Raw genomic sequence first — 57671 nt, forward strand, 5'->3', positions numbered from 1 at the left:
GCCGAGACGTTCGACTGCGGGCCGGTGCCGGGCGCATTGCTCATGAAGCTGGCCGTGAACACGTACCTCATCAGCATGGTCACCGGCCTGGCCGAGGCGTTCCACTTCGCCGAGGGTCACGGCCTCGACCCGGTGACGCTGCGCCGGGTCCTCGACGCGGGCCCGATGGCGAGCACGGTGTCGCGGGTGAAGGCGGCCAAGCTGGTCGACGGCGATTTCACCGTGCAGGCGTCCATCCGCGACGTGCTGATGAACAACGAGCTGATCGTCAACGCCGCCCGCACGGCGATGCCGCTGCTCGAGGTCTGCCGCAACCTTTACCGAGAAACCCTTTCCCAGGGGTACGGCGACACGGACATGGCGGCCGTGGTGAAGGCCATCGCTACCCGTTCGCAAGCCGCGTGACCGCGTCGGCGACCGGCTCGTCCCCGGAGGTGACCTCGACGATCACCCGGTTGAGCGAGGGCTCACGCAGAACGGCCCCGATGAAGGCGGCGACATCGTCACGCCGCGTGTCGCCGTACGGAACAGCGGGTCCTGCCGTGACTTTGCCCTCGCCGGCGTTGTCGACGAGAGTGCCCGGCCGCACGATGACCCAGTCGAGCCCGGTCCGGGTGAGGAACACGTCGGCGTGCTTCTTGACGCGCATGTAGTGCTCGAAGCCTTCGGTGGGCTGCCGCCGGCGCCCGGCCTCGGGAAAGACGGAGACGAGCACGAACCGTCGTACGCCGGCTAGCTCGGCGGCCTCGGCGGCTTTCTCCAGGCCCTTGCCGTCGATGAGGGTGGTCTGGTCCATGCCGGCCCCGTGCGCGCCGGCGGTGAAGACGATGGCGTCGTGGCGCTGGAAGCGCAGGGCAAGCTCGTCGACCGTGTCATGCACGAGGTCGCCGAGCAGTGGCGTGGCGCCGGAGGCCTCGACGGTTGGAGTCTGGTCGGGCCCGCGGTGCATGCCGGTCACGTCGCCGCCAGTGGTGGTCAGCAGTCTGGCCAGCCGCCGGCCGACGCCGCCGGCCGCCCCGATCACGAAGATGCGCATGCCCTCACCACCCCGAGCCCACCACCTAGAGCCCGCCCTCCCTGGGGGGACCCCCGTCCCGGTCAGTATGGCCAAACCTGGGCGATCTTGCGGCGTCTCCTGTGGATGACACGCGATTGTGGATAACGCTCGGTCCCACGAGCCGACCCCCTAAGCTGTCCACCCACACGGAACAGCCGGAGGCGTGCATGACGGTCACGGACGAGTGGCGGCAGGCCCTCGAACAAGGCTTCGAGGTCCTGCTCGGCCGGCCCCTCGGCGAGTTCGATCCAGGTGTGCCGTACGCCGTCTACTACAGCTGCGGCGACCTGGTGGACGACCTGTTCGCGAAGGGCTTCGACGTGGGCCCGTTGGCGGGGATCGTCAGCCCCCCGTTCACGACGATGCCGATGCTGCGGACGCTGCTGGCCGACTGGGATCTCATCGCTCCGCACTGGAGCTTCGATCTCAGCCGCTCGGTCTTCCGGGCCGCGGTGGCCGGTGACGGCGCCGAGGTCGGCGTGCCCGAGCTCGACGCCGGACTGCTCGGATCCGAGCTCGGGCAGAGCCTGACCGAGCGCGGTCTTGACCCGAGAGACATCCGTGACGCTTATCCGGAGGCCGAGTTCCGGCTGCACACCGATGGTTCGCTGCTCGGCGCCTTAGCGGCCGCAACCGGGGCGATGCGCGGACCGGATCACCTCTTCGCCCTCAGCCCCGATTGGGGTGTTGACCCGACCTCGGACGAGCGGCTGAAGGCCGTACACCATCCGGGTCTTCGCGAGCATCTGCGTCACCTCTCGCGAACCCGTGACAGCGCCCGTTCCAACGGCGCCTACTATCTCGGTGCCGAGGACCCCGGCTTCACGCCGCCGCGCCCGGTGATCGCCGCCTGGGTGGTCGGCGAGTCGCAGTCGTGGACCGCGGTGGTGCAGGACGGCCGGTAGCGTGATCGTCGATGTTCGCCGTGGCGTGTCTTTGGGCGTCGCCGCGGAGCGTGCCAGGGTGATCGTGCCGGGGCCCGCGCCGGGGGCGCCGTTCGAGCCGAGAAAGCTGTTTCTCCAGGGTTGGGCGACCTTTGAGCTCGCCCTGTGGTGCGGAACGTGCCCGGCCTTGTTCACGAAGCTGGCGGAACCCGAGGCCGCCGATCTGGAACTCGCGAACGACCGGCTCGATGCAGGTCTTCAGCGCATCGACGACGACGTTTTGGCTGTGTACGGGACGGTGTTGCCGGAGTCGGAATACACGGTCCTCCTGCTCGACATCCGGCCACAGCTCGTGGAGCCGGGCGATCGGTCCGACTACTTCGCGCACGAGCAGGTGACCACCTGGGGCGTAGATCCGGTGCTCGGCGGCCCGGAGGATCCCGGCACGCCGTACTACCGGACGTTCGAGACCCCACTCGGAAACGATAGGCATCTGTACGAGTTCGTGGTGCCGATGGTTCCGCCGGCGTGGAACGACAGTCATCGCGTAGCCGAATACGCGGCGGTCTCAGCGGGCGAACACCCGACGGCGGTCGCCTACTCGATCCTGGACGTGCTGCAACCGGCGACAGACCCGGGCGACGACTATTACGCGCACTGGGTCGTGAGCCACTTCCTGCTCGACGGACATCACAAGGTCGAGGCAGCCGCGACGACCGGCCGGCCCGTACGGCTTCTCACCTTCCTGGACGAACGCACCAGCCTCGCGGCCGGCGACGATGTGGCGACGATGCTGCAGTCCCGTGCACGGTCACGGCAGGCCCGGACCGCCCCCGATTAGAAGTTGTTCCAAGAGTTTCCCGGCCGTGCGGTGTTACGGCCTGACCGAACGCCGGCCCGCGCGCGGCGGCTGATCAGCTTGATGACCGCCAACAGCACAATCGCCCCCGCGACGGGAACACCAGCCACCAGCGCGACAACCATCCACGACATGTACCCGTGCCCCCCTGCCGCCGTACGTCCCCAGATCATCACATGCCCGACGACACGCTCTTCAGTTTCACGCCCGGACACCGGCCCTCCGTCGGCGATGTCGCCAAGGTTCGCGAAAAGGAGGTACAGCCTGCCGGCCTGCTCCGCCGTTTCCCGTGACGGAGGCTCGGTAAGTTCGTACTGCAACTCGGCCACCACCTCCACCGGATCCTCCGCGGCCTCAAGGACCCGCCACATGTACGCATCCACGACGTGCGTCAAAGCGGCTGGCATGCTTGCGGAGTCGGGCACACCCCCATGATCGCGCACCCTGCGTCTCGGTGGTCCACAAGCCAGCAGCATCGGGCGTCAGACTGCAAACGCCCGGTGACAACTCTCCGCGGGCCGCCGCGCGCGACCCGCGGCTACGAGAATGCGCGTCTCTCCGGCTGGAGATGTGCTTCCCTAAGTTAATTTTGGTTGGCGTGATCGTTTCTTTGCTGCCGATCTTCGGGGTGCGGGATAATGGTTCATGGCGCAGCTGGGGTTCTTTTCCAGGTCGGTTATTGCTTCTATGCGGGATTGGTCGGGCGTGCCGAGTCATTCGCCGGAGATGGTGGAGTTCCGGCGTGGTCAGGACGAGCGGCGGAAATGGGGTCTTCAACGACGCCACGCGTTGAAGCTGTGCCGGTTGCATGGGTGCTCGCGGTTGTGCGGTGAGTTGGGTCTGCATGATTCGACCGAGCGGATACCGCCGTTGATCTGGGATGACGAGGTCAGCTGGGTGCGGCGCCCGTGTCGGCCCGTTGAGCAGACGGCCGCTTCCGTCCCCGACGGTGTGCCGGTCAGTTGTACAGAGAGGCCGGCTGTGGCCGACCCGGTAGTGCGGGCCGAACCGGCCACCCAAGCCGAGCAGGCAGTCCGGGACGAATCGGCTATCGAGGCTGAGCAGGCAGTCCGGGCCGAGTCGACCGCCAAGGCTGAGCAGACAGCCCGGGCCGAGTCGACCGCCAAGGCTGAGCAGGCAGTCCGAGCCGAGTCGACCGCCAAGGCTGAGCAGGCAGTCCGAGCCGAGTCGGCCGCCGACACCGAACGAGCAGTCCGGGCCGAGCGGGCAGCGTGGGCCGAGCCGACTGTCCATGCCGAGGCGGATGCGCGGGCCGAGTCGGCCGTTGCGGCCGGGACGGCAACGCGGCCCGGATCGACGGTTCGGGCTGAGGTGGTGGAGCGGGTTGAGGCGGTGACGCTGGACCGGCCGGAGGATCAAGCGAAAGTCACCGCCCGGGCCGAGCCCACCAGCCCGGGCCGATCCTCACGCACCGCGCGTAGGCGCCGGCCGGGTCATCTGAAAATCAAAAGCTCGCATGATTCTGGCCGGCGGCCCGCAATTGCGGCAATACACGCAGGCGACACCAGAATGGCGACCGGGGCGATCTCCGCAGTCGGCTGAAGCGTGCCGCTGACAGTTCATTGGCGGGCGCCTTCGAAGGGCGGCAGATCCGGACGCCTTTCGACAACAGGGATCCCGCCTGGGGTGGCTTCAGCGCGGGCTTGTGTCTCCGGGCAGCAATCAGCGAGTCGCTGAAGTTCCGGTTGTTCACGGCGGAGTGATTTTGAAGCTCTCGTCGATCGCATTCACCAGGGGAGCCGCCCGTTCCCCGAGGCCGACACGGACGGCCCAACTGGTGAGTGCCTTCAGGAAACCCAGCAGATCATTCTGGACGCTGAGCAGCATGGTCGGCAGCACCGGCCGGGGAACGTCGATGTAAGACCCGGCGCTGTCGTCTCGGTGTCTCCCGTCCTGCCAGAGCCGGAGGTTCTCACCGATCAGCTCGATCTGCGGCTCCGGGTCGTGGCCCAACCAGATGGGGGCACCGGACAGCACATCGGCCCAGTCCCGCCAGCATTCCAACCCGGCGCAGCAGCCGGGCACCACGATCCTCGCCGTCGCTGAGTCGTGCAGTCGCAGGCCACCGTTGATGAGCAGCACTTCCTCGGCGACAAGAGCCTCGGCGACCTGGGCCGCACCGCTCGACAGCGGGACCTCGATCCGGGACGCCAGCACAGCGACGAACAGCCCTACCTGCTCATCGGTGCAGTGGGCGTCCAGGGCCACCCATGACCATGGAGCATCCCGTGCCACTGGCCACGCGGGTGCCGGCGAGGCGTCCAGCGGCTCGACCTCGAAGACCGCCTTCGCAGTGATCATGGAAAGCATTGAACAGGGTCATGGGGCGTTCATTCGAAACGGGCCGGGTCGCCTGCGCCGACTCGGAGGATCTCGGGCTCGCCGTCGGACAGGTCGATCACCGTGGTCGGCTCGGTGCTGCCCTCGCCCGCGTCGATCACGGCGTCCAGCTGGTGGTCCAGGGTCTCCTTGATTTCCCAGCCCATTGTCATCGGCTCCTCCTCGCCCGGGAGCAGCAGCGTGCTGGAGACCAGCGGCTCGCCCAGCTCCTCGAGGATCGCCTGGGCCACCACATGGTCGGGGATGCGGGCGCCTACCGTCTTCTTCTTCGGGTGCAGCAGGCGGCGCGGCACCTCCTTCGTGGCGGGCAGGATGAACGTGTACGGGCCCGGGGTGGACGCCTTCACCAGGCGGAACGACGCGTTGTTGATCTGGACGAACTGGCCCAGCTGGGCGAAGTCGCGGCACATCAGCGTGAAATGATGGCGGTCGTCCAGATGCCGGATCTCCCGGATCCGGTCGAGACCGTCCTTGTTGCCCATCCGGCAGCCGAGCGCGAAACACGAGTCGGTCGGGTACGCGATCAGCCCGTCACCCCGGACGATGTCCACGACCTGGCGGATGGCGCGGGCCTGAGGGTTGTCCGGATGTACGTCGAAATACTTCGCCACCCGCGAAGTCTAGTGAGTAAGGTCGCCTGACGTGATCGACTCCCCGCGGATAACCGCCGTCACCGTGCCCGGCATCGACAACTCGGGCCCCGGCCACTGGCAGACGCTGCTCGACGCCGACCCCGCCTTCCTTCGCATCCAGCCCGCCTCCTGGAGCGACCCCGAACTGGACGACTGGATCGCCGCCCTCGACCGCGCCGTCGCCGTGGCCGACCACCCGGTGCTGGTCGCGCACAGCCTGGGCACGCTCGCCGTCGCCCACTGGGCCGCCCGGCCCGACGTACCCCCGGTCGCCGGCGCCCTGCTCGTCGCCATCCCCGACCCGGACGGGGCCGACTTCCCCACGACGGCCGGCACGTTCCGTGAACCGCCACTCACCCCGTTGCCCTTTCCCTCGATCGTGGTGGCCAGCACCAACGATCCGTACGACGACAATGGTGTGGCCCCTGCCTTCGCCCAGTCGTGGGGAAGCCGCCTGCTCGACCTCGGCGACGCCGGGCACATCAACACCGATTCCGGGTACGGCGAGTGGCCGCTGGCCGCGACCCTCATCGAGCGCCTGCGCCACGCGGCCTGACGTCCCCCGGGCGGGGGGCTGTGCGCGCGGGCGCCGATCCACCACAATGGGCCGTCTCCGACGAGAGGTGGTACCGCGGTGAGCGGTGTGGAGCTGATCACGGCGGCCCTGGCGGCCGGGGCCACGGCCGGGCTCACCGACACGACCAGTGCGGCGATCCGTGATGCGTACGGGCGGCTCTCCTCGCTCCTGGCCAACCGTAACGCCCTGCCCGCCCCCGGCGCGGAGCCCGATCCGGCCGTGCTGGCCGACTCGGGCGCGGTCACCGACGAGCAGGTGCTCGACGCGGCCCGCCGGGTGCTGAAGCTGAGCGGGAACACGTTCGTGGTCGGCACGAACAACGGCGCGGTGGGCGAGTTCCACGCCCCGGTGACGTTCCACGCGCCGCTCCCCCCTTCCTAGCCGGCGACGGCCCCGGGCCGGCCGTCCCCGGCGTCAATCTCGGCCTGTCCGGCACGTTCCACGGCCCGGTTCACGTCAGCCCGCCCCCGGAAGTCACGTGGCCGCACCGGGTCGGCGTGGTGCCCTTGCGCGCCGACTGCTATCAGGACCGGCCCCTGCCCGACGACCGTGTTCTGGTGTTGTCCGGCCCGGGCGGGGCCGGCAAGACACAGCTCGCGGCCGAGCTGGCCGAGCAGGCCGGCCCCGATCTCCTGCTCTGGGTGACCGCCTCGTCCCGGCAGGCGATCCTGGCCGGCTACGCACAGGCCGCCGCCGAGGTCCTGCACCTCGACCCGGCGGACCAGGAACGGGCCGCGACCCGGTTCCTGGCCTGGCTGGCCACGACCGAGCGGACCTGGCTGGTGGTGCTGGACGACCTCACCGACCCGGCCGACCTGCGCCGGCTGTGGCCGCCGGGCCACGGCCGTACGGTCGTCACCACCCGGCGCAAGGACAACGCCCTGGCCGGCGCCGGACGGCGACTCACCGAGGTCGGACTGTTCACCGCGGCGCAGTCCGTCGCGTACCTCACCCGCCGCCTCGAGGCCCGGCCCGGCCTGGCCGACGACCCGGCCGGGCTGGCCGGCGCCCTCGGTCACCTGCCGCTCGCCCTGGCCCAGGCTTCCGCCTATCTCCTCGACCAGGAGGTGACCTGTGGCGCCTACCGGGCCATGCTGGCCGAGCTCCGCCTCGACGACCTGCGCCCGGAGGTCCTCCCGGACGACCAGGAGCGCGCGCTCGCGGCGACCTGGTCGCTCTCCGTCGAGCTGGCCGACCGTGCTCCGCACCCCGGGCTGGCCCGCTCTGTGCTGAGCCTGGCCAGTGTCCTGGACGCCAACGGCATCCCCGAGGCGGTGCTCGAAACTCCCGCGGTGACCACATGGCTGACCGCGAAACGGCTCATGGCTCATGGTTACCGGATCGGCGCGGGCCGCCTGCGCGAGTCACTGTGGCTGGACGCCCGATCCGAGGAGACCACCTTCAAGGCGCGGCTCCTCCGGAGGGCCACCCGCTGGACGCTGCGCCGTTTCGCGGTCGAGCCGGCCACCGCCGCCGACGTCCGTGACACGGTCCGCCGTCTGCACCTGCTCAGCCTCGCCGCCCACGACCCGGACGGCCACACCATGCGGGTGCACGCCCTGATCCAGCGCGCGACCCGCGAAAACACCGAGGATCAAGAGCTTTCCCAGGCCGTACGGGTCGCGGCCGACGCCCTGGTCGAGTCATGGCCGGCCGCCCGGCAGGTCCCCGAGGTGGGCCAGGCCTACTACGTCAACATCCAGGCCCTGATCAAGGCCGCGCCGGACGACCTGTGGTCCGACCCGCACCCGGTGCTGGTGCACGCCGCGGACGTTCTGCTGGGCGTCGGGCAGGCCCGCGCCGCGGTGGATCATCTGACCTGGCTGGTGGCCGAGGCCAACCGGCGGCTGGGCCCGGACTCCGTCCACACGCTGGGCATCCGCCAGACCTTGTCCGCCGCCCTGGGCCGGGCCGGCGACCAGGCCGCCGCGGTGACCGAGATCGAGGCGGTGCACGCCGACGCCATCCGTGCGGTCGGCCCTCACTGGCAGGGCCTGCTCAGCATCCGCCACAACTTGGCCATCGCCTGGTACAAGGCGGGCCGGGTGGAGGAGGCCGCGGCCGAGTCGGAGAGCCTGGTCGCCGACTGCAGGGCGATGCTCGGCCGCTACAACCTGTTCACGCTCTACAACGTGCACCAGCTGGCTCACTTCAGGGGCGAGCTGGGCGACCCGGCGGCAGCGGTCGAGGCGTACGAACAATTGCTGAAAGACCGCAAGCGCCTGCCCCCACGCGAGGCGGCCCAGCTGGACCTGCACGTCCGCGTCCAGCTGGCGCACTGGCGAGGCGAGAACGGCGACCACGCCGCAGCCGTCACCGACCTGGAGACGTTGCTGGCCGAGCAGACGCCGCTGCTGGGCCCACATCACCGCCGGGTCCTGGCCATACGCCAGAGCCTGGCCCACTGGCGCGGCGAGTCAGGAGACCCGTCCGGCGCGGTGACCGACTTCGAGGCGGTGCTGGCCGACTGGCTGCTGGTGCAGACCCCGGACAACCCCGACACGATGACCGCACGCCAGCTGCTGGCCCAATGGCGAGGCCGCGCGGGCGACCGGGCCGGAGCCGTGGCCGATTTGAAGTCCCTGCTCACCGACCGGCTCCGGGTGCTGAGTCCCGACCACCCCGAGATTCGTGCCACGCAGACCGAGCTGACCCGTTGGCAGTCCGACAGCCATTGATCCCGCGGACAGTCCTGGGCAACGATCGGTAGGTGAGCGACGCCCGGAGCTTTGTGGAGCTGCAGATCGACGAGGTTCGGAACTCCCAGCGGGCTGAAGCGACCGTGACCGTACGGAACCTGCGCGGCACGGTCTTCCGCGGCGCCAGATTCCACCGGGTCGATGACTCGGCGGACGTGATCGACCTGGAGCTGACCCAGATCATCTGGTACCAGAGAACAGTCGACGAGATTCCGGCGGGCCACACGGCCCTGGTCACACTACGTGGGCCGGACACGCGGATCCTCCGGTCCGGAAGCATCACCGGCGGCTGGCAGCGCATCGAGGGCCGCAACGGTCCAAGTGCCGGTGAGAGCAGCCGCTGACCGCTATCGTCGCACTGGTGGATTCTGGAACGGTGGTCCTTTACGGCGATGTCTACACCGCCTATGGCCAGATCTACGTCAACAGGGCTGTTGACGGTGACCATCGATCCGCAAGACCCAGGCTCGGTCGCCGGCGAATTCGAAGACATTGCCGAGATCAGCATGACAACCGAGGACGACCGTTTCCTGCTGGTCTGCTGGGGCGGACAGGAGACCCACGACCTTTCTCCGCTCCCGGCCGGCGCGGCAACATATCGACTGCGGTACCACGCCCGCGGCATGGACAAAGCTTCCGGCGGCGCCCGGCGCGACATCGACGGCCCACCGCTCGACGAATATCTGCTCCAGGTCTGGCCGGCCCCGTATCAACCGCCGGCCTTCGCCCAACTGGCCAGTCGCTCAGCACAGGCGATGCAAAACATGTGGCGACGCTGACGCCTGCTTCTGCCTGGCTTTTTTCGGGCCTCAGTTGTGTCAGGCGAGGTGATCGCAGTGGGGCGAGCAAGGTCGGCCGAGGCGATGGCCGAGGTTCCGCAGCAGCCTTTCGAGTCGCTCGGCCTCTTCGGCGTCAGCGGGTGGGGTGATCGGAGCGCCAGCCGCAATGTGCTCCCCGACCTCGTACAACATGGCGTAGAGATCCTCGGCGGTCGCCCGGTCCAGGCACAGCGTGATGTCGTCGGTCACTCGGCGAAGCTACTCTCGAGCTGCGGGCTGCGGAACAGCCCGGACGTGCTGGAGGCACTGTCCGGGCTGCCCGATCGGGGTCAGGTGGGGCGGGTTCTCATCGGATGAGGTTTCGGGGCACGGCGCGGGCCAAAGCGGCGTAGCCGGCCGGGTTCAGGTGCAGGTGATCCCCGGTGTCGTACGCCGGTAGGAGCGTTTCGGGGGCGGCCGGGTCTCGGGAGGCGGCGTCGAAGTCGGCCACCCCGTCGAAGATGTGGGGGATGGCCTCGTTGATCGTTCGGCGGGAGCGGCGGCGCAGGCCGGCCGGGTCGTCGTAGCCTGTGTTGCCGCCGAACGGGGTCAAGGTGGCGCCGTGGACGGTCAGGCCTGTGGCGTGGGCGCGCAGCACGATCTGGTCGTAGGCCACCAGCAGGTCGTCGACCACCTGTTTCTGTGCCTGCTCGGTGGCCTCGGCCGTTCCGATGTCGTTGACGCCCTCGAAGAGCAGCATGCGGTCCACGCCGCCTACCGCCAGCACGTCGCGGTCCAGCCTGGCCAGGACGTTCGGGCCCAGGCCGTCGTTGAGGACCCGGTTGCCGCCGGCGGCCTGGTTCAGCACCGCCACCTTCGAACCTCGGGCGAACAGCTGGTCGGGCCACCGGTCGTTGCCGTTCGTGGTCGATCCGCGGCCGTCGGTCAGTGAGTCGCCCACGATGGCCAGTGCCGCCGCGGACGCCAGGACCTCGACCGCGCTGATCAGGTACCAGTGGTCCGTCGGTGTGGCGCCGGGCAGGTCCGGGTCGCTGTGATGGTCGCCGTTGACGAGATGCGAAGTGGTCCGCGAACCCGGATGCCCGGTGACCGCGCCACCCGTCAAGCCGGTGGCGAGGTAGGCCGAGATGGTCAGGTTGGCCGCCGTACCGACCGGCAGCGTGACCGGGTCGGAGACGATCTGCGCGCCGGCCGGCACCACCACCGACGGGCGGCCGCCGAACGTCAGCGGCCGGACGCTGGAGGGGACGATCGCCGGTACACCGGCCCGGCCGTCGACGGGCAGGCCCACCGAGGCCGCGGTGATCGGCAGCGGGCCGGTGCCGAAGGCGTTCGAGAACCGCACCCGCAGCTGACGGCCCCCGATCGTCACGTGGACGGTCTGCCGCAGGGTCGTGTCGGCGAGCGCCGCGAACGGCGCCGGCGGCAGGTTGTGCGGCTCGGTCAGCTGCGGCATCGCCGTCCACGTGTGCGCCCAGGACCGGCGCCGGGAGGCCTGGGCCGGCGCGGCGGCCGCGGCCCCGAGGGGCACCGCCGCTCCCCCGGCCACGAGAAGGGTTCGCCTGCGCATCTCAGAACCTCCGGCTCTCGGGCGGGCCCAGGTACGACTGCTGGAGTCCACCGGTGTCGATGACGATCCGCTGCAGGACGACCGTCGGATCGACGGCGTGGAAGGTGACCGTGTGCTTGCCCGGCGCGAGTCCCTCGTACAGCGTGGTCGTGATGTTGATGTTGTCCGAGGTGTTGCGGGCCCACTGGCGGTTCATCGTCGTGTCGTTGGCGCCGGTGGCCGTGGTGATGTTGACGATGCGGACCGGGCCGCCGTCGACCGAGACGCCGTAGCGGACACCGTCCGGGGTGTAGACGCTGTTGCGCGGCGACAGGTGGGCCGCGATCCGCGCCGGCGCGTCGCCGGTCAGGGTCACCGTGTACGACAGCGTGGCGTTCTCCGAGCGCGGCGTGAGCCCGTTGCCCGTACGGCCGATGTCCGGCAGCAGCTGCCACTTGCCCGTCCTGCGGCTGTAATGGTCGGCCTCGATCGCGACGGCGCCGCCGGCCTCGAGGAACCCGGCCGGAGCGACCCGCGGCTTCTCGACCTTGACGTCGACCACGACGCTCGAGCCGGCGCCACTGACCGTCACCGGCACGGTCGTCACTCCGGCCGGCGCCCGCTTCCAGTCGACACGGACGGCCACCCGGACCTCGTCACCGACACGGCCTCTGTCAGGCGTGACCCTCACCCACGGCTCGGACGCTCGAACCTCGTACGAGAAAGGTGTCGTGCCCTTGTTGTAGATCTCCAGATGCCCCGACGAATCCGACGCCCAGGGGCTCAGCGACGACGGCAGCACCGGGAGCACGCCCAGCGAAGACCCGGCCGGGACCTCGATGCGCTTGAGGTACGGGTAGATCTCGTCGGGCAGGGCCACGTTGTTCAGCTCCGGCTGCTGCCAGGGCGCGTTCGGGCCGTAGCGGGCCACGTTGCCGTACCCGATCTTGGGCTGGGTCTGCCAGCCCTTCCACTTCCCGCCGGCCAGCACCTCGTTGTAGTAGCGGCTCATCGCCTGGTCCTCGGCGAACAGCGCCTCGGCCCGGTCGGCCAGGGCATTGGTCGCGGCCCGGCCCTGACCGGCGTACTCGATGTTGGTGAATTCGGCGCGCCTGAGGTCGTACACAATCGCCGTGTCTTTGATCTGGTAGTAGACCAGCTGGTAGAAGGCGTCCTGCCAGGCTTCCGGGACCCGCTGCCGGAGTTTCGTGGCGCGGGCGGCCAGGTCGAGCCACTCCTCGGTCACCCGGTCCATCTCGCCGTAGGCGGTACGGCTGAACGGGCTGGCCTCGTCGTTGTAGGTCACCTCGCCGGTCGCCGGGTTCGTCGAGATGCGCCGGTTGAGAAGCTCCGGCTTGCGGCGGGACTGCAAATGGCCGTACTCCTCGAGCAGATCCGCGATCGCCGGGGCGAGCGAAGGCCCGAAGTTCTGCCGCGCGAAACGCCGGTGCCACTCGCCCAGCGCGCTCACCGGCAGCGCGTCCGGGTTCCAGGCGTAGTCCAGGAAGAACTGCGTCGGCAACTCCTCGTTCTTCAGGTCACCGACGTTGACCATCCAGAGGCGGTCAACCCCTGAGGTGTACGCCCGGTGCAGTTGCTCCCAGGTGTTCGTGATGTTCACCGTGTCGGCCCACTTGTAGTTGCGCCCGTCCCCCACGTAGTCGAAGTGGTAGTACAGCCCGTAGCCACCGGCACGCTTCTCGGTCGTCGGCAACCGGCGCATGTTGCCCCAGTTGTCGTCGCAGAACACGACGGTCACGTCGTCCGGCGGCCGGTAGCCGTTGTCCCAGTAGCGCTGCACCTCCTTGTAGAGGGTCTGCACCTGAGGCCGGTCGATCAGCCCGGTCTCCCGCAGGATCTGCCGCTGGCTGTCGATGATGGAGGACATGAGGTCGATGCCGTCGCCGTCGGGCAGCGACACATCGCCGTTGCCGCGCATGCCGAGCGTGATGACGCCCTCGATGTTCTGGTCACGCATGCGCTCGGCGCCGTCCCGCCAGTACGCCTTGATCGCGTCGGGGTTGCGGCGGAAGCTCCACTCCCCCGTGCCGGTGGGGTGCCGGTTCCACTCCTCGATGCCGCGCATCATCGGCGCCTCGTGGGAGGTGCCCATGACGACGCCGTAGAAGCTGGCGGTGGCGTGGTTGGCCGGGTCGTCCTCGGCGAAGGCACGGCCCCAGACGGCCGGCCAGAGGTAGTTGGCCCGGGTGCGCAGCATGGTCTCGAAGACCTTTTCGAAGTAGGCGGCGTTGAGGCCACCCGGGTAGCCGGGCGCCTTGCCGGGGCCGAAGAAGCTGGGCGCCCAGGTGCCGGTGGCGGGGTTCTCGTCGTTGATGAAGAAGCCGCGGTACTTGACCTTGGGGGTGCCCTGGGAGTGCCGGCCGGGAAGGACGTAGAGGGCGCCGGAATGGGCGGCGGGCACGTCGTCCCAGAAGTGCCAGGGCGAGATGCCGATGTTCTTGGAGACGTCGTAGGCGCCGTAGATGGTGCCGCGCTGGTCGCTGCCGGCGATGACGAAGGCGCGGCGGACGCCGGGCAGCGGGTCGGTGACGATCTGCTCGATCGTGGTTTCCCACTTGCCCCGGATGGAGGTGACGTCGAGCTTGCCGCGGGCGACGATCTGGTCGATCAGCGGGCTCTTGCCGACGGTGCCGACGATCACGAGATCGCGCGCGGCCGCGTCGTGCACGACGGCGGGCCGCACGCCTGTCACTTTCTCGATGTCCGCCTGGAGATCGTCGACGACCCGGATGACACCGGCATGGTCGGCCGTGCTCACCACGATGGGCGCCGCCTTGCCGCCGGCGACCAGAGGGAAACGGCCCGGGCCCGGCTGGGTGGCGATGTAGCCGGTGGTGTTCGGAGAAGCGGGGGTTGCTTCGGCGGAGGTCACGGGGGCGGAGATCAGCGTCGCCGTCAGGGCGAGCGCCACCACCGCCGCCCTCACTTGAACCACCTCAGCGGCACGGCGTCGGCCATCGCGGCCATGCCCGCGTCGTTGGGATGCAGGCCGTCGCCGCTGTCGTAGAGCGGGTTCAGGCGCAGGCGGTCGGCCGGGTCGCCCATGGCGCGGTCGAAGTCGATGACGCCGTCGTATTCGCCGCCGGAGCGGATCCAGCGGTTGAGGACGTCGCGTTTGCGTTCGTTGGCCTCCGAGTAGAAGCCCAGCGTGTCGCCCTTGAACGGCAGGATCGTGGCGCCGATGGCGGTGATGCCGGCCGCGTGCGCGCGGGCGATCAGCTGCCGGTGGCCGGCGATCAGGTCGTCCGCCGTCACCACCTCCGACGCCGGCGCGACCGTGCCCGGGTGGCCCAGGTCGTTCACGCCCAGCAGCACGATCAGGTGGCGGGCGCCGGGCTGCGCCACCACGTCGCGGTCGAAGCGGCGCAGGCCGCTGTGCCCGAAGTAGTTGGCGAACGTCTCGGCGTCGCTGCCGGGGGCCGGGTTCGGGTCGTGCAGCAGGCGGTTGCCGGAGATGCCGACGTTCGCCACGCCCCGTTCCAGGCCGGCGGCGCGCAGCCGGGCCGCCAGCAGGTCGGGCCAGCGGTGGTTCAGGTTGTTCTGGGTGTTGGCGCCGTTGGTGATCGAGTCGCCGAGGGTGACGATCGCCGAGCCCCGGTCACGGACGGCCACGCCGGAGAGGAACAGATATTGACCGATCGTCTGTACGGGGGTGAGCGTGCGCGCCGCTGTCACGTCCCCGTCGGCGATCACGTTGTCCTGGAAGGCGAACGCGGCCAGCGTGGTGACCGGGGTGCGGGCCGGCAGGAACAGGCTCACCGCCAGGTCGGCGCCGGGCTTCACGTGCAGCCGGACCGGGTCGCTGAGCAGCGGCGAGCCGGCCGGAACGACGGCCTCGGCCCGGTTGCCGAAGGTGACCCGGCGGTCGGTGCCGGGGACTATCGCCGTGCTGGAGCCGGTGCCGGCGCGCAGGGCGACCCGCACCGCGCCGACGCGCAGCGGGGTGGTGCCGAACTCGTTGGTGATCCGGACGCGGAGCTCGTCGCCGCCGGCGCTGAGGTGGACGACGTGGCGGACGGTCTGCGCGGCCAGCACCAGCGGCGGGGACGGCGGGATGGTGGTCGGTGCGGCCGCCCACGAGGCGACCCAGTCGTAGTCGTCGTCGTGGGCGCCCGGGGAGGCGGCGGCCGCGGTGGGTACGGCCAGTCCGGACGCGGCGGCGGTGACGGCCGCGCCGGAGGTGAGGGCGAGGAGTTCGCGTCGGGTGGGCATGGGGCTCCTTCTCGGCAGCGGGGACGGCAGCGAAGGCGTGAGGGGGACGGCGCTGAAAGTTTCGGAAACAAATCGAACCGACCTTCGTAACGTAAAGGCGTTCATCTATGTCGTCAAGAGATCCCGAGCCGATCATGGTGCACATGTGGCGTTGAATCGTTTCCGGTAATCGTCGGAACTTTCGGATCGGACAGACGCCAGCGGCGACGCGAGAATCTCGCGCCGCCGCCGGGTCGGGGGAAGGGTCAGGCCGTCGAACAGGCCAGGTTGCTCACGTTCGGTGGCGCGGCTCCCGAGCCGATCAGACCGAACGTCGTGTGGCTGCCCGCGGCCACCGTGCCGTTCCAGGCGGCGTTCTTGACCGTCACCAGCGATCCGCTGCTGGTGGCCGTGCCGCTCCAGGCCTGGGTCAGGCCCTGCGAGCCCGGCCAGGTCCAGGTGACCGTCCACTTGCCGATGGCCGCGGTGCCGGCGTGCACCATCACCTCGGCCTGGAAGCCGCCGTTCCACGAGCCCGTGACGTTGAACATCGCGGTGCAGTCCGAACCGCCACCAGGGTTGGGGGTGGTGGGCACAGGTGTGGTCGGCACCGGCGTGGTGGGCGTCGGGGTGCCCGGCGTCGTGCCGCTCCCCCGAATGCCGGTGACCTCGCCGTTGCCGCCGTCGAAGACGACGTCGGAGCAGCCGTAGAACGTCTCGTTGCTGTCCGAGCGCTGCCACACCGAGTAGATCAGGTGGCGCCCGCTCTTGCCGGACGGCAGGTTCGCGTTCCAGTAGTAGTAGCCGTCGTCGCTGCCCGGCCCGCCGTTGTCCGGCGGGTTGGTCACCGTGTCGAACGGCGTGGACTCCAGGTCGCTCCAGGCCAGGGCCCGGGTCGGGCTCCAGCTGTCCTTGGTGATGTAGAGCCGGAACGTGCCCGGGTGCTTGGCCCAGTTGTTGTACTTCACGCCGAGCGTCGCCCCCGAGGTCAGGTGCGTCACCGGCCAGTCGTCACGAGCGAGATTGAAACCGGTGAAGTTGTACGGTCCCCCGGTGCCACCGGAGCAGAGCTGGCCGTCGGGGATGAAGCCCGACATCCGGCCCGCCCCGTCCGAGCGGAGCACCGCGAACCAGTTGTAGAGCGACGTCGTCCCGCTCTGGGCCACCGCCGCCGCGCAGGCCGCGTTGGTCGGGTTGATGGCACCGGTCGAGTCCTTGCCGTCCTTGTAGCACAGCCACGTCCGGCTGCCGGGCACCATGATCGCGCCGTGGGCCTGAGCCGTGGTCGACGTGATCACGAGGCCGGCGCCCGCTGCGAGGAGCGCGGCTACGGCGTACATCAGAAATCTCTTCATGGTCCCTCCGAATCAGCCGTTGGGGAACAGCCGGGCGAAGTCGGCGTAGCCTGTGGCGACGTCGACCTGGGCCCAGAACCGGTGGTAGTTGAACGTCGGCGCCGGGCCGCCGTTCAGATAGGCCTCGACCTTCGGGTAATCCGGGTCGTTCTTGTAGAAGGAACGGATGTCCAGGAAGGACACACCGGGCTTGATGGCGTCGCCGTTGGGCATGGTGCCGCTCCAGCCCGGCGGGATGTAGATGCCCTGGCCGGTGGACGCGTTGTAGGTGTCGTCCATGCGGTTGTAGTCGGCGCGGGTCTCGGTGACCGACACGCCCTTGCTGTCCTTCTTGGTCCAGATCGCGTCGAGCAGGTTCTTGGCCGCGGTCTTGGCCGTGGCGCTGCCCGACTTGGCGGCGTAGTAGGTCAGCAGCTTGGCGAACGAGCCCGCCACGCCCAGGTCCTGGCCCTTGCTGGTCACCGTGACGTGCAGGTTGGTGTTGGCCGCGGGCGAGGACGGGTTCCAGGTGGCCGGTGCGCCCGACCACGCCATGTCGGACGGGATGGAGAAGTCGGTGGCGCTGATGGTGCTGTTGGCCAGCGCCCACGGCACCCACTTGTCCAGCACCGACTTCGCCTTGGCGTCACCGGTCGTGTAGTAGTACTCGGCCAGCCGCTCGAGGGACCAGGTCTGCATGCCGAACCAGCGGTTCGACGGCGGGTCCTCGTAGACCGGCGCCTCGACGTAGGCGAGACCGTAGAACGTCGGCGTGCCGGCCGGGCGGGCCTGGTAGCTGCCGTTCCAGCTGTTCGTGGCGCCGCCGGCGATCGCGCCCTCCGACGACTGCAGCCACTGGTAGAACTCGAGCTGCCGGTTGAGGCTGGCCTGCCAGTCCGCCTTGGCCGTCGGCGACTTCGGGGCGAAGGCGCTGACGTTGGACAGGATGTACGCGGCCATCGGGTTCTGATATCCGAAGTGGCTGGTGCTGGAGCCGATCCGCCACGCCCAGCCGGCGCTGGTGTCGGTCGCGCCGCCCCAGGCGTAGTACCAGGACATCAGGTTGTTCGAGGCGTTCTTGCCGGTGCCCGCGGCGCACGAGGTCGACGCGCAGCCCGGCTGCTTGAAGTACTTGTCGTAGAACGAGTACCGCAGGTAGTCGCCCATCTTGGCCGCGTTGGTCACGGCGGCGGAGATCTGCGACTGCTTGCCCTGCTCGGTGGCCCAGGTGTACGCCCAGTACGCCGCCTGCACCGCGCGCGAGTCCGCGTCCGGCGCGTTGGTGTACTTCCACTGCTTGGCGTAGCTGGAGTCCTTGGTGAACAGGTCGAGGTAACCGTTCGGGCCGCCGTGCTTGAAGGTGTCGCAGGACGGCTGGGGCACGGTCTCGAACGTCGACTCCTGCGGGCCGCGCTGGAACGTGTTGATGTAGACGTTCTTCGACGTGCCGTCGCCGCAGTGGCCGAAGCCGTAGACGTTGTCGACGTCGAGCAGCCAGTGCATGCCGTAGATGTCGTCGGTGCCGTACGCGCTCTTGAGCTCGGCCGCCAGCGGGTCGGTGCCGACCGACACGCTCTGGTCGAGCTGCGACGGGTACTGCGACGGCAGCGGGTACTCGGCCGCGTAGGTGGCCGGCTTGGACGCGTTGTAGTTCGCGTTCGTCGGCTGGTCGGCGTGCGACGGGATGATGTACTTCTCCATCGTGGCCCAGGCGCTGTTGAACGGCGCCCAGTCACCCGACGAGTGCCCGTGCTCGGCCTCCAGCCACAACCAGTAGCTGAACGCCTCGGACGTCGTCTCGTGGCCGTGGTCGGGCGCCTCGTCGATCAGCGTCTCGATCGAGTGGTAGGGCACCCCGTCGGGGCTGAAGTAGCCGTTGGACGGGTTCTTGATGTCGTTGTAGAGCTGGGTGAACCGGGCGTCGGCCGAGCCCTGCTGGGCCACTGTCGCGTTCACCGTGGCGGCGGTGTGCCCGCTCGCGGTGGCCGAGAACGTGGCCGTCGCGCCGAGGGCGGCCGCGCTGGTGGCGGCGATGGTGACGGTCTGGCCGGTGTTCCAGTTCGACGGCGTGAACGTCAGCGAGGCCGGCGTGGCCGACACCGTGGTGGCCCCGGCGGTGCGGGCGACCGCGACGGTCACGTTGGCCGTGGGCGCCTTGGACAGGGCCAGCTTCAGCGTGGCGCTGCCGCCCGGCGAGACGGTCACCGACGTGGCGTCGGCCACGATGGCCGGGGTGGTGGCCGCGTCGACGAAGACCGGCACGTCGGCCGTGTTGCTCTTGACCCCGTTGGCGTCGTACGCGATGGCCTGCAGGTGATAGGCCGCGGCCTGGGCCGGGACACCGGACCAGGTGTACGTGTACGGGGCCGCCGTGTCGGTGTTCATGAGCAGGCCGTCGTGGTAGAACTCGACCTTGCTGATGGAGCCGCCGCTCGCCACCGTGGGCGTGGCGGTGATCGGGATCGACGCGGGCGCGGTGTAGCGGGTGTTCGCGGCCGGGCTGGTGATCTCGACGGTCGGCGCGGCGACGGCCCCGTTGCAGGGCGCGCCGTTGAGCGTGAACGAGGTGGGCACCGGGTTGGCCGAGCCGAACGTGCCGTTGAAGCCCGTGCTGACCGTGCCGTTGGTGCCGATGCCGCCGTTCCAGGCCGCGTTGGTCACGGTGACGTGCCGGGCGCTCTGCGCGTAGACACCGTTCCAGCCTTGGCTGACCTTCTGGGCCGCGTCCGGGAAGTCGTACTCGAGCTTCCAGCTGGTCAGCGGATCACCGGTGTTGGTGATGGCGATGTCGCCGGTGAAGCCGCCGGACCACTGGCTCTGCACCTTGTAGACGACGGTGCAGCCGGGTGCGGCCAGGGCGGGGGTGCCGGCCGAGAGGGCCACGCCGGCGCCGAGGACGGCGGCGCCGGTGAGGGCCAGCCCGCGGCGCAGGCGTCTTCTGACTCTTTGTCGTGCTCGCACGTGGGGGAGTTCCTTTCTGCTCAGGAGCAGGTGATGGGTGAGGGGACGGGGTTATTCGTTCCGGCCACGCTGCCGAGGAAGCCGAAGGTGGTGGTGGCGCCGGGGGCGAGGGCGCCGTTGTAACTCGCGTTGCGGGCGGTCACCGCCGTGCCGCTCTGGGTGGCGGTCGCGTTCCAGGCATTGGTCAGGGTCTGGCCCGCGGTGAAGGACCAGCCGACGGTCCAGCCGGTGATGGCGGCGGTTCCGGTGTTCTTGACGGTGACCTCGCCTTGGAAGCCCCCTTGCCATTGACCGGTCACCTTGTACGTCGCCGAGCAGCCCCCAGGAGCAGGAGTGGTCGGAACTGGGGTCGTCGGAACTGGGGTCGTCGGAACTGGGGTCGTCGGAACGGGAGTGGTCGGGACCGGCGTGGTCGGCGCGGGGGTCGTCGGCGTCGGAGTCGCCGGATTGCCGGTTTTATCGCCATAAACGATGCCCCGGCCGTTGGTGCCGAGGTAGACCCGCCCGTACACATGGGGATCGGCGGCCAGGGCGTCACCGGCGTTGCCGTACTGATGGGCGTCGTCGTTGATCCGCACCCAGCTCGCCCCGGTGTCGTCCGACCGGAAGACCCCGGTCACCCCGTCGACCGTGCCGACCAGGTAGACCGCCGGCCTGGCGGAACCGGGCGCCGCCTTGCCGAACGCCACATTGACGGCCGACGTCACCGAGGCGACCTTCGTGAACGTCGCCCCCGAGTCCGTCGAGCGCAGCAACCCCGTACTGCCGGCGAACCAGACCTCGCCGCCCGCGCCCGGCACGGCGTGCAGGTGGAGCCGCCCGCTCGACGGCATGGCGGCCGCCGACGCGGTGAAGGTCGCGCCGCCGTCCTTGCTCGTGTAGAACGCTCCGGCGGCGTACGCGTAGAAGGTCTTGGGGTTGACCCTGTCGCTCTCGACGATCGCGCCCGCCGGCAGCCCGGCCGAGGCCGTCCAGGAGCTGCCCCGCGTCGTGCTGAAGTGCACGCCCGCGCCCTGTGGTGACCAGACCATCGACGTCGCGTCGGCGCCGACCGCGATGGTGCCGCCACCGGTGACCCCGGACGGCTCCTGGCCCTGGTACCAGTTCTTGCCGCCGTCGCTGGAGATGCCGATGTGCGGGGCCGCGTCGGCGTTGCCGACCCGGGCGAACACCGCCGGGCTCAGCTCGGCGAAGTCCAGGCTGGTGTTGCTGCCCAGGCTCGGCGTGTCGTGGAAGTTGGCCGGCACCGTGTCGAGCGAGGCGTGGTGGAAGCCGCCGATGTCGCCGAGCGCGCTGACCAGCGGCGCCCCCGACGGCGGGCTGGCCAGGTCGAGGACGGCGGTCTCCTCGAGGCCCTTGGCCATCGGCTTGATCGTGATGGCCGAACCGGCGTCCCAGTTCGTGAGGTTGGCCGAGCCGTAGACCGTGGCGCCCGTGCCGTACAGAAAACGGTTGGAGTTGAAGGGATCAATGGCCAGGGTCTCGTTCATCCAGCCGAGCTTCGGTGTCGACTCCGGTGGTTGCGGATTGGTGTTGAAGTCGAGCCACGGGTTGGCCGAGATGTCCATCGTGTAGCGCTTCGTCACCGACGGGTAACCGGCGAAGTCCCAGATGCGGGTCCAGGTGGCGCCGTTGTCGGTGCTGCGGAAGAAGATCGCGTCGGGCCACCAGGAGATCTGCGTGGCCACCATCAGCGTGCCCGGCTTCTGCTTGTCGACGGTGAGGCCGGAATAGCCGTAGTACGGCGAGTCGGCCGCCGGCGTCGGCGAGATGTCGGCCCACGCACCCGTGGTGAGGTCGAGGCGCTGGACCTGCCCGGCGCCGCCGTCGTACGGGCCGCCGGTGTCGCTGGTCGCGATGAACAGGTAGTTGCCCTGCACGACGCCCTTGTGCGCGATATATCCGGTGGGCTGGCCGGGCACGCGTTCCCAGGTCACGCCGTTGTCGAGCGAGCGGTAGACCGGGTTCTGCTTGTCGGCCACGCCGACGTAGATCTGGTTCGCGGCGCCGAAGGTGACCCAGGTCAGGCCCTGGTTCTGGTTGAGATAGCCGTTGGCGTCGTTCGGGTCCTGCACGTAGTTGCCGGCGTTCGGGAAGGCGGTCACCTTGGCCCAGGTCGCGCCGTAGTTCGTGCTGCGCCACAGCCCGTTGCCACCTTCGGCGGCGTAGTAGACCGTGCTGTTGTGGTGCGGGTCGACGGCGAGCCGCTCCCCCATGCCGCGCCCGGGCATGTTGCCGCCGTTCTTGAACGGCAATGTGGTGATCTGCCAGGTGTTTCCCTTGTCGGAGGATCGGAGGATCGCGCCGTTGTTGGGGTCCCAGCTGTTGGTATACATCCCGACAGCGGCGTAGACCCGGTTCGTCTCGACCGGGTCTCCGGCGATGCTGACGACGCCGTTGTAGCCCCAGTTGTCCTGGCCCACCCAGTCGAGCAGAGGCGTCCAGCTCTGCCCCGTTTCGTTCCATCGATAGGCGCCGCCGATGTCGGTGCGCGCGTAGATCAGGTTCCGCTCGCCCGGGTTGAAGACGACGGCCGGGACGAATCCGCCGCCGTCGATCCGGACGTTCTTCCAGCTGTACGGATCGACGGCCGCCGCGGTGGCCGTCAGGGGCCGGGCGAGGACCAACGCCACGGCACTGAGCAGGACCGCGGCGACGGCGGCCGAGATGGTGGAGCGCCTCATCCAACACCTTCCATCGATGAACGTCATAGTGGGAGCGCTCCCAGAAGCGTGGGTCGCCGACATCTGGCTGTCAAGACCTGGAAACCCGTAGTTGACAATCGTGCATATCTTGGGCACCGTGCGGGCTTGGAGTCGGCGGCGGCGGGTACACGCCAGACCTAGCGGGGCAAACCGCTCAAGCTATTGAGACCGGTGAATCGCGGCGACTCTTAGGAATGAACCAAATACCGTACGTCAAGGATTCGCCGGGCGTTTTTCTACGCTGTGTATCATCTGGCCTTGATTACGGGGACGGCGTGGCGTTCGCTGTGTCAGTGGAAGCGGCGGTCGACGGACCACCGCGGTGGAGGAGCGTTTGATGAAGGTTTGCGTTGTCGGCACTGGCTATGTCGGGCTCACCACCGGCGTCAGTCTTGCCTTCCTGGGCCACCAGGTCACCTGCGTCGACCTCGACCAGCAGAAGGTCGACATGCTGCGCGCCGGGCACTGCCCGATCTACGAGCCCGGCATGGAGGACCTGCTTGCCGAGGCCGCGGGAAACCTGACCTTCACGACGTCGTACGCCGACGGTGTGCCCGGCGCCGACGTGGTCTTCGTGGCGGTGCAGACGCCGTCGGCCGCCGACGGCTCGCCCGACCTGCGGTACCTGCGCTCGGCCGCCGAAAGCGTCGCCCAGAACCTCGACAACGACTTCACCGTCGTGGTCAACAAGTCGACGGTGCCGATCGGCAGCGGAAACTGGGTCGACGCCATTCTGCGCGACTCGTTCGCACTGCGTGACGACCGGCCCGAGAAGTGCGAATTCTCGGTCGCGTCGAATCCGGAGTTCCTGCGTGAGGGCAATGCCATCCACGACACGCTCTTTCCGGATCGAATCGTCATCGGCTCGGACAATCCGCGCAGCCTCGAGGTGCTCAACCAGCTTTACCGCCCGATCATCAACCAGACGTTCACCGCGCCCAGTTTCGCGCCGCGCCCGGACGACACCACGGCCGTTCCGCTGGTCTCGACCGACCTCGCCTCGGCCGAGCTCATCAAATACGCGGCCAACGCCTTCCTGGCCCTGAAGATCAGCTTCGTGAACGAGATCGGCCAGCTGGCCGGCAAGGTCGGCGCCGACATCACCGAGGTGGCCCGGGGCATCGGCCTCGACCAGCGCATCGGCTCGCGCTTCCTGGAGCCCGGCGTCGGCTGGGGCGGCTCCTGCTTCGGCAAGGACACCAAGGCCCTGATCGCCACCGGCGCCGAGTACAACTACGAGATGCCGATCGTGCGGGCCGCGCGCGACATCAACCAGCGCCAGCGGGCCATCGCCGTCGAGCGCCTCCAGGACGAGCTGCGCATCCTCAAGGGCCGCAAGATCGGCCTGCTCGGCATCGCGTTCAAGCCGAACACCGACGACCTGCGCGACTCGCCGGCCCTCGACATCGCCAACCTGCTGATCGCCCGCGGCGCCCGGGTCCGGCTGCACGACCCGATCGCGGCCGAGCGGTTCCGCAAGGAATACCCCGAAATGGCGCCCTATCTGGCCGAGACCCTCGACGGCGCCTTCGACGACTGCGACGCGGTCGTGCTGGTGACGAAGTGGGCCCAGTACCTCGAACTCGACTGGGGCAAGATGGTCGGCCTCATGCGCCAGCCGATCGTGCTGGACGGCCGCAACGTGCTCGACCGTGACCGGATGACGCGCCTCGGCTTCAAGTACCTGTCGATGGCCGGCTGACCTCAGCCAGCACCGCCTCAACCGAACAGGCCACCCCGCTCTCGTCTATTCGACGATAACCGAGCGGGGTGGCCTCTTTGCGACTAGGGTCTCCCCTAGGCCCTTTATGGGCCATGACCTGCGGTTCTTCCTTAACCGGTTAAGCTGCCCCGTGCATCGCGGCCGTATCGTTATCGAGTCGATCAAGCGGAAATCATTGCGCAACGTGCCGGTTACCTCTTGACTGTTGTCCAAGTAGCGCTTCGGACGGCGGCGTCTTTGGACGCCGGAGGCGCGATTTGACATAGGGAGCGGTATGTTCGGTCAACCTACGAGCCCGCGTTTTCGCCGGGCTGCGCTCGCCAGCGCGCTGAGCGCCGGGCTGGTCTTCAGCCTCGCCGCGTGCGGCGGAGACGATTCCGACAGCGAGGGCGGCACTGACGCGTCGGCGTCGGCCATCGACTGTTCGCCATACACCAAGTTCGGCGACATCAAGGGCAAGACGGTCACGATCTACACGGGCATCGTGACCCCCGAGGACACCCCGCACAAGGAGTCCTACAAGCCCTTCGAGAACTGCACGGGCGCCACCATCAAGTACGAGGGTGACAAGTCCTTCGAGACGCAGATCCTCGTGCGCGCCAAGGCCGGCAACCCGCCGGACCTCGCGATCGTGCCCCAGCCCGGTCTGGTCAAGCAGCTGGTCGCGACCGGCAAGGCCAAGGAGGCCCCGGCCGAGACCGCGGCCAACGTCGACAAGTTCTGGGACAAGGCCTGGAAGGCCTACACCACGATCGACGGCAAGTTCTACGGCGCCCCGCTCGGCGCGAGCGTGAAGTCGCTGGTCTGGTATTCGCCGGCCGAGTTCAAGGACTCCGGCTACACGGTGCCGACCACGCTCACCGAGCTCCAGGCGCTCACCGACAAGATCGTCGCGGACGGCAAGAAGCCGTGGTGCGCCGGCATCAGCAGTGGTGACGCCACCGGCTGGCCGATCACCGACTGGATGGAAGACTTCATGCTCCGGACCGCCGGTCCGGACACGTACGACAAGTGGGTCAACCACACCATCCCGTTCAACGGCCCCGAGGCCACCGCGGCCCTCGACGCGGTCGGCGGCTACCTGAAGAACGACAAGTACGTCAACGGCGGTCTCGGCGACGTCAAGAGCATCGCGACCACCACGTTCCAGGACGCGGGCCTGCCGATCACCCAGGGCACCTGCTCGCTGCACCGCCAGGCCAGCTTCTACGCGGCCAACTTCGACAAGAGCACCAAGGTGGCGGAGGACGGCGACGTGTTCGCCTTCTACCTGCCGGGCAAGGACGCCGACACCAAGCCGGTCCTCGGCGCCGGTGAGTTCGTCGTCGCGTTCGCCGACCGTCCCGAGGTCAAGGCCTTCCAGACCTACCTCTCCTCGGACGTGTGGGCCAACACCAAGGCCAAGCTCTCGTCGGGCTGGGTCACGGCCAACAAGGGCCTCGACCCGAACAACCTGACCAACCCGATCGACAAGCTGGCCGGCACCATCCTGCTCGACCCGAAGGCGACCTTCCGCTTCGACGGCTCGGACCAGATGCCGGCGGCCGTGGGCTCGGACGCGTTCTGGAAGCAGGCGACCAACTGGATCACCGGCCAGGACACGAAGACCACGCTGGACAACATCGAAAAGGCATGGCCTAAGTAGTCACATAGCGTCATCGGGGCCGGTCGGAGATTTCCGACCGGCCCCACTCCCCTTCTTTAGCCAGCCCTGTTCACTCGTCCAGCGCAAAGGAGGTCCGGGTCGCGTGTTCAACACCGCCTCCACCACCCCCGAGAAAATCTTGCAGATGCTCGCGGCGCTGCTTCTCTTCGCCGCGATCCTCGGTGTCATCCTCTTCATCGCCGCCAAGTTCGGCGGACGTCGCGGCGACCGGGTCGTCGCGTGGCTCTACCTGCTGCCGACCGTGTTCCTGCTCGCGTTCGGCCTCGTCTATCCCGGGCTTCGCACGATCTACCAGTCGTTCTTCGACGCGGCCGGCAAGACCTTCATCGGCCTCGACAACTACACCACCATCTTCTCCGACAACGACCAGCTCACGGTCCTGCGGAACACGGTGATCTGGGTCGTCGTCGTGCCCTTCCTGGCCACGGCGATCGGGCTCGTCTACGCGATCCTGGTCGACCGCTCGCGGTTCGAGTCGTTCGCCAAGGCGCTGATCTTCCTGCCGATGTCGATCTCGTTCGTCGCGGCCAGTGTCATCTGGAAGTTCATGTACGAGTACCGCCCCGATCAGGGCAACGTGAAGCAGATCGGCCTGATCAACCAGATCATCGTCTGGCTCGGCGGCAAGCCCATCCAGCTGCTCATCGAATCGCCGCTGAACACGTTCCTGCTCATCGTCGTGATGATCTGGATCCAGGCCGGCTTCGCGATGACGATCCTGTCGGCGGCGATCAAGGCGATCCCGGACGACATCATCGAGGCGGCCCGCCTCGACGGCGTGAACGCGTGGACGATGTTCCGCAACATCACGCTGCCGAGCGTGCAGCCGACCGTGGTCGTGGTGCTGACCACCATCGGCATCGCCACGCTGAAGGTCTTCGACATCGTGCGGACGATGACCGGTGGCCAGTTCAAGACGAGCGTCGTGGCCAACGAGTTCTACAGCCAGACGTTCCGGGCCGACAACCAGGGCCTCGGCGCCGCGCTCGCGGTGCTGCTGTTCATCCTGGTCATCCCGATCGTCGCCTACAACATTCGCACGCTCCGTCGTTCGGAGGCATCATGACCGCGGCGACTCCGACTCCTGTGACATCGACGCCCCCGCTGACTCCGCAGAAGGAGACCGCGGCCGGCATCGCGAAGAAGAAGCTCAGCTCGCCGTGGGCGTCGATCGCGGCGATCGTCCTGGCGGTGCTGTGGACGATCCCGACCTTCGGCCTGCTCGTCTCCTCGTTCCGGCCGGAGCGGGCGATCAAGACGACGGGCTGGTGGACGTTCTTCAGTGACCCGACGGTCACGATGGAGAACTACAAGGCGGTCTTCGGCGAGGAGGGCGGCGTCAACCTGGCGGCGTACTTCGTCAACTCGCTGATGATCTGCATCCCGGCCGTGCTGATCCCGATGGCGCTGGCCACCCTGGCGGCGTACGCCTTCACCTGGATCAACTTCCCGGGCCGCAACTTCCTGTTCATCGTGGTCTTCGCCCTGCAGATCGTCCCGTTGCAGGTCACCCTGATCCCGCTGCTCGAGATCTTCGTGAAGATCGACCTCACCGGCACGTTCTGGACGCTGTGGATCTCCCACTCGGCCTTCGCCCTGCCGCTGGCGATCTACCTGCTGAGCAACTTCATGCGCGAGATCCCGAGCGGCCTGATCGAGGCGGCCCGCATCGACGGGGCCGGCCACGTGTCGATCTTCTTCAAGGTGATGCTGCCGCTGCTGACCCCGGCCCTGGCCGCGTTCGGCATCTTCCAGTTCCTCTGGGTCTGGAACGACCTGCTGGTCGCCCTCGTCTTCGCCGGCGGCGGCGACGAGGTCGCACCGATCACCTTGCAGCTCGCCAACCTGAGCGGCACCCGGGGCACGGCCTGGCAGCTCCTCTCCGCCGGCGCCTTCGTCTCGATCATCGTTCCGGTGGTGGTGTTCCTGCTGCTCCAGCGCTACTTCGTACGAGGTCTGCTGGCCGGCAGCGTCAAGGGCTGAAACCCGCTCCGCACAACGAAGAGGCCGCGCTCCCCACGGGGACGCGGCCTCTTCTATGCTCACCGCCATGATCGATCCGTCTTGGATGGCCGCGTCGGCGGGCGCGGTGTTCGACGTCGACGGGCGGCGTTTCGCGTACGTCCCGGGCGGCACCGTGACGGTCGGCTACGACGCCAACCGCTTCTCCCCCACCCCCGAGCAGGTCGAGGACTACGCGGCCAGCGCCGCCGAGTGGGGCCTGACCGAGGACATCCGCGCGTTCGTCGACCGGATGACCTCGCCGCCGCGCACGGTCACCCTGGCCCCGATGCTGGTCGCGGTCGAGGCCAGGGACGCCGGCCAGTACGCCGTGCCGTCGTACGAGACCGCGGTGGCGCGGCTCGCCGAGGCCGGACAGCGGCTGCTCACGCCGGACGAGTGGGAGTACGCGTGCGGCGCCGGCACGTCGACGCTGTGGCGATGGGGCGACACGAGCCCGCTCGACGACGATCCGTACACGCTGCGGACGGTCCAGTACGAGCCGCACCCCTTCGGCTTGGAGATCGGCCAGGACCCGTACCGCGACGAGCGCACCGCCGACCCGGGCGTGGTCTGCGGAGGCGACGGCGGCAGCATGGTCTGCGGCGGCGCCGGAGCGTTCGTCTCGTGGCTCACCCTGGCCACGTCCTACCGGGATCCCCATCATTGCGCCGCGGTCCGCGACAACACGTACGGCCTCGACGAGATGCTGATCCGGCCGGTCATCCCGCTTCCGGCCTGAGCGGGAACTCGTCGCGCGGCCGCTCCCCGGTGATCGCCTGCCGCAACCGCTCGAACCCGTCACTCAGCGCGACGCGCTCCATCCGCTCGAACGCCGGGAGGTCGACGGTCTTCGTGCCCGGGAGTTCGACCAGGACAACCAGGAAATGTGGACGCCGCATCTGATGGTCGAAAGCCGCCGCCAACTCCAGTTCCTGTCCCTGCCGGATGCCTGCAGGGCCGAGAAGGATGGCGATTGCGTGAGATTGGGCCACCCGTTGACGCATCCTCGATTCCCAACTTCCGAGGAACGGGGCGTCGAAGTGGGATTTGTGAGCGAGCAGGCCCGCCTGACGTAGTTGGCCGACGAGGAGGTCGGCTACGTCCTGGTTACTCTGGTCGAAGCAAAGATAGACGTCATAGTGCCTGGTGTACTCCTTGCCGAGGACCGAGGCGGTCGCGGCCGAGCGGTCACGGGTCAGGTCGGCGCTGGCGTTCATCTGGCGCACGTCGGCCCGCGGCAGCCGGTCCTCGCGGTCGAGCAGGGAGATCCGGACGTTCTCGCAGTCGGGGCAGGCCATGTCGCGGTTGCCGCGGGCCTGCCGGCGCCGTACGAGATCGACCGGCACCCGGTAAGCGCAACCCGGGCACGTGAAGACGCGGTCCCGCTCGACCGACCCGGGAACCGCCCGCGCCTCGAGGTGCTGGCGTACGTACTCCTCGAAGAGAAAACGGGTCTGCTCGCTGGGGGAACCGCTGAAATATACGGTCAGCTCCCCGCGTCCCTCCTGCAACGGGCGGATCCGCAGTCCGCACACCCCACCGACCCGCGCCCGGTAGTCGCTGGCGTCACGCCACATCCCCACGCGCTCGTAGTCGGGCACGTGGCCGAGGCGGACGGCGAGGGTCGCGTACACGCTCTGCACCGCCCCGTCGAACCGGAAGATGATGTCGGCCGCCTCCTGCTCCGGCGAGTCCGGGCGGTCCACCGTCAGCTGTGATGGGAAGACCAGGTCGACACCGTCCGCGGTCGGCTCGCGCAACACCAGGTCGTGCCGCAACAGCTCCTCGACCACCGCGATCAGCAGCAGCCGCTCCTCGGCGGCGGGCAACCGGTCCTCGGCCGGCAGCGGGAAGCGCCCGGCCAGCGCGTCGTCCTCGGCGATGTTGCCCAGCCCGTCCGGCTGATCCCGGGCCGCGATGACCAGAGCCGCCGCGTACGAGTCGAGCAGCTCCGGCCGCAACAGCACGAAATCCCCGAACGACAGGCACCGTACGAGATCCCGCAGCTCCAGGACCCGTACACAGGTCTCGAAGCTCGCCCGCAGCTCTTCCTCGCCGATGCCGGCCGCCCGCGGCCGGAACAAACGGAACAGGTCGGTGGTGGTCGCCATCCGCCGGGAGGCGGCCTCCCGCAGCACGAACGCCTTGATCGACTCGAAGAGGTCGCTGGAGACCGAGCGTGGCAGCGAGGACCAGTCGATGACCTCCCGGATCGCCGCGCTCACCTCGGCGATCCCCTTGCCCTCCCGCGCGCTGGTCTCGAAGTAGCCGGCCAGCCCCAGACCCTCGCGGACGCCGTCCACGCGCACCCGGCCGACCGGCCGGCCGCCGATGTCGGTGCGGGCGGCGACCAGGATCAGCGGCACGTCCGCCCGCAGGCGCATGGCCCGCGCCCAGTAGTGCACGCCGGCGAACGGGTCGATCTCGCTCCGCGAGTCGAACACGATCAGGGCGGCCGCCACCTCGGCCAGGTGCAGCTGATGCACAAGCCGGTAGGCGGGCTGCCCGGCCATGTCCCACAGCAGGATCTCCCGCCGCTCGACACTGCCGTCGGGCCGTTCGACCTCACACGCGCCGAAGGTGCGTACCTTACGCGCGTGGGTCGAGTCGGTCGGCGCATACGGTTCGCCGGCCAGCACCGTCGCCAAGCCGGACTTGCCCACACCGGTGTCGCCGAGCAACACGACTTTGGCGTTGGCGTAGGTGCGCGGCCGCTCCTCGGCGCTGTCGAGTTGGATGAGGCGCGCGTAGTCCACCTCGTACAGCTCGACGCCCGCCGGAGTGATGCTCCGGCGGGCGAGTACGGGCCGGCGGGGCGCGGCGGCGAGGCCGCCGACGAACTCGTGCGTCTCGCCGACCTCCACCACGCCCACCATCTGCCAGGTGTCGGTGCGCCACAGACGGAGCGTGCCGTCCAGGGCGATGGAGAAGAGCAACCGGCCGTCGGTGGAGAATTCCAGGCTCAGCAGACCGGCGGTATGCCCCTCCAGGGAGACGGCCGACAGATTTTCGCTGACGACCCGGACGATCGCGTCCTCCGTGCCGGTCGCGTAAGCGCGCCCGTCCGGTGACCAGGCCGCCCATCGGATGGAGTTCTGGCTGTGAATCCGCAGTAGGGAGCTTTTCGCCAAGGTCACGCCCCCCTGGTGGAGAAAGAGGATCTCCGGACCCGCCGGGGAGTAGATCGCGCCAAGGACGTACCCACCGGCCGGCAGGGATCCGATCCTCGTTCCGTCGCCGACGGCGACGACGTCGACCTGGGCCTCGCCGGCCGCCACCACGATCCGGTCGCCCAACGGCGAGAAGGAGACGACCGGGCGCAGACTCCGGTCCGACTCGTGGGGGATGCTCCAGCGCACCTCGGCACCCCGGCCGTCCCCGCCGACGCGCGCGCAGACGATCCGGTGCTTCTCGACGTAGACGAACACGCCGGGGTCGGTCGGCGACCACGTCACCTGGAAGTAATCCTCGCGCGGCGCCCCGAACGTGAACGCGTGCCGCGCCTCGAAGCCGTCCATCTCCCAGACGTCGCCGCCGAGCCCGGCCGTGGCGAGCCACCGTCCGTCGCACGACCAGGCCAGCGCGGCCACCGCGCGCCCCTCCGGGCTGGGCAGGAACGCCCGCCGTACGAAACCCGGCAGCTCCTCCGTCATGCCTGCACAGTAACGATCGGCCGCCGCGGAGGCGCGGCGGCCGATCGTCGCGTCTACGACTGGCCGCGCGGGCCGTCCGGCGCCAGCGTGTCGACGAACTCGTGCGGGCCGTGCACGTCGGTCGGCCGGCTCGGGGTGCCGGACTTCAACGTGGACACCGCGTCCTTGCCCGCGACGGCGGCCACCTTGTCGTAGGCGGCCTCGCTCAGGGCGTACGCCACCCGGTAGTCATGTTTGGCGAACGCGGCCTTGGCCACGCCGAGCAGGGCGTCCGCCGCGTGCAGGCGGGTGCCGGCCGGGACCGTCGCCGCGAGGCGGTTGGCCGCCTCCCAGTAGGCGGCGGTCAGGAAGCGGTCGCTGTTGTCGCGGTCGAACTGGCTGAAGTCCCAGTTCACGTCGATGTAGCTCATGACCGAGTTGTTCTCGTCACCGGCCCAGACGTAGAAGAAGCCGCCTTCGGGCCCGTAGGCCACGCCGGTCTCGCTGTCGTAGCCGTCGTGCGGATGCGACATGCCCAGGTGGTGGCCCACCTCGTGGATCTGCGTGCTGGTCAGGCCGTAGCCGGACTCCACGATCTCCGGCGAGATGAAGTTGAAGACGTACGACTGATCGCCGGTCACGTAGTCGTCGTCGGCGAAGCCCAGCGCCGGCGAGCCCACGCCGGCGCCCACCGCGTAGTTGAAGACCGACAGCTCGTAGTCGACCCGGCCCTGGTCGTCCTGCGTACGGGCGAGGTTCTCCCGGTTGTAGAGGTAGAGGTTGGCGAACGCGGGATATCCGGTCTCCGGGTAACAGCTCTCGTCCTCGAGCAGGCCGACGTAGCAGGCCTCGGCCTTGGCGTCGTACGGAAGGTCCTGACTGTCGAAACTGAATTTGTTCCGCCACCGCAGCTCACCGAGCTCCCGCAGGAGCAACCCGGGGGTCTGGTAGCGCGCGGAGGCGTCCACGCCGGGCCATCCCTCGTACGTGTTGCTGTCGATGTTGATGCTCTTGGGCGGCTCGGCCGTCGGCAGCTCGACCGGGTAGAGCGGCGAGTTGGTCATGAGCAGGTTCAGCGCCACATAGCGTGTGATCTTGCCGAGGTCGCTGGGGAGGGCGCTCGGCGCGCGGTAGCCGCCCGCCGCGTACTCCCAGATCGGCGGCATCCGGTAGTCGGCGAGGCCGTCACCGTCCACGTCGGGGTTGGTGATGTCGTAGTTACCCGTCCACGACTCCGGCCCGGCCGAGAGGTCGTGGAACCAGACCCGGCGGGTCCGCCCGAGCCCCGTCTCCTCGTCGTCGGCGGTCGTGCCGCCCCAGGCGATCATCTTGCGGCTGTCGCGGTTGGCCCCGAAGTCGTAGCCGGTGTCCGGGTCGGGCTCGCCGGTCTTGGTGTAGACGTGGAACTTGAAGTCGGGCCGCCCGTACCAGTTGACGAAGAAGATCGTGTTGCGCCGGGTGTCCACACCCGACGGCGGGTTCAGCGCGAGCCACTTCTCCACGCTGGGCGCGTCGATCGCGTGATTGCTGGTGATCGTCCTGGTCCGCTTCGGTTGAGCGTTGTAGGCCGTCTGATATTCGGTCAGCGGCGCGGGTTTCGCCATTTTGGTCAACTGCGAGAAGAACCTGTTCTCGTACGATTTATCGGCGTACCGCAGCTTGTAGTCGTACGTGTAGGTGATGCCCAGCTTCTCCACCACGCCGTAGTTCAGCCGGGACCGCACCACCGGCTCGTACTTCTTGGCGAGCTGCCCGGTGAACGCCGCCCGATTCGGCTCGTAGCCGACGAACACCACGTTGACCGGCACTTTCTCGGTCAGGCGGGGCTGACCTCCGGGATTGAGGAACTGGTATTTGTACGTGGGCGAGGCCGCACCCGCCGGCGTCGCGCCCGCACCGACGAGCACAGCGGTCAGCACAACGATGAACACGCTTCTTCGTCTCATCCCGCCACCAGACCATCAACAAAGATCGATGGCAAGCGTCACTCTTTCGGTGATGTTTTCCGGCATCCCTCATCGACGTTTCCGACTTTCCCCAGGTCGCCGCCGCCCAGCGCCTCATCGGCGGCTTGGCCCGACCGCTATAACGGTTCGCATGGAGGCCATCGACCAGCTCAGCGACGACGACCCCGCCGCCGCCCAGCTCCTGTGCGTGTGCGCCGTCCTGCATCCCGCGCCCCTCCCGGTCGACGTCCTCACCCCCGGCCTGCCCACACTCCCCCACCCCCTCGGCGCGGTCACCCCGTCCGCGCTGCCGGCGGTGGTCGAAACCTTGACCACGCACGGCCTGGCCGCCACGGACCCCGGCGGCCTGACCATCCCCGACCCGGTCCGGGACGCGGTCCGGGACGACCTGGGCCCCGAGGCCGTACGGGTCTGCCGCGCCTACGCCGGCACGCTGATCGCCGCCGCCGCGCCGGCCGAGGTCGAGAATCCGAACACGTGGCCTCGCTGGGCGGCCCTGGCCCCGCACCTGATAGCCGCCGACGCCGCCCACAGCACCGACCCGGCCCTGCGCGCCGCCGCCCACCGCCTGGTGGCCTCGCTCCTGCACCGGGGCAAGCCCCGCCCGGCCCGAACCATCGCCGCCGAGCTGCACGCCGCGTGGCGCACCGACCTGGGCCCCGACCACCCCGACACCTTGACCGCGGCCCACGAGCTGGCCCGCGCCTTGCTGGCCGGCGGCGCCCTGCTGCCCGCCCGAGCCCTCCTGGAGGACACCGTCACCCGCATGATCCGCACCCTGGGCCCGTCCCACCCCCAGACGCTGGCCACCGCCGCCACCCGCCGGGGCGCGCTCCTGCGCCTGGGCGGCGCGCCCGGCAAGACCCTGCGCCGCCGCACCTGACATGCTCAGAAAGTTCCTGACATGCCTCGTGCTGGCGGCGACCGCCGGATGCGGCGACGCCCCGAAGCCGCCACCACCAGCCCCCGCCGCACCGTCGCCGTCGCCATCGCCGTCGCCGTCGATTCCCGCGCTGTGGCCCACGGCCGTCGTGGCCGCGATGCCACCGGAGATGGTCAGCCGATACGAAGAGCGACTGGCCGACTTCTACAACGCCGACACCCTGGAAGAGCTACCGGTGTACGTCTGCGTCGCGCTGGCCGTCAACCAGCTGTCATGGCCGTACGAGGACCAGCTGAAGGGCGACGTCGCCACGGTCATGACCCGCGCCGAGGAGTACGACACCCAGACCGCCGCCGGCGTCCGGGTGTACGCCGACCACAACGTCCGGAACGACACGGAGTACATCGACCAGCTGGCGATGGACGACACGGCCCTGGTGCAGCTGTCCCTGGACCACTTCTGCCCGGAGATGACTGCAGCGTGGAAAGACGTGCAGCCGTCGATCCGCAACGCCGTGATCCTGAAAAAGAGGAGGGACGCCAACGAGGCCGAGGACGAATACAACGTGACCCACCCGGCAAGGCGTTTCGCCGACGGCCGCTACACGGTCGGCCGAGAGGCGGGAATGGTCCTGCCCGGCACCTACCGCCTCAAGGGCCCCTTGGCCGACTGCTACTGGGAACGCTCCTCCGGCAGCGGCGAGATCATCAACCACAACTTCGTCACCAACGCCCCCTCCGGGGTGCAGGTCACCGTCCGCGCCGGCGAGGGCTTCACATCGAGAGGCTGCACCGACGACGACAAGAGATGGGAGAGAACCTCCTAACCGGAACGATCTCACTCGTTCGGATGACCGCGAGGTGATCCCGCATCTCGCATACTCTCCGCGTGAGGTCGACAGTGGTCGAAGGAGTGAATGCGTGAGGCGCGCCCGGCCGGCTGTCGTCGTCCTGTCCGTCGTCTTGGGCATCGGCGCCGCGGGATGGGTGTTTCTCGCCGACGGCTCGACGCTGGAGAGGACGGATCAGCTGGCGAGCGTGCTCAGCGGCGCGATCGCCTTGCTCACGTTGGCAATGTCCCTGACGCGGTTCCGGTCCCTGCCCAGCGCCGTCGTGGACGACGAGGACAGCTACGAGCAGCTGGCGGACGCGGCCGGTCAGTTCTTCGCCGCAGGTGGCCGGAGCTTTCAACTGCCGGTGCGCTGGGTGGGCGATCCCGCTCTCGCCGGTGACCCCGAGAGCCTCGCCCATCTCGTCCTCTCGGCACGACAGCCCCGCCTGATCATCACCGGCGAGGCCGGTTCGGGCAAGACGACCCTGCTGACGCTGCTCGGCCGCGCCCTGATGGCCGACCGGCAGGGCCGCGGGCCGATCCCGATTCTCTGCCCCGCGGTCTCCTGGCAGCCCGGCTTGGAACTTCCCGAGGCGTTTGTCGCGAGGACCCTGGTCGCCACCGGCTTCCTGGCCGGGCGGAAGGTGTCCGACGAGACCGCGCTCGCGGGACAGCTGGTCCGCCGAGGGCTCGTACTGCCGCTCATCGACGGACTGGACGAACTCGGAGAACCGGAACGGCTCGAAGCGGCCGCGGCCTTGGACCAGCTGAGCACCGGATACGTCGTCACCTGCCGGACGACGGAGTACGCGAGCATGCCGGCGACGGCGTTGCCCCGGGCCACACCGATCCGGCTGATGCCTCTCTCCGGAGACGCCATCGGTGACTTTCTCGCCAACGACGATCCGGATGGTGAGCGGTGGAGACCCGTCGTCGACCGGATCGCCGCCGATCCGGCCGGATCGGTGGCGAAGGCCCTGACGACGCCGTGGATGGCAGTGCTCGCGCGCGAGGCGTTCCATGACCGCACCGCGGACCCTCGCGTGCTGCTCGGCAACCAGGATCCCCAGGGTCTGCTGATCGAGAAGATGCTCGACCGCCTGCCCGGGCGAGCACGCGGTTGGCTGGCGGAGTTGGCCCGGCTCACCGGCTCGTCGCCGAACGAGATCATCTGGTGGCGCCTGACCGCCGTCGCCGGTGGGCCCGCCACGGCCGCCGGCTGGATCCGCTGGATCGGACTCCCGCTGCTCGTCGCGGCAACGGTCGTGACAGCCGGAAGCGTTGTCCCCGCCCTCGCGGTAGCGGCCGCGCTCGTGCTGACACAACGGGGCGTGCTGAATGAGCGCAGGCCGGGCCCTCGTCGAGTGGCGTGGCTGGGCTGGAGCGATGCCGGTCGGACGGCGGCCGAGGCATTCTCCGGCTTTGTCATCTTCGGCGGCTTGTTCGCACTTGCCGGCTGGCCCGCGTTCTTGGCGTTCGTCAGCGCACATTCCACCGCGGTGGACCTCGCGGGCGGCGCCGGCGCCGCGGCCATGGTCCTCGCGATGGTCAGCCGCCGGCGCCCGCGGTGGCCAACGGATCCGCCCGTGTCGCTGCGACAAGACAGGCTCGCCGCGGCTCTTCGAGCCCTGGCCGCCTCCGGCCTGAGTGGGGTGATGCTCTGGGCTTTGCCGGCCTCCCCCGGTCCGGCACTGGCGATCACCTTGTCGGTGCTGGTCTTCCTTCTGCTGCTGCTCGACGGCAGCGCGTGGGGGCAGTACACGGTCGCGCGGATGTGGCTGACCGCTCGGGGGCGGCTGCCGTTCCGGCTCGGCCCTCTCCTGGCTGACGCCGAGCGGGCCGGCATCCTGCGGAAGGACGGCGAGGCGTACCGGTTCCGTCACGCCGAGATGCGTGAGGTGCTCCTCCGCCTGGCCGGCGCACGACGCGGTCCGGCCGTGGCGATGGTCGACGAGCTGCTGGTGCAGTTTCTCGCTCTGCCCGAGGTGGCCGGATATCTGGCTCGGGCGTCGCCCGGGCGCCGGGAGGCGCTCGAACAGCGGGTGCGCCGCGAGATCGCGGCCGGCCCCCGGGCGGTGCTCGACAGCGGCTCGGCCCGTCATGAACAGTTCCGGCAGGCTCGCCGGCAGCTGATGGCGGTCGCGGTCCCGGCCTGGGCACGGGCCAACAGCGTTTACGGGATGCTCGCCGCCGTCGCCGCGGCCGCCGCCCTTTTCGGCTTCGGCAATGCGCTGTGGTCGCTGCGGATATCGCCGCTGACCGGACCCGTCACCATTGCCGCCGGCGCGGTCGTCCTGGGCGGCGTTGTCTCGCGCGTCGCTGGCGGACGCGAGCACCGCCGCCTGTTCGCCGTCTGCCTGGTCGTCATGGCGCTGGCCTTCGCGGCGTTGCTGGTCCTGGCGGGTACGGCCTTCCGCCGCATCCCCGGGGCGGACTCGTTCGTCGTCGTGGCTGCCGTGACGGCGTCGCTGTTCGGCCTGTCCTGGGCCGGGACGCGACAGTACGCCGACGCCTGGCGCCGCTTCCGGAACGACGATCCCTCGCAATGGCCGGAACCCGGCCCGTCGACCCGCCGCTACGACGAGGCCGCGCGCCAGGCTCGCGAGGACTGGTTCGCGGCCATGGCGCGGCACGGGATCGTCCCCAAGGTCTGGGACGCGCTCCGGCAGGGTGGCGACGGGCAATCGTTGCGGCTCCCCGTGCTCGACCCCGGACGTCTGGGCGACGTCAGCCGCGCCGAGCAGCTGATCGAGAACGCCGCGGGCGATCGCGTCGCCTGGGCGTTGCGTGAGCTCGAGGGGGCCAGCATCGGCATCAGCGGTCCCCGCGGCACCGGTAAGAGCACGGTATTGCAGCGCTACTGCACCGAGCAGTTCCGGGCCAACGACGGCGACGTGCTCGTGCTGGTGCAGGCGCCGACCACCTACGATCGGCGTGAGTTTCTCGTGCATCTGTTCGCCGAGACATGCGTCCAACTCGGCGCGCCGCCTCCGGCGCCCCCGGCGGCGCATCGGTGGTGGTCGCGGATCCGGGTGCTGTTACCGGCCGCCGTAGTCGTCGCGGGTGTCATCCTGATCAACGGTGTGGTCTTCGGATCCCGCGTCCGTGCCGCCTTCGTGACCATGTGGCAGGAGCCGCGCGTCCCCGCGTACGTCCTCGGCGGCCTGCTGATTTTGGCGCCGTTGCTGTGGCGGCTCTGGCGCGACCTCGTGCGGCGCAGGTCAGCGGCACCGAGCCCGTCGGCGACGGCGGCGGAGCGCCACCTGCAGACGCTGCGCTTCCAGTCCGTCTTCTCCCGCAAGACGGGCGGCAAGCTCGCCCTCGCGGGCGGTTTCGACCTGACCGCCGAGGGCCAGGTACAGCGGACCGAACAATTGCGCACGTACCCCGAACTGGTGGCGCTTTACCGGGAGCTCCTGTATGAGGCCGCACTGGAACGCCGCCGCCGGGGCCAGCGCATCATCATCGGTGTCGACGAACTCGACAAGATCGGGTCGGTGGATGACGCCGAGCGGTTCATCAACGACCTCAAGTCGGTGTTCGGGGTGCGCGGCTGCTATTTCCTGGTCGCCGTGTCGGAGGACGCGCTCGCGGCGTTCGACCGGCGGGCGCTCGGAGTTCGCACCGCCTTCGACAGCGCCTTCGACCTCATCATCGAGGTCGGGTCGCTGAACGTGACCGAGGCCGGGAAACTGCTCCAGTTACGCGGCCTCAGCGTGCCGGAACCGTACCTGTGGCTCTGTCACGTGCTGTCCGCGGGCCGGCCGCGCGAGCTGCTGCGGACCGTGATGGCACTGGCGACGATCAGCTCGAAACGCAAGATGTGGGACATCGCCGAGCTGGCCGTCGAGCTCGTCGCCGCCGACTCGACGAGCATCCTGCGCGCACAGGTCCGGGCCGCGGAGCTGGTCGCCACCCAGCAGCGGGAGGCGGTGCGGTGGATCGTGCAGGTGCACGACGCGCCGATGACCGCGGAGTTGCTCGAGAAGGCATGCGCCGACATGCCGCTGGTGGACCGGACGGACCCGATCTCCCCCATCCTCGTTCAGACCCAGGCTTACGTATATCTGGCCGCGACCCTGCTGCGGGCCTTCGCCGAGGACCCGGGAACCACCGTGACCAGGCTCGGCCCGGTCTCGGGCGGCCCACCGGTGGAGCGGCTCGTGCAGGCCAGGTCGCGGATCGCGGCCCAGCCGGACCTCGCGTGGCCCGCCATCGACGACTTCCGCCGATTCGTCGGCGTCGCGCCGCTCGATCGCGAACCTTAGGTGCCTTGTGCCGCGGCGGAGATCGAGGGCGGCCATGCAGCCCGCCGGAATCAGAAGCCAGCAGGACATCAGCAGGTAGATGACCACCGCGGCGACTTTGGGTCGGCGGCGGCCCCTACGCCGCCTGGAGTCAAGGACCTGGCGAGGGCTTCACCTCGCGCAATGCACCGACGAGGACAAGAGAGGGAGAGAACAGACTGATCTACCGGTTGAGTAGCGTGCGAGCACGCCGACTGGGACTCAGTAAAGACACGCGATAGGGGCACTGACGATCGGTCAACAAACTGTAGGCGCGGATCGCCCTGTCGGCGGCTTCGTATGCCTGTTCGCCGACAGTCATGCCTTTGCCCTTGTTGCGGAAGAGCGCGCCGTAGAACGCCGCGCAGAAGACCGTACTCTCGTGCCAACCTATATTTGCTGAAGTTCCGATATAGGTAACGTCTCCCTGAAGGCAATCGCGAACCGCGTCCCGCCAAGCGCCGGTACCAGTCCGACAGCCATCGGCGACGATGGCGCCGGCGGAAACGCCTCGTCCCTGGTCCGCGGCCGCCGCCCCCAGATCGTCAAAACTGACGCTGATCATGCCGTCCCCGCTGTAAAACGCGGGGGTGATGCTGCTGTCCCCGTGCGCCATCACGTGAAGGACGTTGCAGGGTGAAGTGAAAGCGCTGAGGACAGTTCCAAGATCACGAGTGCGGATGAAGTCGATGTCAACGACAGGGCTCTCATATCCCGCGTTGATATTTTCAAGCACCGACTGCACAAACATCATCGACGTGTCGAAACTGCTGTCCAGCCCGACATCAATGAGATTGATCTGCTTGTTCCGCACGAGGCCGAGCATACGGACCTGATCGAAGAACGTAGATCGTCGTAGCCGTGCTTATCAATGCCGGTTCGACAAGGCAGCTCATCCGGTCGTCCACTTGCTTCTGGCATGACTCAGGGGCCTGGCGCCGGCTGCGCCGGACAAGCCTGCGACGCGGTCTTAGATTCGCTCTCACGGGTAGATGTCAAGGGACTACTAGTCTCGCTACCGTATCCGGCATGGTTGATGACCCCTCTGATTTCGTCTACCCGTCCCAAGTCGTCAAGGACTTCGCCGCGGCGGTCGGTCTACCCGAGCCCGGCCCCTGGACCCGAGAGGAGTGGGACGAGTACCAGGCCGCGAAGGACCGGGCGGATGCTTGCCTCGCCGAGATCATCGCTCGCCGCAATGCAGCGACGGCCGAATTCGATCAGTCGCTGGAGCCGGGCCGGCGGATTCACTCGTATGGGTGGATGTCAAGGGACTACTAGTCCCGTTACTATGCCCGGCATGATTGATGACACCCCTGATCTCATCTACCCGTCCCAAGTCGTCAAGGACTTCGCCGCGGCGGTCGGCCTGCCCGAGCCCGGCCCCTGGACCCGAGAGGAGTGGGATGCGTTCCAGGCCGAGCAGGACGCGGCGGATGCGCGTCTCGCCGAGATCATCGCCCGCCGCAACGCGGAGAAAGCCGCATGAACGCCATCCGTCCGCCGCGCATCCTCGATGCCTCCGCGGTTGTGGAGATGTTCGCGGGGCATCCGAAGTTGATGAAACTCCTCGAGAAAGCTCAGGTCGGCGAGGAGAGCCTGACCATGCCTGCACTCGCCGTGGCCGAGGCACAGGCGGCGTTGCGCTATTCCGACAACGTGTGGTCACACTTCTTCCGTCTCCCCGGGCTCAACGAGCAGAGCTTGACGTGGTTCGGCGCGCTCGAAGCCGGGGCCGTCGCCTCATCGCGGCTGGAGCATTATCCGATGCAGCCGGCGCTCATCGGCCCGATCATGGTGGGTCAGGTCGTTCATGAAGCCCGGGAGATGGGCGCCGTCGTGGTGACCCGGATTCCCGAGGCGTACGGCGCTTACGACGTTTCCCTTCATCTGCTCTAGCGGGCCCGTAGAGCCTGCGCCGCGACTGTCGGTCAGGGGTGGACGACGTCGCGGCGCAGTCAAAACCTGTTAGGCCATCATGGAGCGATGCCGTCTCGCCTGAGCTATGCCGACGCCGTCGCGATTCTCGGTGGTCCCGAGCCGTTCGGGGCGGACGCCGGCCTGCTCGACGTGAAAGCCGCTGTGGTCCGGCAAGGTGCTCGCGTGGCAGGTCAGATCCTTGATTCCGTACGCCGTCTTGGGCGCCACCAGCGCAGCGCACACCTTCAAGCCGCCCATGTCGTGCTGGTCGTTGCCGCCCTCTTCGAGGAGCTGGACGGGCGGGACGGGTCGATCGCCGACGCGGTCAGGGCCGGCGACGGCACCCTCGGCGAACGCCTGCTGCCGGTGCCCGTTCCTCTGCCGGGGCCCGATCTGCCGTACGAAAGCGAACTCCGAAGCTGGTTTCTCGCCGCGGCCGCGCATCTGGATCGTGACGTGCCCGATCTCGATCGGCGGGCCGTGGCCCGGTTCGACGGCGTGCAGCGGCGGCTCGCGGCGGATGTTCCCGAGTTCGCGCTCTGGGCCGCCCGGCTCGGGCCGCCGGCCACCGCCCGCGGGCTCGAACGGCTGGAGGACCTGCTCCTGCTCGCCACCTCCGGGCGGGATCCGGGGCGGCATCGGGACGCGCTGGCCCGCGCCTACCGGGCCGATCTCGAGCGGCCCGTGCTCGGCGGGGACGCCGGCGAGGTGCTTCTGCCGGCGCTCGGCGCCGCCTATCTCGATCCGCGCTACCGGGTCCGGGCGGCCGGGCCCGGCGCCCGCCCCGCCGACGAGCAGTGGTGGAGCGAAGCCGCCGTTCGCGGCGACTTCGCCGACTTTCTGGCCGCCCATCTGACCACCACCCAGGCCACCGAGGCGCCCATGCTGCTGCTCGGACAGCCCGGCGCCGGTAAGTCGTCGCTGACGCGGATCCTCGCCGCGCGGCTGCCCGCCGGGGACTTCTTCGCCTGCCGCGTGCCGTTGCGGGAAGTGCCGGCCGAGGCCGACGTACGGGATCAGGTCGAGCTGGCCCTGCGCCGGGAGATCGGCGAGACCGTGTCGTGGGCCGAGCTGTCGCGGGACGCCGCCGGGGCGCTGCCCGTCATCCTGCTCGACGGCTTCGACGAGCTTCTGCAGGCCACGGGGCTGCACCAGTCCGACTATCTTCAGCAGGTCGCCGCGTTCCAGCGGCGGGAGGCGGCGCTCGGGCGGCCGGTCGCGGTGCTGGTCACCACCCGGGTCGCGGTCGCCGACCGGGCCCGCCTGCCGGCCGGGGCGCTCGCAGTGCGGCTCGAACCCTTCGACGACGACCAGGTCGGGCGCTGGCTGACCGTCTGGAACCGGACCAACGCGCGGCTCAAGCCGCTCACCGCCGACGTCGTCCTCCGGTTCCGCGCGCTCGCCGAGCAGCCGCTGCTCCTGCTCATGCTCGCCCTCTACGACGCCACCGACGGCGCGCTCCAGGACGGCGCCGCCACCCTCGACGACGGGCAGCTCTACGAGCGGCTCTTGACGAGTTTCGCGGAACGGGAGGTGCGCCGCCTGCACGCCGGGCAGCCCGACGCCGCCGTTGCCGGCCTCGTCCAGCAGGAGCTGCTTCGTTTGTCGGTGGTCGCCTTCGCCATGTTCCACCGGCTGCGGCTGTGGGTCACCGAGCGCGAGCTCGACGACGACCTCGCCGGCCTCGGCATCACACCGTCGCGGCCCGGCCTCACCGAGGGCTTCCGCAGCCCTCTCACCGCGGGGCAGGAGATGGTCGGCCGGTTTTTCTTCATCCAGCGGGCGCAGGCCTTTCAAGACGATCAGACGCTGGTGACGTACGAATTCCTGCACGCGACCTTCGGTGAATATCTGGTCGCCCGGCTGGTCGTCCAGGCCGTGCGCGACACCGAGGCCCGGGAAGCGGCGAGCACCCTCGCGCTGCGCCTGGGCGCGGCCAACGACGACGACCTGCTGCGGTCGCTGCTCGGCTTCACGCCGCTGACCGCACGGGCCACGGTGCTGCCGTTCGTCGCGGGACTGCTCGACGGCCCCGATCGCGACCGGCTGCGGGCCTGGCTCACGGGCCGGACCGCCGAGGCGGTGACCCGGCCGCAGTACTCGGCGAGCCGCTACCGGCCGATCGACAAGCGCGTCGACCATTGGATGGCCACCTACTCCTACAACCTCATGATTTTGACCCTGGCCTGTGGCGGGCCGCTCCGGGCCTCGGACCTGTTCGACCGCACGACGACGCCGGCCGCCTGGCTGCGGAACTCGGCCCTGCAGTGGCAGGCAGCCGTGCCGGGCGGCATGTGGATGGACGTCATGGAGGTCCTCGAGGTCACCCGCGACTGGCACAACGGGCGCCGTGACATCGTCCTTGAGCTGGCACCGGAGTGGACGAGAGACAACCCGGGGCCACCAGACGTCTACTGGATGAACGGACTCGACGCGGTCCAGAGCGATATGCCGTTCACGGCCGGCGTCGAGCTGCGGCCCGCGCTCCGATCGATGCTGTTGGCCAACCACCTGAGTGACGACGTCATGGTGCACGCGCTCGGACCGTTGATCGAGGGGATGCCCGAGACGTTGACCCAGTTCATCGCACCGGAGGAGGGATCTCACACGTCGGTGGCGCACGCGCTCGTGCGGATGTGGCTCGCGGCTTCACAGAATCATCGGGAAAAAGACCTGGTGGCCATCTACAGCGACGCGTCCTGGGCCGCGGTCCTCACCGGCAGCACACAGGTCGCCGACCTGGTGCTGGGCTCCATGCGTGCCGACGCGTACCGGCTACCTCCCCGCGATGTCTGCGTCATCGTCAACGAACTGTTGGACAATCGGATCATCACTTCCTCCGGCGCGGCGAGCGCCGTCCACTGCCTGACCGAATCGGGGGCGGCCGACGACGCGTACGGCGCCGCTCTCGTCTCCCGTCTTACCGAAACATAGAAGACAGTTATTGACTAGACCGCCCGGTGGTCGTAATTTTCATCGTCAGATGGCACCGATGAAAAGGATGACCGACGTGACCGGTGAGAGTGGTGGCCTGCTCGGCCGCCTGCGGACCGAGGGGCAGCAGCTGCCCGAGGCCCTGGCGCGGATCGCCGAGACGATCCTGGCCGATCCCGAGACGGCGGCCCACGCCAGCATCGTCGACCTGGCCGAGCGGTCCGGCACCTCGACCGCGACCGTGACCCGGTTCAGCCGCACGCTGGGCTTCAAGGGCTACGCCAACCTGCGGGTGGCCATCGCCACCGAGACCGGCCGGGCCGAGCAGGCCCGCTGGGAGACCGACATCTCCGGCGACATCGCGCCCGGCGATCCGCTCACCGACGTGCTCGACGTGGTCACCGCGGCCGACACCCGGGCCATCCAGAGCACCGCGGCCGGGCTCGACGTGACCGCCGTCGAGCGGGTCGCCCAGCAGATCGCCGGCGCCCAGCGGGTGGAGATCTTCGGGCTCGGCAGCAGCGGCACGGCGGCGCGGGAGATGGCGTTCCGGCTCGAGCGCATCCGGGTGCCCGTCTGGCACCGCACCGACTCGCACACCGCGCTGACCAACGCCGCCCTGCTGCTGCCGGGCGACGTGGCGATCGGGCTGTCGCACTCCGGCCGCACCCGCGAGGTCATCGAGACCCTGGCCGAGGCGGCCGACCACGGGGCGCTCACCGTCGCCGTGACCAGTTTCGGGCGGTCGCCGCTGGCCGAGGTGGCCGACGTCGTCTTCACCACCGCGGTGCAGGAGACCACGTTCCGCCTTGCCGCGCTCTCCGCGCTGCATTCACAACTGCTCGTGCTGGATCTCATCTACGTCGCCGTGGCCCAGCGCACGTACGAGCGTACGGCCGAAGCCCTCGAAGTGACGGTCCGCGCGGTGGACGCCCACCGCCTGCCCGAGAAGAACCCCACCCGCAAGCGCGGGCGTGCGAAAGGACAGCCGTGAGCCTCAGCAGCAGCGATTACCTCGAGACGATCCAGGCCGCGATCGCGCGTGTCGGCACCGGCCAGACGGAGCTGATCCAGCGGGCGGCGGAGATCCTGTCCGATTCCGTACGGGCCGGTGGCGTGATCCAGGCGTTCGGGTGCGGCCACTCCGAGGCGCTCGCCATGGAGATCGCCGGTCGGGCCGGCGGCCTCGTGCCCAGCAACCGGATCGCGCTGCGCGACGTCGTCCTGTACGGCGGCGACCCGCTCTCGGTCCTCCAGGACCCCACGGTCGAGCGGCGCAGCGACATCGCCCACCGGCTGTACGAGCTCGCCCCGGTCAAGCCGGACGACGCGTTCGTCATCGCCTCCAACTCCGGCATCAACGGCGCCGTCGTCGAGATGGCGCTGCTGGTCAAGGAGCGTGGCCACGCGCTGATCGCGATCACCTCGGCTGAGCACTCGGCCGGCGTCGCGTCCCGGCACCCCAGCGGGCGCAAGCTCGGCGAGATCGCCGACGTGGTCCTCGACAACGGCGCCCCCAAGGGTGACGCCGCCCTCCCGCTCCCCGGCGGAGGCGCGGTCGGCGCCGTCTCGTCGATCACCGGGGCCCTGCTGGCCCAGCAGATCGTCACCGAGGTGGTGGCCCGCCTGCTCGCCGCGGGCGTGACACCGCCGGTCTACCTGTCGGACAACGTCCCCGGCGGTAAGGAGCACAACGCGGCGATGGAAGCCCGGTATGCCGGGCGCATCCGCCGTACGGCATAAGCCCGGTATGCCCCGGGGCGTACCGCGTACCAACGGCACCTCCGCGCCGGACTGGCCACCGGCGCGGTTACGTGATCCCCCCGTTTATCAGGAGGTTCTATCTCCATGCTCAAGAAACGATTGGCGGCAATTCTCACCGGGGTCCTGGCCGGAGCGGGCGCTGTCGCCCTCTCCTCCGGGCCCGCCGAGGCCGCGGACTGCGGCTACCTGTTCGACGACTTCCACTACAGCACCTCGGCCGACCCGGCGCTGACCGCCAACGGCTGGACCCCGCGCAGCTATCAGGGCGGCCCGGGCGTGCCCGGCGCCAACTGGTCGGCCAACAACATCACCTTCCCCACCTCCGGCGGCCAGAAGGTGCTCCAGCTGACCGCCTCGACCGACGGCACCGGGGCCGGCACCAACCACGCCGAGCTCTACTCGACGCAGAAGCGCTACCTCGACGGCACCTACGCCACCCGCATCCGGTTCACCGACGCGCCGGTCAGCGGCAACGACGGCGACCACATCAACCAGACGTTCTTCACGATCAGCCCGCTCAACGGCGACATGGACCCGACCTACAGCGAGCTGGACATCTCGGAATATCTGCCGAACGGCGGCTGGGGCGAGACCGGCCCGATCAACTATCAGACGAGCTGGTACACGTACCGGAACGAGCCGTGGTTCGCCGACAACGTGCACTCCGAGCAGCGCTCGAGCCTGGACGGCTGGCACGAGCTGGTGGCGCAGGTCGCGAACGGGCACATCGTCTACTTCATCGACGGCGTCCAGGTCGGCGACCACTCGGGCAAGTACTACCCGCGCCAGACCATGACCATCAACTGGAACCTGTGGTTCATCGACACGGCGACCCACACGGGCGGCCTGAGCACGTACATCGAGCAGGTCGACTGGGTCCTGTTCGCCAAGAACCAGGTGCTCTCGCCCTCGCAGGCCACCACGCGGGCCACGGGCTACCGCACCGCCGGCAACACGTTCGTCGACACGGTCGCCGGTACCGGCACGTGCTCCAACCCGCCCACGACGCCACCCACGACCCCTCCGACCACCACCCCTCCCACCACGACCCCGCCTCCCGCGACCAACTGCGCTGACTCGCCCACCTGGGCGATCGGCTCCGTCTACACCAGCGGCAACCTGGTGAAGCACGAGCGCAGCCGCTACGGCGACCCCAACGGCCCGAAGTCCGGCGACGGCGTCCACCTGTGGCGCGCCAAGTACTGGACCCAGGGCTCCGAGCCCGGCTGGACCGACCAGTGGCAGGACCTCGGCCGCTGCTGAAAGCGCTGAACGGGAGCGGGGCGTCACGGCCCCGCTCCCATGATCTAAAGTTCCCGCCCGTGGGCGCATCCGGCTGGAGTTACTACACCGACTACCGACCCGACCTGAACGCGGCTTTCGAAGCCCTTCAGCTGAGGGTCCTCGACGAGGGCGACTACTGGTGGGCCGTCCCCGGCGAAATGGGCAAATCGGCCGCGGACTTTCCGGATCGCCCGCGGACCATGGACGAGCTGTGGGACGACGAGGCGGTCCAGGAATCGGGCACCCACTCGATCATCGACATGGACCGGGTGCTGGCCGACGGCGAGGAGCCACAGTACGGCTACCTTCCGTACCTCGATGACCCGTCCCTGTCCTTCCAGCAGGCCGTCCAGCGCTTCGGCGAGCCCGAGTACGGCGTGATCGTCCCGATCTCCCCGGCCGAGGCCCGGGCCGCCGCCGGCGTCGAGAAGCTGACCAGGGCCCACGTCGAGGCGCTCGACGACCTGGCCGAACATCGGTGGATCGGCCGGGTCGCCGTCCTGCACGGCGACGACGGCCTGCCCAGTGAGCTCTACTTCTTCGGCTTCTCCGGCGACTAGATCACAGCAGGTAGCCGCGGGTTGATCGCGTTTGCCAGGATCGGCCCGTGTCTCCTACCCGGTCCGAGCTGCGGCCCGACCCCGCGGCCCCGGCCGCCGGTGTCCGGAAGCGCTGGTGGCCACGCCTGCGCCTGCCGCTGATCCTCGTCGCCGCGCTGGCCCTGGCCGCCTACGGCCTCCGCGGCCGCTTCCCCGATCCCGGCGACTTCCTGGGCGCGCTGACCGGCGCCGACTACTGGTGGGTCACGCTGGCCGTCGCCCTGCAGGCGGTCTCGCTGGGCGCTTTCGCCTGGCAACAACGTCAACTGCTGAGAGCTTTCCGCGTACGCCTCCGAGCCCGTTTCGCTCTCGCGGTCACCTTGGCCCGCACCGCCATCTCCATCTCGATGCCCGCCGGCGCCGCGGTTTCGGCGGGCTACGCCGGACGCCAGTACGTCCGCACCGGCGCGACAAAGGAGATAGCGGCCGCCTCGATGATCGTCTCAGGCCTGACCTCGATCGGCGGCCTGGCCCTGCTCTACGTGGTCCTGGGCGCGGCCCTGCTGACCACCGACCCCGACCTGCTGGCCACCCCACAGCCCTTGATCGTGGTGGCCGCCCTGATCGCCCTGACCGCCACCGCCGTCGTGGTCGGCCGCCGGGCGATGCACCGCCCGCCACGCCCCGACTCCAGCCGCCGGCGCTCCGGCAACAAGATCCTCGTCTACGCCCGCAAGCTGCTCACCGCCGCCGCGGAGGCCTGGCGAGCCGGCGCCGCCCTGCGCGCCCGCGAGTGGATAACCGGCGTCCTGTACTACACCGTCAACTGGCTGACCGACCTGCTGTGCCTGGCCGCGACGTGCCGAGCGGTAGGCCTCCCGGTAGGCGTCATGACCTTGGCCGGCATCTACTTGGGCGTCCAGATCGTCCGCCAGGTCCCCCTGACCCCCGGCGGCGTAGGCGTGATCGACACAGCCTTGGTAGCCGGCCTGACCGCCGCCGGCGCCACCGCCGCCACCGCCGCCGCCGCGGTGGTCATCTACCGCCTGATCTCCTGCTGGCTCCTGATCCCGGCCGGCGGCATAGCCGCCCTGTACCTGCGCCGCGACATAGCCACCTGAGCGGCGTGGTCAATGTGCTGCGGCTGGAGCCGCTGCTGTTTCCCGCCGAGTTCAGCTCACACCGTGTACGCATCTTCGTGGACGGCGTCGATGTCGTGGCGGCGGCCTACGGTCCCGGCGGATGCCACGGAAAGCCAGTGGCCGGGTTCGCGCCTTCCTGGCTGCTGGGATCGCACGGGCTCGCCGCGTCGCCGACTGTGCGAGAGGTCGAGTTGGCCGGCTCGGACACGACCGAGGACCGGCTCACCGTTGACATCCGCCAGGCCGGCGCGATGGTGACGTGGGATCACTGGCGCCTGATCGACATGGGCACGGTGGTCGGCGAAGGCCCGGACATCCGGTTGAGCCCGTTCCGGTTCGACGCGGTGGCCTACGCGTCGGAGCTGGCACGCGCGGCGGCGCACGCCGACCGCAAATGGCCGGCCCGCGCGGTGGCGGAGCTTCTCGAGGCCGAAACGCGGCACGACGACTACGACAGCAGGTGGATCCGCCGGTGTTTCACGGTCCGCGCCCCGGAGGACCGCCCGGACGTGGTCGAGGTCGGCTACTACGCCCGTGACCCGAGCGGTCGTCGATATGCCATGCCGGGTCACTACATCGTGGCCTTTCCGATCGACGACACCGATCCCGGCGATCAGGCCCAGGCCATCGCCCACCGGCTCGGTCACGAGGACCTCAAACCGATATCGACCCATCAACCGCCCCGGCGCCGGCGCTGACTCCGGCACTCCGCGGCAGCCCGAGATGTGGTGAGGCCTCTTCGCTTCGTGACGGGGTCTTCGGCGACTGGGGAGGCCGCCTATTCGAGGCCGTCGCGGGAGATCGGCGGGGTGACCTGGAAGTCGCGGAAGGTGGCCTCCAGGCCGGCTCGCTCGGGTGAGCAGCACATGACGCCCACGTCGACCGTGGCGGGGAGGTTCAGGTGGCCCAGGCGTAACAGGTGCCATGGGCCGTCGCCGTTGCGGTAGTGCGCCGCCACGGACCCGCCGAAGCGGGTCACCCGCATGGCGATCTCGCCGGTGAAGCCGGGGACGGGGGTCATCGAGACGTCGGAGAAGTCGCGGGTCAGGACCGTGCTGATCTGGACCTCGCCGGATGTCACCTCCAAGCCCGTCTTCAGCCAGTTGCGCTCGTCGGCCCTGAGCATCAGGCCCGCCTGGTCGAAGCGGGTGTCGTGCTCGGCCGAGACGATGGCCTCGGCGGTGAAGTCGCCGGTCGCGGGCCGGTGGTAGAAGTGGCCGTTGTCGGTGGTCCAGTCGTAGAAGGTCTCGCGCCAGAAGTCCGTCTTCAGCTCCGTGACCGCGCGGATCACGCCGTTCTCGTGCGACCAGACGCTCGGCTCGTTCAACCACTTCATGGCGGTGAGCATAAATCGGATGCGGGCGGCGCGCGGGTCCGGCACCATGCTGGCACGCAACGCCGGCAGGAAGGGAGGGTGCCGTGATTTCCGCACGCATACCGATGCCTGGGAGGCTTCGTTGTTGTTCCGCACCATGGCCGAGGGAGAACTCGGCCGCGTTCTGAAGTGTCTCGACGACCCGGCCCGTTTCGAGCGGCTTCTCGAGACCGGTGGCTACCGTCCGGAGTGGACCTGGCTCGCCGTCGACGGCGACGCGATCGAGGGTGTCGCTGTGTGGTGGGGCTTTCCCACCAGTGAGCGGCCGCTCGCCCTCGACACCCTGTGGGCCGCGCCCGACGTCCCGGACCCGGCCGAGCTCTGGGCCGCGCTCATCCGCCGGGTGCCGCCGCCTTTCGAGTTCCACCTCTTCACGCTGCCGGGGCATGAACAGGACCGCGACGTGACCCTGCGCCTGGCCGCCGCCGAGCTGGCCGGGCTCAGTGATGTCAACGAGCGGCTGCGCTACCAGTGGACGGCCGCCGACCCGCTCCCCCGGCGCTCGGCCCGGCTCACCTTCGAGCCGGAGCCGGACGACGAGAAGTTCGCGGCGGTCTTCGCCTCGATCTCGGAGGGCAGCCTCGACGTCGACACGCGGGCGGGCGTCGCACGGCTCGGCGCTCTGGAGCACGCCCGCGAGGACATCGCCCTCTACAAGCAGATGCGGGGGCCGCGCGATCAGTGGCGTGTCGCCTTCGACCAGCGGGGTGAGGTCGTCGGGGTGGCCATGCCCAGCGCCAACGACGGCGGGCCGGTGGTCGGCTTCGTCGGTGTCGTGCCGGGGCAGCGCGGCCGGGGCTACGCCGACGACCTGCTGGCCGAGATCACCCACATCCTGGCCGAGGAGGGGGCGACCACGATCCGCGCCGACACCGACAAGGTGAACACGCCGATGGCCGCGTCCTTCGAGCGCTGCGGCTACCGCGTCTTCGCGATCCGGATCGTCGCGACGTTCCCGATCTCGCTCAGTGGGGTCACAGGGTGACGGGCGCAGAATCGGCGTCATGACGGATGGGGTGCGGGTGCCGCCTCGCTGGATCGTCACGAGCGCGTGGCGGGTGCATCGGGGGCTGTACCGCGCGAGCGGTGGCCGGTTCGGGTTGCGGCGGCCGCGCCCCGGCCGTTATGGCATGTTCCGGCTCACCACGGCCGGGCGGCGCAGCGGGCGGGAACGCAGTGTCATTCTCGCCTACCTCGAGGACGGCTCGTCGATCGTCACGCTCGCCATGAACGGCTGGGGGGACGGCGAGCCGGCCTGGTGGCTCAATCTGCGGGCGCGCGGGACGGCGTACCTCCGAACGCCTGACGGAACCCGGACCGTGACCGGACGCGCAGCGCTGGGCGCGGAACGCGACCGTCTGTGGCAGCGCTGGCGTGAGCTCGACCCGCGGCTGGACGATTTCGCGGCGCTGCGCGGCACGGAGACGGCGGTCGTCATCCTAGAAGCGCCAGCAGGCTCACCACCCGGGGATCGGTGACGGCCGACGGCTGGTGCACCACGTGATAGGTGACCGGCGGCAGGTCCTTCACCGGGACGCCGGCCAGGCCGCGCGGAACCGGCACGCAGCCGTTGACGATGGCCAGGCCGGCCCCCAGGGCGACGAAATGCGTGATCAACGGCCAGCCCTCGGCCTCCACCGCCACCGTCCACGCGGCGCCGGCCGTGCGCAGCGCCTGTTCCAGCATGACCCGCTGCGGGCGGTGCTGCGGCGGCACCACCAGGGACTCCCCGGCCAGGTCGCGCAGCCGGATCGAGCGGCGCCGGGCCAGGCGATGACCCGACGGGACGAACAACATCTGAGGAAAAGACGCCAGTTCCCGTACGGCCAGATCGGGCGGCAGGACGTCCAGAACGCTCACCCCCACGTGGGCCTGTCCGCCCCGGACGGCCGCCAGCATCTGCCGGTGATCGCAGTTGATCAGCCGGAGCGGCGTGGCCGCGAGCGCCGCCCGGATCGCGTCGCCGAGCAGGTAGAGATACGCACCCTGGCCCGCCGCCAGCACCACCGGCCGGCGCTCGGGCACGCCCGCGAACTCGGCCAGGAACGAGGCCAGCCGCTCGTCCTGGCCGCGGGCGAACCGCGCGACCGCCTCCCCGTCCGCGGTGAGCACCAGGCGGCGGCCCTCGCGGCGGTACAGCGGGCGGCCCAGCGACTCCGACAGCTTCCGGATCTTCACATGCAGGGCGGGCTGCGAGATGTGCAGTTCCTCGGCCGCGCGCGTGAAATTCAGGTGGGCGGCGAACACGGCGAACGCCGTCAGGTCCATAGCGCAGGACTATAGCTGGACCGCGATGAATAGTTCTCGTCTAGCGCCATTGAAAGCATGCTGAAGGGCATGAGAAACCTTGGCGTGGACATCGGACGTGTGATCATCAACGGCGACACCGAGTTCTTCAGCGGCGACACCGCCACCATGCTGGCGACACCGGCCGTACCCGGAGCATTCGAGACCTTGAGACGTCTCGTGCCGCTCTTCGAGGACGTGTGGCTGGTCTCCAAGTGCGGCGAACGGGTCCAGCGGCGCACCCGGCAGTGGCTCGACCACCACGACTTCGTTGCGCGCACCGGCATTCCCCGCGACCACGTGCGCTTCTGCCTGAGGCGGCCGGAGAAGGCGATCCACTGCGCCGAGCTCGGCGTCACCCACTTCGTCGACGACAAGCTCGACGTGCACCAGGCGCTGCGCGGCGTGGTGGAGCACCGCTACCTCTTCGGGCCGCAGCGGGGCACGCCTCCCGCATGGGTGACGCCCGTGGCGGACTGGACGGAGCTAAGCGCCAGGATGGACGACGACCTTCACGCCCGTACGGGAAGAGGCCGTTGACATGGCACTTTCGACGTCGCCGAGCGGGAACGCGTGGGAGACCAGCGGTTTGAGGTCGACCAGGCCCCGCGCGGCGAGGTCGATGGCGCGGGGATAGACCTCGCCCATCCGCCGCACCATCACCAGCGTCAGGCCCTTGCGCCGGGCCGCCGCCGCACTGAACGTCGTGCGGTCACCGTCCGGGATGCCGACCAGGACGACCCGCGCGCCGGGCCGGGCCAGCCGCAACGACGCCTCGACGGCACCGTCCGAACCGGACACCTCGAAGACCACGTCGGCCACGGCCTCGGCGCCGGCGGGCTCCGCGCCGAGACTCTCCGCCGCTTTCTGCCGATGGGGCAGAGGATCGCTTGCGAGTACGCGTGTGGCGCCACCCAACCGTGCGAGTTGCACGAGCAGCAGGCCGATCGGGCCGCAGCCGACCACCGCCACCGTCGACGCCATCCGCAAATGACTGAGATCCATCGCGTGCAGGGCGACGCCGAGCGGCTCCAGCAGCGCGCCCTCGTCGTCGGAGAGCGCGTCCGGCAGCCGGTGCAGCCGGTGCGCCGGCCAGGCCATGAACTGCCGGAGGCCGCCGTCGCAGTCACCGTGCCCGGCGAAGACGATCCGCGTGCACAGGTTGGGATATCCGGCGCGGCATTCCTCGCAGGTCTCGCACGGGATCGCCGGATCGATGGCCACCCGGGCGCCGTCGTCGGCCCCGCCGCGGATGACACCGGCCATCTCGTGGCCGAGCACGAGCGGGCGCGGCAGCACGGCGTCGCCGATGCCGCCCTCGGTGAACCAGTGCAGATCGGAGCCGCAGATGCCGACCGAGGTCACCTCGACGAGCCGCTCACCGTCACCCGGAACGGGGCGGTCTTCCTCATGCAGCCGGATCTCGCCGGCACGGTGGAGACGGGACACGATCACGACCCGACGCTAACACCGCAACGGTGTATCGCGAACCGGCGATGAACCCTGCATGATCGACGGCATGTCTTCCACCGACCTCCTGGCACCGGGCGGCGTCACGCACGTCCCCGGCGTCTACGACCCGGCCAGCGCCGCGCTCGCCGTCCGCGCGGGCATCCGCGCCGCGTACCTGTCCGGCGAGGCGATCGCGGCCACCATGCTCGAACCGTCCACCGTCTCGGCGACCCAGATCGCCGACCGGGCTGCGGTCCTGAGGTCGTTCCTTTCAGGTGTGCCCCTGCTCGCGGACGCGAACGTGGGCTTCGAGGATCCGGACGCGGCGGTGTGGTCGGCCCTGTCCTACCAGCGCGCGGGCATCAGCGGCATAGTGCTGAGCGAGGGTACGGCCCTGCGGGTGGCCGCGGTGAAGGAGAGAGCTCCCGGCGTCCTGGTGATCGCCTTGGCGCCCGGCGACACCCCGGGCGAGCTCATCGCGAGCTGCCGGGCGCTCGCGTCGGCCGGCGCGGACGCCGTCCTCCCGCTCGGCGCCCGGGAGACCGACTTGCGCTCGCTGCACGCGGCCCTTCCAGATGTACGCCTGGTGCTGAACCGCACGGAAGGGGCAAGCGGAGGCGGCCGCCACCTGAGCGATCCCGAGCTGGCCGACGCGGGGGTGAGCCTGGTGATGCACCCGTTGACGGCGTTGCTGGCCGCCTTGCGGGCGGCTTCAGTCGCGTACCACGCCCTGGCTGCTCCACCCGCCACGCCCGGTCCCGCCTCGCCCGGCCCCGCCGCCGCAGCGACTCCCCGGCCCGATTTGTCGGCGTCGGCCATTCCAGCGGCCCGAGCCTCGTCGGGCGCGCCGGCCGAGACGGTCGACCGGATCGACCTGATGCCGCCCGCCGTTCTGGCCACGTTGGCTCCCGGCCGCGCGGCGAGCTTCCAGCCGGAGCCCGTTGCCCTGCTCCCGGCTCCGAGGCCCGCGACGGCCCCCACGCCTTTCGGCGCTCCGGCCTTCGGCGCGCGCGACGATCGTCCGTGGGCCGCCGCCGAACCCACCGAACGTCCCTGGGAGGCCGTCAGCCAACCGGATGAACTTCCGGCGTCCGCTTTCGATCAGCCCCGCGCGGGCGTCGCCCCGGCCCAGCGGCCCGGCGCCGCGGCGGCCGGCCGCACCTGGACGAGCATCGCCCGGGAGGTCAGCCGCCTCGGCACCTGAATCACCGCCGACCCGCGCGGGCGGCAAGCGCTCGCGCGGGCACGCCGGGTCAGTGTCAGCCGCGGGAGCGCGGCAGGCAGCACTTCTTGTACTTCAGGCCGGAGCCGCACCAGCAGGCGCCGTTGCGCTCCGGGGGCCACGGGATCTGGTTGGTGCCGCCGGCCAGCCGGGTCGCGTAGCCACCGCGGGTCTGCGGGTCGGCCGGGTCGCCGTCGGCACCGGCGAAGCCGGTCAGGCCCGACACCGTGCCCGGCAGGACCGCGAGGCCGGTGCGGCCGGCGCCGGTCAGGCGGACCAGTTCCTTCTCCAGGTGGGCCCGGTGCTCGTCCCAGTCCGCCCCGTACGGCTCGGACAGCGCCGGCCACTTCTCCAGGAGCTTCTCGAGCTCCGCCTTCGGCCAGAACAGCAGGTCGTCGGCGGGCGCCGCGGCCGTGCGCCCGGCCGTGTTGGCCAGCCGGGTCTCGAGGCGGTCGGCCAGGTTGTCGTGGTGGTCGTGCTGCAGGCCCAGGGCGTGGCGGGTGCGGTGACGCTGCTGAAGCAGGAAGAAGAGCTGGCCGGCGTCCTCGGCGCTGGACGGCTCGGCGGCGTCGCCCCGCCCGGCCAGCACCTCGTTGAGCGCCTCGGTCAGCCACTCCTCGGCGACCCGGTCGCGGCGCCCGGCGGCGAGGGCGGCGCTGACGTACGCCGGCGCGTCCCCGTACTGCGTCAGCAGCGGCCGCAGCGGCTCGAGCGCGGCGATCGCCTCGTCGTCGCGTCCCGTCCGGAACAGGACCCGGGCCAGGAGCGCCTTGGCTCCGGCGGCCTGGTTGTCGTCCCGCGACCCGAACGCCTCGACGGCCCGCTCGGCGTACCGCAGCGCCGCGTCGAGCTTGCCCCGGCTCTCCGCGATCTCGGCCGCGAGCGCGAGGGCGTACCCCGCGTCGTCCTTGTCGGCCAGCTTCCCGGCCTCGGCCGCGTCGGCAAGCTCGGCCGCAACACCCAGCGGATCGGCCGCCCCCAGGGCGCTCTGCCGGATCTCAGTAAGGTCTGCGCTGGTCAGATCGGCTTTAATTGGCACGCCGTCACGGTACAACTTCGCGGGGACTCATGACTGTTGATCTGGGTCTCACTCCGGCTCGCGCGTCGCGCCGATATCGGGCCTCGGTCAGCGGGAAGCCCCGCGATCCGTCCGTCTTCATCGACCCGTCCGGGCGCCATCCGGCGGCCTCGTAGAAGCGCCGGGCCCGCTCGTTCGCGGCCAGCACCCAGAGGATGTACTCGCGATAGCCGTCGCCGGCGAGCCGCCGCACGCCTCTGTCCATCAGCGCCCGGCCGGCTCCGAGCTTCCAGCTGTCAGGACGTACGTACAGTGCCTGCACCTCACCGACCAGGCGTGGATCGGTGTCCGCGTCACGGCCGGCCGAGACCCGGATGTAGCCCACCACCCCGCCCGCCGCACCCTCCGCCACGAAGATCGCCATCGCCGGTTCCCGGACCATCCGCTCCCAGACGGGCCGCCGATCGGCCGGCGTCATGCGGTCCAGATAGTCCTGCGGAACCAGCCCGCGATATCCCGCCCGCCAGGCCCGCACGTTGACCTCGGCCAGCGCCTCAGCGTCATCAGGAGTCGCCGCACGCACGATCATCGCTAGACCATAGAACCGGGCCGCTGGACCGGGCCTCCTATTATCCGGGGCCGGCGAACGGGTGACGGGGGACGGACGATGGGGACGCGGCGACCACATCACCGCCGATGGCTGGCGGCGGCCGCGCTGGGGCTGGTCGCTCTCGGCTGCGCACGGCCCGGCGCCGGCGACGGTGACTCGTCGCCCCTGGTCACGGCGACCCCGTCGGCCTCCGCCCCGGCCGCTTCCGTGCCGCCGGACGACGCGGGCGCTCAGGCCCAGCCGCCCGGCGACGGCGCGCCCCACCAGGCCGAGAACAACGGCTGGAAGCAGCGCCACGACCTCACCGCCGAGGAGCAGCGCGCCGGCGACGCCCTGGCCGCCCGCATCCGCCCGAAGCTCACCGCCCTGCGCTCGGCCGGCGACTTCACGCCCGCCTCCACCCAGCAGGCTCTGCTGGGTCTCGGGCTCGACCCCGCCCAGGTGCAGGTGACCGCCATGCGCACGCCCATCGGCGAGGCCACTCCCCCGCCCGGCGCCGTCTTCGCCGTCCGCTTCCCCGAGGC

Annotated in this window: 51 protein-coding genes (2 of these 51 cut by a window edge); 32 read left to right on the forward strand and 19 right to left on the reverse strand. The window is 69.7% G+C overall.

Annotated features, from left to right (window positions below):
- A protein-coding gene (locus tag ACFY36_RS31955) for an NAD(P)-dependent oxidoreductase (RefSeq protein WP_499749626.1) crosses the window boundary here: on the forward strand, positions 1–405 show its final stretch. 489 nt of this gene lie to the left of the window's left edge; the window shows 405 of its 894 coding nt (coding positions 490–894); its start codon lies off the left edge, out of view; its stop codon occupies positions 403–405.
- Here ACFY36_RS31955 and ACFY36_RS31960 read toward each other — a convergent pair.
- Positions 383–1036: an NAD(P)H-binding protein gene (locus tag ACFY36_RS31960; RefSeq protein WP_499749627.1), complete on the reverse strand. Its 654-nt coding sequence runs from the start codon at positions 1034–1036 to the stop codon at positions 383–385. The genes ACFY36_RS31955 and ACFY36_RS31960 overlap by 23 nt on opposite strands.
- A gap of 188 nt (positions 1037–1224) precedes the next feature.
- Between ACFY36_RS31960 and ACFY36_RS31965 the strand changes: the two genes are divergently transcribed.
- Together ACFY36_RS31965 and ACFY36_RS31970 are read left to right on the forward strand one after the other, a co-directional pair.
- Positions 1225–1962 (forward strand): hypothetical protein, encoded by a 738-nt coding sequence (locus ACFY36_RS31965; protein ID WP_499749628.1) that lies wholly within the window; start codon positions 1225–1227, stop codon positions 1960–1962.
- A 1-nt stretch (position 1963) separates the two neighbouring features.
- Entirely contained in the window at positions 1964–2782 is an 819-nt protein-coding gene (locus tag ACFY36_RS31970) for a hypothetical protein (RefSeq protein WP_499749629.1), read from the forward strand.
- Here ACFY36_RS31970 and ACFY36_RS31975 read toward each other — a convergent pair.
- The gene (locus ACFY36_RS31975; RefSeq protein WP_499749630.1) at positions 2779–3225 is read right to left on the reverse strand and encodes a hypothetical protein; all 447 of its coding nucleotides are present in this window, start codon (positions 3223–3225) and stop codon (positions 2779–2781) included. The two genes, ACFY36_RS31970 and ACFY36_RS31975, sit on opposite strands and share 4 nt — an antisense overlap.
- Positions 3226–3445: 220 nt before the next feature.
- Between ACFY36_RS31975 and ACFY36_RS31980 the strand changes: the two genes are divergently transcribed.
- The gene (locus ACFY36_RS31980; RefSeq protein WP_499749631.1) at positions 3446–4363 is read left to right on the forward strand and encodes a hypothetical protein; all 918 of its coding nucleotides are present in this window, start codon (positions 3446–3448) and stop codon (positions 4361–4363) included.
- Positions 4364–4510: 147 nt separating this feature from the next.
- Here the strand turns inward: ACFY36_RS31980 and ACFY36_RS31985 are convergent, their stop codons facing one another.
- Both ACFY36_RS31985 and ACFY36_RS31990 read right to left on the reverse strand, forming a co-directional pair.
- Positions 4511–5122, reverse strand: coding sequence for a hypothetical protein (locus tag ACFY36_RS31985; protein ID WP_499749632.1), 612 nt, complete (start codon positions 5120–5122; stop codon positions 4511–4513).
- A gap of 29 nt (positions 5123–5151) precedes the next feature.
- Positions 5152–5772, reverse strand: a complete 621-nt coding sequence (locus tag ACFY36_RS31990) for an L-threonylcarbamoyladenylate synthase (RefSeq protein WP_499749633.1) — start codon at positions 5770–5772, stop codon at positions 5152–5154.
- Positions 5773–5803: 31 nt separating this feature from the next.
- On the opposite strand from ACFY36_RS31990, the gene ACFY36_RS31995 reads away from it, so the two are divergent.
- The 5 genes from ACFY36_RS31995 to ACFY36_RS32015 all read left to right on the forward strand — a co-directional run bounded on the left by ACFY36_RS31995 (position 5804) and on the right by ACFY36_RS32015 (position 9848).
- Entirely contained in the window at positions 5804–6349 is a 546-nt protein-coding gene (locus tag ACFY36_RS31995; protein WP_499749634.1) for an RBBP9/YdeN family alpha/beta hydrolase, read from the forward strand.
- A 78-nt stretch (positions 6350–6427) separates the two neighbouring features.
- Complete coding sequence (locus tag ACFY36_RS32000; protein ID WP_499749635.1) at positions 6428–6751, forward strand: hypothetical protein; 324 nt, start codon at positions 6428–6430, stop codon at positions 6749–6751.
- A 116-nt stretch (positions 6752–6867) separates the two neighbouring features.
- On the forward strand, positions 6868–9048 hold the full coding sequence (locus ACFY36_RS32005) for a tetratricopeptide repeat protein (protein WP_499749636.1): 2181 nt from the start codon (positions 6868–6870) through the stop codon (positions 9046–9048).
- 32 nt (positions 9049–9080) lie between these two features.
- A complete protein-coding gene (locus tag ACFY36_RS32010) occupies positions 9081–9413 on the forward strand; it encodes a hypothetical protein (protein WP_499749637.1) in 333 nt (110 codons plus the stop codon).
- A gap of 96 nt (positions 9414–9509) precedes the next feature.
- Positions 9510–9848 (forward strand): hypothetical protein, encoded by a 339-nt coding sequence (locus ACFY36_RS32015; RefSeq protein ID WP_499749638.1) that lies wholly within the window; start codon positions 9510–9512, stop codon positions 9846–9848.
- Between the two features lie 39 nt (positions 9849–9887).
- On the opposite strand, the gene ACFY36_RS32020 is transcribed toward ACFY36_RS32015, so the two are convergent.
- The 7 genes from ACFY36_RS32020 to ACFY36_RS32050 all read right to left on the reverse strand — a co-directional run bounded on the left by ACFY36_RS32020 (position 9888) and on the right by ACFY36_RS32050 (position 22588).
- Positions 9888–10097, reverse strand: coding sequence for a hypothetical protein (locus ACFY36_RS32020; RefSeq protein ID WP_499749639.1), 210 nt, complete (start codon positions 10095–10097; stop codon positions 9888–9890).
- Between the two features lie 97 nt (positions 10098–10194).
- The gene (locus ACFY36_RS32025) at positions 10195–11418 is read right to left on the reverse strand and encodes an SGNH/GDSL hydrolase family protein (RefSeq protein WP_499749640.1); all 1224 of its coding nucleotides are present in this window, start codon (positions 11416–11418) and stop codon (positions 10195–10197) included.
- Position 11419: 1 nt separating this feature from the next.
- Positions 11420–14344 carry a glycosyl hydrolase 115 family protein gene (locus ACFY36_RS32030; protein ID WP_499749641.1) on the reverse strand — a complete coding sequence of 975 codons (2925 nt, stop codon included), beginning with the start codon at positions 14342–14344 and terminating at the stop codon, positions 11420–11422.
- The gene (locus tag ACFY36_RS32035) at positions 14341–15630 is read right to left on the reverse strand and encodes an SGNH/GDSL hydrolase family protein (RefSeq protein WP_499749642.1); all 1290 of its coding nucleotides are present in this window, start codon (positions 15628–15630) and stop codon (positions 14341–14343) included. Before ACFY36_RS32035 ends, ACFY36_RS32030 begins: the two co-directional genes overlap by 4 nt.
- Before the next feature lie 245 nt (positions 15631–15875).
- On the reverse strand, positions 15876–16964 hold the full coding sequence (locus ACFY36_RS32040; RefSeq protein ID WP_499749643.1) for a lytic polysaccharide monooxygenase auxiliary activity family 9 protein: 1089 nt from the start codon (positions 16962–16964) through the stop codon (positions 15876–15878).
- A 12-nt stretch (positions 16965–16976) separates the two neighbouring features.
- Positions 16977–19904 carry a glycoside hydrolase family 48 protein gene (locus ACFY36_RS32045; protein ID WP_499749644.1) on the reverse strand — a complete coding sequence of 976 codons (2928 nt, stop codon included), beginning with the start codon at positions 19902–19904 and terminating at the stop codon, positions 16977–16979.
- 20 nt (positions 19905–19924) lie between these two features.
- Positions 19925–22588: a cellulose binding domain-containing protein gene (locus tag ACFY36_RS32050; RefSeq protein WP_499749645.1), complete on the reverse strand. Its 2664-nt coding sequence runs from the start codon at positions 22586–22588 to the stop codon at positions 19925–19927.
- 358 nt (positions 22589–22946) lie between these two features.
- On the opposite strand from ACFY36_RS32050, the gene ACFY36_RS32055 reads away from it, so the two are divergent.
- From ACFY36_RS32055 to ACFY36_RS32075, 5 genes are all read left to right on the forward strand, one after another.
- Positions 22947–24311: a UDP-glucose dehydrogenase family protein gene (locus ACFY36_RS32055; protein WP_499749646.1), complete on the forward strand. Its 1365-nt coding sequence runs from the start codon at positions 22947–22949 to the stop codon at positions 24309–24311.
- Positions 24312–24606: 295 nt separating this feature from the next.
- A complete protein-coding gene (locus tag ACFY36_RS32060) occupies positions 24607–25977 on the forward strand; it encodes an ABC transporter substrate-binding protein (RefSeq protein ID WP_499749647.1) in 1371 nt (456 codons plus the stop codon).
- A 145-nt stretch (positions 25978–26122) separates the two neighbouring features.
- The gene (locus ACFY36_RS32065; RefSeq protein WP_499749861.1) at positions 26123–27064 is read left to right on the forward strand and encodes a carbohydrate ABC transporter permease; all 942 of its coding nucleotides are present in this window, start codon (positions 26123–26125) and stop codon (positions 27062–27064) included.
- A complete protein-coding gene (locus ACFY36_RS32070) occupies positions 27061–27981 on the forward strand; it encodes a carbohydrate ABC transporter permease (protein ID WP_499749648.1) in 921 nt (306 codons plus the stop codon). The genes ACFY36_RS32065 and ACFY36_RS32070 overlap by 4 nt, the downstream gene beginning before the upstream one ends.
- A gap of 67 nt (positions 27982–28048) precedes the next feature.
- On the forward strand, positions 28049–28741 hold the full coding sequence (locus tag ACFY36_RS32075) for a hypothetical protein (protein ID WP_499749649.1): 693 nt from the start codon (positions 28049–28051) through the stop codon (positions 28739–28741).
- On the opposite strand, the gene ACFY36_RS32080 is transcribed toward ACFY36_RS32075, so the two are convergent.
- The gene (locus ACFY36_RS32080) at positions 28722–31655 is read right to left on the reverse strand and encodes a TIR domain-containing protein (RefSeq protein ID WP_499749650.1); all 2934 of its coding nucleotides are present in this window, start codon (positions 31653–31655) and stop codon (positions 28722–28724) included. The two genes, ACFY36_RS32075 and ACFY36_RS32080, sit on opposite strands and share 20 nt — an antisense overlap.
- A 53-nt stretch (positions 31656–31708) precedes the next feature.
- Positions 31709–33580 carry a hypothetical protein gene (locus ACFY36_RS32085; RefSeq protein WP_499749651.1) on the reverse strand — a complete coding sequence of 624 codons (1872 nt, stop codon included), beginning with the start codon at positions 33578–33580 and terminating at the stop codon, positions 31709–31711.
- A gap of 151 nt (positions 33581–33731) precedes the next feature.
- On the opposite strand from ACFY36_RS32085, the gene ACFY36_RS32090 reads away from it, so the two are divergent.
- The 3 genes from ACFY36_RS32090 (at position 33732) to ACFY36_RS32100 (ending at position 39583) form a co-directional block, all read left to right on the forward strand.
- On the forward strand, positions 33732–34484 hold the full coding sequence (locus ACFY36_RS32090; RefSeq protein ID WP_499749652.1) for a tetratricopeptide repeat protein: 753 nt from the start codon (positions 33732–33734) through the stop codon (positions 34482–34484).
- A 1-nt stretch (position 34485) separates the two neighbouring features.
- The gene (locus tag ACFY36_RS32095; protein WP_499749653.1) at positions 34486–35310 is read left to right on the forward strand and encodes an Rv1352/Rv1906c domain-containing protein; all 825 of its coding nucleotides are present in this window, start codon (positions 34486–34488) and stop codon (positions 35308–35310) included.
- 94 nt (positions 35311–35404) lie between these two features.
- The gene (locus tag ACFY36_RS32100; protein WP_499749654.1) at positions 35405–39583 is read left to right on the forward strand and encodes a hypothetical protein; all 4179 of its coding nucleotides are present in this window, start codon (positions 35405–35407) and stop codon (positions 39581–39583) included.
- Between the two features lie 202 nt (positions 39584–39785).
- Here the strand turns inward: ACFY36_RS32100 and ACFY36_RS32105 are convergent, their stop codons facing one another.
- The gene (locus ACFY36_RS32105; protein ID WP_499749655.1) at positions 39786–40415 is read right to left on the reverse strand and encodes a hypothetical protein; all 630 of its coding nucleotides are present in this window, start codon (positions 40413–40415) and stop codon (positions 39786–39788) included.
- A gap of 215 nt (positions 40416–40630) precedes the next feature.
- Here ACFY36_RS32105 and ACFY36_RS32110 point away from each other — a divergent pair, with 215 nt between their 5' ends.
- The 10 genes from ACFY36_RS32110 (at position 40631) to ACFY36_RS32155 (ending at position 49882) form a co-directional block, all read left to right on the forward strand.
- The gene (locus tag ACFY36_RS32110; protein ID WP_499749656.1) at positions 40631–40882 is read left to right on the forward strand and encodes a hypothetical protein; all 252 of its coding nucleotides are present in this window, start codon (positions 40631–40633) and stop codon (positions 40880–40882) included.
- 19 nt (positions 40883–40901) lie between these two features.
- Entirely contained in the window at positions 40902–41090 is a 189-nt protein-coding gene (locus ACFY36_RS32115) for a hypothetical protein (protein ID WP_499749657.1), read from the forward strand.
- The gene (locus ACFY36_RS32120) at positions 41087–41500 is read left to right on the forward strand and encodes a hypothetical protein (RefSeq protein ID WP_499749658.1); all 414 of its coding nucleotides are present in this window, start codon (positions 41087–41089) and stop codon (positions 41498–41500) included. The genes ACFY36_RS32115 and ACFY36_RS32120 overlap by 4 nt, the downstream gene beginning before the upstream one ends.
- Positions 41501–41587: 87 nt before the next feature.
- A complete protein-coding gene (locus ACFY36_RS32125) occupies positions 41588–44455 on the forward strand; it encodes an NACHT domain-containing protein (RefSeq protein ID WP_499749659.1) in 2868 nt (955 codons plus the stop codon).
- A gap of 67 nt (positions 44456–44522) precedes the next feature.
- The gene (locus ACFY36_RS32130; RefSeq protein WP_499749660.1) at positions 44523–45449 is read left to right on the forward strand and encodes a MurR/RpiR family transcriptional regulator; all 927 of its coding nucleotides are present in this window, start codon (positions 44523–44525) and stop codon (positions 45447–45449) included.
- A complete protein-coding gene (locus ACFY36_RS32135; protein ID WP_499749661.1) occupies positions 45446–46198 on the forward strand; it encodes a sugar isomerase domain-containing protein in 753 nt (250 codons plus the stop codon). Before ACFY36_RS32130 ends, ACFY36_RS32135 begins: the two co-directional genes overlap by 4 nt.
- A gap of 105 nt (positions 46199–46303) precedes the next feature.
- Positions 46304–47482, forward strand: a complete 1179-nt coding sequence (locus ACFY36_RS32140) for a glycosyl hydrolase (protein ID WP_499749662.1) — start codon at positions 46304–46306, stop codon at positions 47480–47482.
- A gap of 59 nt (positions 47483–47541) precedes the next feature.
- A complete protein-coding gene (locus ACFY36_RS32145; RefSeq protein WP_499749663.1) occupies positions 47542–48063 on the forward strand; it encodes a hypothetical protein in 522 nt (173 codons plus the stop codon).
- A 47-nt stretch (positions 48064–48110) separates the two neighbouring features.
- Positions 48111–49163 carry a lysylphosphatidylglycerol synthase transmembrane domain-containing protein gene (locus tag ACFY36_RS32150; RefSeq protein WP_499749664.1) on the forward strand — a complete coding sequence of 351 codons (1053 nt, stop codon included), beginning with the start codon at positions 48111–48113 and terminating at the stop codon, positions 49161–49163.
- Positions 49164–49168: 5 nt separating this feature from the next.
- Positions 49169–49882: a hypothetical protein gene (locus tag ACFY36_RS32155; RefSeq protein ID WP_499749665.1), complete on the forward strand. Its 714-nt coding sequence runs from the start codon at positions 49169–49171 to the stop codon at positions 49880–49882.
- An 80-nt stretch (positions 49883–49962) separates the two neighbouring features.
- Here the strand turns inward: ACFY36_RS32155 and ACFY36_RS32160 are convergent, their stop codons facing one another.
- Positions 49963–50520: a DUF1349 domain-containing protein gene (locus ACFY36_RS32160; protein ID WP_499749666.1), complete on the reverse strand. Its 558-nt coding sequence runs from the start codon at positions 50518–50520 to the stop codon at positions 49963–49965.
- Positions 50521–50641: 121 nt separating this feature from the next.
- On the opposite strand from ACFY36_RS32160, the gene ACFY36_RS32165 reads away from it, so the two are divergent.
- Together ACFY36_RS32165 and ACFY36_RS32170 are read left to right on the forward strand one after the other, a co-directional pair.
- Positions 50642–51544, forward strand: a complete 903-nt coding sequence (locus tag ACFY36_RS32165; protein ID WP_499749667.1) for a GNAT family N-acetyltransferase — start codon at positions 50642–50644, stop codon at positions 51542–51544.
- Between the two features lie 19 nt (positions 51545–51563).
- Complete coding sequence (locus ACFY36_RS32170) at positions 51564–52037, forward strand: nitroreductase family deazaflavin-dependent oxidoreductase (RefSeq protein WP_499749668.1); 474 nt, start codon at positions 51564–51566, stop codon at positions 52035–52037.
- Here ACFY36_RS32170 and ACFY36_RS32175 read toward each other — a convergent pair.
- Positions 51994–52827: a LysR family transcriptional regulator gene (locus tag ACFY36_RS32175; RefSeq protein ID WP_499749669.1), complete on the reverse strand. Its 834-nt coding sequence runs from the start codon at positions 52825–52827 to the stop codon at positions 51994–51996. The two genes, ACFY36_RS32170 and ACFY36_RS32175, sit on opposite strands and share 44 nt — an antisense overlap.
- A gap of 84 nt (positions 52828–52911) precedes the next feature.
- Here ACFY36_RS32175 and ACFY36_RS32180 point away from each other — a divergent pair, with 84 nt between their 5' ends.
- On the forward strand, positions 52912–53385 hold the full coding sequence (locus ACFY36_RS32180) for a hypothetical protein (RefSeq protein ID WP_499749670.1): 474 nt from the start codon (positions 52912–52914) through the stop codon (positions 53383–53385).
- Here the strand turns inward: ACFY36_RS32180 and ACFY36_RS32185 are convergent.
- On the reverse strand, positions 53332–54300 hold the full coding sequence (locus ACFY36_RS32185) for a zinc-dependent alcohol dehydrogenase (protein ID WP_499749671.1): 969 nt from the start codon (positions 54298–54300) through the stop codon (positions 53332–53334). The genes ACFY36_RS32180 and ACFY36_RS32185 overlap by 54 nt on opposite strands.
- Before the next feature lie 64 nt (positions 54301–54364).
- On the opposite strand from ACFY36_RS32185, the gene ACFY36_RS32190 reads away from it, so the two are divergent.
- Positions 54365–55501, forward strand: a complete 1137-nt coding sequence (locus ACFY36_RS32190) for an isocitrate lyase/phosphoenolpyruvate mutase family protein (RefSeq protein ID WP_499749672.1) — start codon at positions 54365–54367, stop codon at positions 55499–55501.
- Between the two features lie 55 nt (positions 55502–55556).
- Here ACFY36_RS32190 and ACFY36_RS32195 read toward each other — a convergent pair whose 3' ends face one another.
- Positions 55557–56558, reverse strand: a complete 1002-nt coding sequence (locus ACFY36_RS32195) for an SEC-C metal-binding domain-containing protein (protein ID WP_499749673.1) — start codon at positions 56556–56558, stop codon at positions 55557–55559.
- Between the two features lie 4 nt (positions 56559–56562).
- A complete protein-coding gene (locus ACFY36_RS32200; RefSeq protein ID WP_499749674.1) occupies positions 56563–57126 on the reverse strand; it encodes a GNAT family N-acetyltransferase in 564 nt (187 codons plus the stop codon).
- A gap of 78 nt (positions 57127–57204) precedes the next feature.
- Between ACFY36_RS32200 and ACFY36_RS32205 the strand changes: the two genes are divergently transcribed.
- Positions 57205–57671 carry the 5' portion of a DUF6993 domain-containing protein gene (locus tag ACFY36_RS32205; RefSeq protein ID WP_499749675.1) on the forward strand. It continues 97 nt past the right edge of the window, so the window shows 467 of its 564 coding nt (coding positions 1–467); the start codon lies at positions 57205–57207; its stop codon lies off the right edge, out of view.

The sequence above is a fragment of the Actinoplanes sp. NPDC000266 genome (genome assembly GCF_042899005.1).
Lineage (GTDB): Bacteria > Actinomycetota > Actinomycetes > Mycobacteriales > Micromonosporaceae > Actinoplanes.

Coding starts and splice junctions, on each gene's coding strand:
- ACFY36_RS31960 (WP_499749627.1), bottom strand. CDS start 1,036: ATGCGCATCTTCGTGATCGGGGCGGCCGGCGGCGTCGGCCGGCGGCTG.
- ACFY36_RS31965 (WP_499749628.1), top strand. CDS start 1,225: ATGACGGTCACGGACGAGTGGCGGCAGGCCCTCGAACAAGGCTTCGAG.
- ACFY36_RS31980 (WP_499749631.1), top strand. CDS start 3,446: ATGGCGCAGCTGGGGTTCTTTTCCAGGTCGGTTATTGCTTCTATGCGG.
- ACFY36_RS31985 (WP_499749632.1), bottom strand. CDS start 5,122: ATGATCACTGCGAAGGCGGTCTTCGAGGTCGAGCCGCTGGACGCCTCG.
- ACFY36_RS32025 (WP_499749640.1), bottom strand. CDS start 11,418: ATGCGCAGGCGAACCCTTCTCGTGGCCGGGGGAGCGGCGGTGCCCCTC.
- ACFY36_RS32035 (WP_499749642.1), bottom strand. CDS start 15,630: ATGCCCACCCGACGCGAACTCCTCGCCCTCACCTCCGGCGCGGCCGTC.
- ACFY36_RS32040 (WP_499749643.1), bottom strand. CDS start 16,964: ATGAAGAGATTTCTGATGTACGCCGTAGCCGCGCTCCTCGCAGCGGGC.
- ACFY36_RS32050 (WP_499749645.1), bottom strand. CDS start 22,588: ATGAGGCGCTCCACCATCTCGGCCGCCGTCGCCGCGGTCCTGCTCAGT.
- ACFY36_RS32055 (WP_499749646.1), top strand. CDS start 22,947: ATGAAGGTTTGCGTTGTCGGCACTGGCTATGTCGGGCTCACCACCGGC.
- ACFY36_RS32060 (WP_499749647.1), top strand. CDS start 24,607: ATGTTCGGTCAACCTACGAGCCCGCGTTTTCGCCGGGCTGCGCTCGCC.
- ACFY36_RS32065 (WP_499749861.1), top strand. CDS start 26,123: ATGCTCGCGGCGCTGCTTCTCTTCGCCGCGATCCTCGGTGTCATCCTC.
- ACFY36_RS32070 (WP_499749648.1), top strand. CDS start 27,061: ATGACCGCGGCGACTCCGACTCCTGTGACATCGACGCCCCCGCTGACT.
- ACFY36_RS32075 (WP_499749649.1), top strand. CDS start 28,049: ATGATCGATCCGTCTTGGATGGCCGCGTCGGCGGGCGCGGTGTTCGAC.
- ACFY36_RS32080 (WP_499749650.1), bottom strand. CDS start 31,655: ATGACGGAGGAGCTGCCGGGTTTCGTACGGCGGGCGTTCCTGCCCAGC.
- ACFY36_RS32085 (WP_499749651.1), bottom strand. CDS start 33,580: ATGAGACGAAGAAGCGTGTTCATCGTTGTGCTGACCGCTGTGCTCGTC.
- ACFY36_RS32090 (WP_499749652.1), top strand. CDS start 33,732: ATGGAGGCCATCGACCAGCTCAGCGACGACGACCCCGCCGCCGCCCAG.
- ACFY36_RS32095 (WP_499749653.1), top strand. CDS start 34,486: ATGCTCAGAAAGTTCCTGACATGCCTCGTGCTGGCGGCGACCGCCGGA.
- ACFY36_RS32110 (WP_499749656.1), top strand. CDS start 40,631: ATGGTTGATGACCCCTCTGATTTCGTCTACCCGTCCCAAGTCGTCAAG.
- ACFY36_RS32115 (WP_499749657.1), top strand. CDS start 40,902: ATGATTGATGACACCCCTGATCTCATCTACCCGTCCCAAGTCGTCAAG.
- ACFY36_RS32120 (WP_499749658.1), top strand. CDS start 41,087: ATGAACGCCATCCGTCCGCCGCGCATCCTCGATGCCTCCGCGGTTGTG.
- ACFY36_RS32125 (WP_499749659.1), top strand. CDS start 41,588: ATGCCGTCTCGCCTGAGCTATGCCGACGCCGTCGCGATTCTCGGTGGT.
- ACFY36_RS32130 (WP_499749660.1), top strand. CDS start 44,523: ATGACCGACGTGACCGGTGAGAGTGGTGGCCTGCTCGGCCGCCTGCGG.
- ACFY36_RS32140 (WP_499749662.1), top strand. CDS start 46,304: ATGCTCAAGAAACGATTGGCGGCAATTCTCACCGGGGTCCTGGCCGGA.
- ACFY36_RS32160 (WP_499749666.1), bottom strand. CDS start 50,520: ATGAAGTGGTTGAACGAGCCGAGCGTCTGGTCGCACGAGAACGGCGTG.
- ACFY36_RS32170 (WP_499749668.1), top strand. CDS start 51,564: ATGACGGATGGGGTGCGGGTGCCGCCTCGCTGGATCGTCACGAGCGCG.
- ACFY36_RS32175 (WP_499749669.1), bottom strand. CDS start 52,827: ATGGACCTGACGGCGTTCGCCGTGTTCGCCGCCCACCTGAATTTCACG.
- ACFY36_RS32190 (WP_499749672.1), top strand. CDS start 54,365: ATGTCTTCCACCGACCTCCTGGCACCGGGCGGCGTCACGCACGTCCCC.
- ACFY36_RS32200 (WP_499749674.1), bottom strand. CDS start 57,126: ATGATCGTGCGTGCGGCGACTCCTGATGACGCTGAGGCGCTGGCCGAG.